A 57,671-nucleotide genomic window follows, 5' to 3' on the forward strand; every position below is an offset into this window, starting at 1 on the left:
GTGCAAACAACACAGCAGTGGCGTGAATTTGAACAGCTTCATCAGTTATCTCGGTTACCTATTGTCGCCATGACGGCCAATGTGATGCCAGAGCATCGCGAGCGCTGCCTGCAAAGTGGCATGGATGACATGATACATAAACCGTTTACTCGCGATGAACTCTACCAAGTCTTATGCCGTTGTATCTTGCAAAAGGAGAGCGTTAACGCGCCTATCTCAGATACCGAGAGGGAAACAGATGCCGGTGTATTAAAGCAACCCGAGGAAAAGGGGAAAATTCTTGATACACGCCTCTGCGAAGAATTAAAAGACACTTTTGATTCGAATACTCTCGATAACTTGCTGACAACATTCTTGAAGCGTCTTGATATCCGCGGAGAGCGCCTTGCTGCCGCTTTAAAGGCTGGCGAGCGAGATGTTTTTTGTCAAGAAGCCCATTCGCTTAAGGGAGCGGCGGCCTCTTTGGGATGTACTGCTATAGCGGCCCTGGCAAACCGTCTTGAAGCCCTCGCGCTAGTCGATCTTGGCAGTGAACTTGAGCTGTCTTTACAGCAACTACCGGCTTTGGAAAAATCTACTCAGCTCGCGCTAGAACAGGCTGGCATGCTTAGTTCATTAAAGTCCAATTCAGACATCCGATGACTGAACCAAGCGTTAAAAGCCTCTGCTGTTAATGGGCGAGAGATAAAGTATCCCTGACCTAATGGGCATTTTGCTTCCCTGAGCAAGCGCTGCTGCGCTTGAGTCTCGATACCTTCGGCTATTACCGTCAGTCCTAAGCGCTTTCCCAAATCGATAATGGATAGTGTAATGGCGTGGGCAGCTTGGTCCTGGTCTATCAGCGATACAAAGCTACGGTCAATTTTAAGCTTGCTAAAGGGGAGGCGATGAAGCTGAATCATTGAGGAGTAGCCGGTGCCAAAGTCATCTAGCGCGAGCTGGCAGCCTCGCTCAAGCAGTGCTTCAAGTACGTGCCGGGCATATGCCAAGCACTCAATGCCCGCTGATTCGGTCAGTTCTAGTGTAATACGATCCAAGGCGGAGTGGTGCTTACGCGTTAGTTGATCAAAGGTTTGTAAAACGCTCTCGGCTTTGACCAGTTCTGCAGGGACGTTGATGGCAATATCCAGTTTCCAGCCCATTGCCTGCCATTCTGCCTGTTGCTTCAGGGCAAGCTCAAGAATGCACCATGTCATGGGCACCATCAGCCCACTTTGTTCAGCCAAGGGAATAAAACTGTCGGGATAAAGTACGCCGCGCTCGGAGTCCTGCCAGCGGACCAATGCTTCAACGCCTATGATGCTTCCGCTCTCAAGATCTAGTTGGGGCTGGTAAACTAAAAAGAGCTTTTTATCGCCAATCGCCGCTTCCAGCTCCTCCACTGATGGCGCTTTGAGAGAAGTTTCAAGTGGCTTCAGAAAAGAGGCAAGTCCTATAAGAAGGTCAGATTTCGGCAAAAAGCCCAACATACGTAAGCCTTTGCCTTTGCCTACCTCGATAGCATGTGTAGCCGTCTCCTTCGAGCAGCTACTAATAAGAAGAATGGCAGCGTTCAGGCGCAGATCGTGAAGATAGTCGAGAATGTCTAAACCGGTAAACTCGCCAAGGCCAAAATCAAGGAGAATCAGGTCCACGTTGAGAAGGGATGGGCGGCGCGCCAGCTCTCCCAGGCTTCCAACAGTTACAGCCCGGTAGCCCTGTTTTTCCAATAACAGTTTGCCTAATAATTGAATTTCGGGATCATCATCAATCACCAATGCATTACAGGCCATATCGATTCCTTGAAAAGCTTATTTATGCCAATGAAAATTTTGTGGCTCGACTATCGTCTCGTCATTATTCAAGAGGTCGCTATCACCGAGGGCTTGCTGATAAACCCTCGGTAGCAGACTAACTCAGAAAGATTCCCACTCAGGATGTTGTAAAGAAGAGAACTGATGCCGTGGTAACGATGTTGACCTAGCACTTTTATTCTCCTGTTTCCTCTCAGCCAGCGCCAAGGGCTGTGTTGCGATATCGCTTAACTTGAAGGCACCTACTAATACGCTTAAGCGAGAGGCCTGTTCGCTTAGCTCTGCTGCTGCGCTGGACTCTTCTACCAGGGATGCATTGTGCTGAGTCATGCTATCCAGCTCGTTGACGGCATCATTGACTTGCCCAATTCCCACACTTTGCTCTTTGGCGCCAGCGCTAATTTCAGCAATTACATCGGAAACGCGTTCAATGCTGTGGACCATTTCTTCCATCAGTTGCCCAGTGCTTTTTACTTGATTGACGCCCGCCCCAGTTCGGCTCATCGAAGTATTGATGAGGGTGGCAATACTTTTTGAGGCGTCGCTTGAACGGCTGGCTAAGGTGCGTACTTCTTGGGCAACGACAGCGAAACCTCTGCCGTGCTCTCCCGCACGAGCCGCCTCAACTGAAGCATTCAATGCTAAGATATTCGTTTGAAAGGCGATGCTCTCAATAAGACTGACGATATTACTTATTTCAGAAGAGGATTCGCTAATGGTATCCATCGTCTGTTCAACACTGCGCATCGCACTGCGTCCCTGATTGGCTAATTCGCGACTCGATAGTGCCAGTTGATCTGCCTGCTGTGCAGAGTCAGAGGCATTGGTAACCACTGCCGCGATTTGCTCCATGGAAGCTGATGTCTGCTGTAAATTGGCAGCAGCTTGCTCCGTACGCGTTGCAAGCTCCTGACTACCTTTGGCAATTTCTGTGGATGCGTGCTGAAGGCTGACAGTGCTTTGGCTAACAGCTTGAAGCGTCCCGTCAATATGCTTGATAAAAGTATCAAACTCATGAGCTAACTCACCAATCTCGTCCCGGCGTTGGCTATTGATGCGGGCCGTCAAATCACCGTCTCCTTGGGTAATTTCTTTAATGCGCCGACTTATTTGACGAAGTGCCTTGGACATCATCAAAGGACCCAGCAGAGCAATCAACGTTGCCGCGATAAAGACGATTAAAGAAAAAACAATCGTAGTCGTCTGCTGCAATCGAATTCTTTCCAAGACAGCCTTTTCTGCCGCAATAATTGCAGTTTCAATATTGGCTCCTGAAATATCATATAAATCTCGCAACGCATTAAAATGCTCTAGTGAAGAACTTGAGGAAAGAGTCAGTGCATTGACTGTTTCACCTCTCTCATGCATTGCAAAAACGCGCTCAGCCTCCTGTTTCCAGTCGCTATACAATACTTCAAAATCAGCTAACTGATCAGTAATGCTCGGATCAGCACGCATCAGCTCAGCAGATGTAACCATGCGCTCATAAGCCTGCTGCGCATTCTCCTCAAATTCATCGATAAGAGCTGATGCCTGCTCTGTACCAGGCGATGAGAGGAGAAACTCTATTTCAGCGACCCTCGCCTGGTAAAGATCTCTATCTCCATTGAGGATGGTTGTTGAAGCAGGGATGTAGTGAGATATAAATGAATCGAGTCGGCTTTTTACCATATTGACGAGTAATATATCAGCCAGCACAACTGCTAGTAGCGCAAGTGCGACGCTTATAAAAGCAAAGGCATATTTTACTTTTATCAGGTGGAATTTTTTCATGTGCACTACCCTTGTCATGTTGGAGGATGAGTGCACATTACTCTTAAAGTATTAGATTAAGCGACCTACTTATTGGCTTGGTCACGTTTGTTTACGTTTATCCTCATTAGAGAGCCAAAGAGTCATTGGTTAGCTAGAACAGCAGCACTCAGCTCGCCTATTGATAACCCTTCGCTTGTAAATAGAAAAGATGTGCATATCGGCCCTTGAGTGCGAGAAGCTCTTCATGAGTGCCGCGTTCCAGCACGCGGCCATGGTTAATGACTAAAATCAGCTCGGCACTGCGCACCGTCGAAAAGCGGTGCGAGATGAGGATGGTCATTTTATCGTGGCTATGCTCGCGAAAGCGGGTAAATATATCGGCTTCAGCGGCAGCGTCCATCGCCGCGGTGGGCTCATCCAGCACTAGAATATCAGCCTCCTCGCGCATGTAGGCACGCGAGAGCGCTATTTTTTGCCACTGCCCGCCGGAGAGTTCCTGGCCATCTTTAAACCAGCGGCCTAGTTGGGTGTTATAGCCTTGGGGCATGCGTTTGATAAAGCCGTCGGCCATACCGTTGTGGGCCGCTTTCTGCCAGCGCGTTTGATCATTAAATGCCTGAATGTCGCCCACACCCAGGTTTTCGCCTACCTGCAGCTGGTAGCGCACGAAATCCTGAAAAATCACCCCGATACGCTTGCGCAACGCGCCGGTTTCCCAGTCGCGCAGGTCGCTGCCATCCAGCAGAATACGCCCGTGGGTGGGTTGATAAAGCCGCGTCAAAAGCTTGATCAGGGTTGTCTTGCCCGAGCCGTTTTCGCCCACCAGTGCCAGGCTCTGGCCGGGCGCCAGGTGCAGGGAGATATTCTGCAGTACCTGCTTGCCGCCTGGATAGGCAAAGCTGACGTCCTCGAAGCGCAGCCCGTCGCCTGCGCTCTCACCCTGTGTCAGGCTGCCGCCTTCAGGTTGAGTAGACTGCTCCAGGTACTCGTAGAGGTTGGATAAGTAAAGGTTGTCTTCATACATGCCGCTGATCGCGGTGAGGCTTGCCGAAAGCGCCGACTGGCCCTGCTTGAATACCATCAGATACATGGTCATCTGGCCCAGGGTCAGCGCACCGGCGATGGTTTCAATCACCACCCAGGCGTAAGCGGCGTAAAAAGTCAGCGTGCCGAGCAGGCCCAGCACGAACCCCCAGCCCTCCCGGTGCAGCGTCAGAAGGCGGTCTTCGGCAAACAGGCGGGTAAAGATATCCCGGTAACGCTGTAGAAATAGCCCTTCAAGACCGAACAGCTTGACCTCCTTGATACTGTCTTCACGCGCCAGCACGGTTTCCAGGTAGCCCTGCATACGCGTTTCCGGTGAACGGCGGCGGAACAGGCGAAAGGCGTCGCCGGAAAACTTGGCCTCCGAGATAAATACCGGCAGTGCGCCCACCGCCAGTATCAGCAGCGCCCAGGGCGAAAACTGAATCAGCAGAACGCTGAAGCTGCCGAGCGAAATGGCGTTCTGCATCAGACCAAAGGTTTTATTGACCAGGGCAAGGGGGCGTGTCGAGGCTTCACGGCGGGCGCGGGTGAGCTGGTCATATAGCTCGGAGTCTTCGAACTGGCCAAGCGAGAGTGTCCCGGCCTTTTCCAGAATCATCACGTTGACCTTTTGCCCCAACAGCGCGCGTAGCAGCGCCTGCTGGGCGGAAAGCCCGCGCTGGGCGAGGGCAATGAGGCCGATAATCAGCGCCTCGACCCCCACCAGCTTCAACACCGGGGTGATGGACGTCAGTAGATCAGGGTCATCTGCCGCTTGATGCGCCGCCATGGCGCTGACCACTCCGTCGACAATCAGCTGGCCCACCCAGGCGGCAACGGCGGGCAGTACGCCTGCCACCAGTGTGCATAAGGCCAGGCCAAACATCATCCAGCGTGAGGTTTCCCACACCAGGCCAAGGGCACGCTGGCTGTAGCGAAAAACGCTGAAAAAACCGCTAAGCGGTGAGGAGCTTGAGTGGGGCGAAGACTGTTGCATGGCGTGGCTGAGCGGCATCCAGAAAAAAGGAGTGCCATGATGCGATGGAAAGGCGTGGATAGCTAGTCTGACTGCCGGGGGAAATGGCCGACAGTCAGAAGGGATCAGCAGAGTGGGTCAGGCAATGACAAAGGCGCCGTACACAAGGGCCGCCATGACCACGAAGGCTGGGTAGATCTTGAAGCGCACCAGCGCTATCGCGGCGACCACGCCAATGATCACCGTGTGCAGCCAGCCTGCACCGTTGACGCCTTCGAGCAGAAAGCCAAGCGTCAGCCAGGCCATCATCATGGCTATCACCGGGCGCACCCACTGGCTCATACGCTTGACCTGGGGGGACTCGCGGTGGCGATACAAAAGCCCCAGCGCGGCAATCATCAGCAAAAGCGAAGGCACCACCGTGGCTGCAACCGCTACAAAGGCGCCGCCAATACCCGCCACTTCATAGCCTACGTAGCCGGCCATCTTGGTGGCAATGGGGCTCGGCAACGCGTTGCCGAGCGCCAGGGTTTCGGCAAACGTCTGCGAGGTCATCCAGCCGTAACGGCCGACGACCTCGGCTTCGATCAAGGGAATGATGGCCGGGCCGCCGCCGTAACCCACGATATTGGGAATGAAAAACGCCAGGAAAAGCTCCCAATAGATCATGCCGAGCGCTCCGCTTTCTTGAATTTGGAGAAGGGGATAAACGCGGCCAGCAGAATCGCGCCGATGATGAAGCCCGGGTGGACGCCCAGCCAGTAAATCAGCACCCCGGAAACGATCGCCATTACGCCACTGACCAGCCAGCCAAGCGCCTTTTGCGATTTATCAAAGAAGTCCCAGGCCAGTTGGCCCATCATGATCATGACCACCGGCACCACGGCTTGCCCCATGCCGCGAATCCACGCAACATCGCGGTAGCGGCTGAAAATGCCCAGCATGACGATCATCGCCGCAATCATGGGTAGAATAACCGCCGTAACGGCAACGGCGCAGCCTAAGGGGCCGCCGACACGATAGCCGATGTAACCGGGCATCTTGGTGGCAATCGGGCCGGGCAGGGTATTGCCAATAGCCAATATATCGGCAAACTCTTCGTCGGTAAGCCACTTGTAACGGGCGACCACTTCGGCATGCACTAGCGGTATCATCGAAGGACCACCACCAAAGCCGAAAATACCGACCCGAAAGAAGGCCCAGAACAGTGCTGTCTGTTTCATTGGCAAAATACGCTATAGGAAATTAGTTGGAAAAACATATTTTTTCACTTTTTATCGTTTATATTTAAAAAAATCGATTATTTATCTGGCGTAGAATATAGGCGAGAGTACTCAGAGGCGTCAACACTGAATAAGTAGTGCGTACGTAACGGTGGATGAAAGGACCCTACCATGAATCAATATATTCAGCCTTCAGCAAGTACGGCATCAAGTCGTATTTACGATACCTTACGCAAGGATCTAGTGAACGGACGCTTCGCGGCGGGTGAAAAACTTGCCATCAATGCGCTCAAAGACCAGTACCAGGTAGGCCTGAGCCCTTTGCGGGAGGCGTTAAACAAGCTGGCGGCCTATGGATTGCTCCTTCAGGAAAACCAGCGTGGCTTTCGAGTACCGACGCTTTCCCATCGCGAGCTGGATGATATAGCGCAAACGCGCTTGTCACTTGAAGGCATGGCCTTTGAACAGGCTATCGCCCATGGCGATGCCGCTTGGGAAGCGGAGCTGCTGGCGGCGGAACACCGCCTGAAATGTGCCGATATGACGCTGGATAAGGACGATGAATGGGAGCGGTTGCACACCCAGTTTCATCGTACGCTAGTAGCGCCATGTGGCTCCGTATGGCTACTCCGCTTTATTGAGCAGCTGCATGATCAATTTGATCGTTACCGCCGGCTGGGTCCTAAAATGCCGGTGATTCGCCAGGAACTGGACCAGCAGCACCATGAGTTGGTGGAGCTTGCCTTGAAGCGCGATGTGAAAGCGGCGCGCAAGCTTCTGGATGAGCATATTCGCAAATCCTATGATGTGGCGCTTCAGCGGTTTACCCAGCATGGTGAAGGAGCGCCCAATAAGCGCTGAGCAGCGCTTGAGTTTAATGATAACGATAGGTGTACACTGGCGCCCATCAAACATGCGATCGAGCGGGTGTAAAAGAGAGTAATGCAATATTCAGATAACGACGTAATCGAGCAAACGATGAGCTGGGTGCGCAATTTTATTGTGGCGCAAAACGTATGTCCTTTTGCTCAGCGTGAAGTGGAACGCGCCTCTATCCGTGTGGAAATCGTGCGCTCCAAAAAACTTGAAGTTGCGTTAGAAGAACTCATGGTGGAAGTGCAGTGGCTGGATGAGCATCCAGATACGGAAACCACGCTGCTGGTTTTCCCCACACTATTCAAGCATTTTGATCACTACCTGGATTATGTGGAACTGGCCGAAAGCATCTTGGCCGAGCAGGGCTACGAAGGTGTTTACCAGCTAGCTACCTTCCATCCCGATTACTGTTTTGAAGACGCCGAGCCTGACGATGCCTCGAACTATACCAACCGCTCGCCCTACGCGATGGTGCATTTACTGCGCGAAGCGAGTGTCGAAAAGGCCATCGAGTTTTATGGCGACACGTCGGTAATTCCTGAACGCAACGTCGCACATTTAACGGCTATGGGAAGTAGTGAAGCGGAGCGCTACCTTCAGGAAGCGTTAGCGCAACGCGCCTCTTCTGCTAAAAGCCCCTAATACGTACGGCAGCGATCTGCTCGTCGCTTATTTAACACTCGCGCTCAAGCATTCTAGGCTGGACTGAAGGCGCGGGAGTGCTAAAGAACTCAGAAGGCTGGTATGTGTGATCGCGAGGAGTCGCCGTCGACGTGCTGATCTCTTCCAGCAATATGGGGCTGAATATGGCGCTTATGTGAGTGCTGTCTGGTGCTTGCTCTTTAGCAGCTAATGTCGGCTGCCTGTCGTTTACCGCGCTATAACCATACTCTTCAAAGCTAAGAGCCGGGCTGTCATTGAGGACATTATTCTGGGCTTGGGCAGCACGTTGAAGAGGTCTTACTACAAATACATGGATTGCGCCTTTAAACGCAATATAAAGGGCTCCCGCTAAGGCAATGAGCAGGGCCACTGTCATTAATACTATCCTGCTGTCTTTCTGTTCGCTGCTGGTTAACTGGTTTGCCCATTCAAGTATATGTCGGTCGATGTTAACTGCGGTCTTGCTGACGGCGGAAAGGTGTACGTCGGTTGCATTTCGAAAAGTCTGGAAATGATCTAAATAGCGTTGCAGTGGGTTGTCTATCAAGCGTTTATAAGTGTCAAGCATCGCGTCAATCAAAGGGCGCTGTGCAGAGTGGGAAGGTAAATCGAGTTCTTGAACCGCCTGGCTTGCATGCTCAAGGTTGTCCCGCGTCTGGCTCAATGTCGTCGCCGCTTGGTCAATATCGCTACTTAGGCGTGCCAACCGCTGGCGTACTTCCATTAAATGAATATTTGCTTGGCGGGTAGCGTCAGTTAGGTGGGCGGTGATTTCTTTGGAGAACGTTAGCTGAGGTCCTGGCGAGTGCCCGTTTTTTAAGTGCAGTAGGCCCAGCAGCACAATCATGCCCAACAGGGCGATAAATATCCATGCAAATAGCGGTTTGAAAAAAGCAGGTTTCATAGTGGGCTTTGCGTGCAGGTTTAACTGCCATCGTCTGAATTTGCCGACGGCAAGGGCGAGCCATGATACGCGATTGGCAACGCATCGGGCAGCGAATGCTGCCCGATAACTGAAAATAACGGTGTATTAAAAAGCTTCCCACTCAGGTTCGGCAGAGGCACGCTTGCTAGGCAGTGAGGTTCTGCTGGCTGGTAAAGGGCGGGCTGATTTTAATGGTGCTGATTGCGTCTGGCTTGAATGGGGTAATTTAAACGCGCTCACAAGCTCTGCCAAGCGGCTAGCTTCATCCTCAAGTGATGCCGATGCAGTGCTGGTCTCTTCTACTAAGGACACGTTTTCCTGAGTCGCGGAGTCCATTTGCGCAATTGCGGTGCTAATTTGGGTAATACCCGAGTCCTGTTCTTTGGCCGCCAGTGACAGCTCCTGCATCATATCGGTCACTTGACGGATAGCCGTATTGACCTCGCCCATACTTTCCCCATTGTGCATCGCCTGATTGGCACCTTCGGCAATACGCTGGGCAATATCCTCAATCATCGTGCGTATTTCTTTCGATGAGTTGGACGTCTTAGTCGCCAATGAGCGAACTTCGCTGGCAACGACGGCAAAGCCGCGGCCATGTTCGCCCGCGCGTGCTGCCTCAACCGAGGCGTTCAGCGCCAGGATATTAGTCTGAAAAGCGATAGAGTCGATTACTTGCACAATGTCATGCACTTTATGCGAGTCTTTTTCGAGCGCTTGCATCCATTGCCCGGCACGCTGGGCTTCGCTTTGACCATGCTCGGCTTTATGCGCGGCATTAACAGTCATCTTTTCGGCCTGCGTGGCCGTGTCAGCATTTTGGCGCACAATAGAGGAAATCTCATCCATACTCGCTGCCGTTTGCTGAAGCGCCGCTGCCTGCTGCTCGGTGCGCGAAGCAAGGTCCTGGCTACCGCTGGCAATTTCCCGGGAACTGTTGGCGACGGCCCGGCTGCTTTGGTTGAGGGTTTCCACCATCTGTTGCAAGCGCTCCTGCATCGTGCTCATCGCGCTATACAGGCGGCCTATTTCATTACGCCCGCGTGATTCGATGGCGTTAGTTAAATTGCCTTGGGATACGCTTTCACATAGCGCAACGGCGCGCTGCAGAGGGCGAACGATAATCCGGTTAATGCCGAGCTGTACGGCGATATAGATCATTAATGCCAAAACGATTAAGCCAATACTAATCAACATATTGTGCTGACTGCGGGTATGCGCATTTGAAACGGTAGTTGATGCTAGGCTTTGTGCATTGAGGTTGAAGCTACGCACACCATTGGTAAACGCATCAAACTGTTCGTTAAGGCGTTCGGCGTGATCGATCAGCGGTGCCACATTCCCGGCGTTAAGGTCGCGTCTGAGCGAATCAGTAATCAAAAGCTGGTACGCCGATTCGATCGCGGCAATTAAGGGCATTCGTGGCGAGTTGCTGGGTACCTCAATGGCATGAAATGCATCAAAACGCGAATCCGCACGTTCCAACGCCGCCTGAGCAAATCCCAGCGCTTGCTGAGCTAACGCAGTGTTGCCACGTGCGTTATAGTCTGTATAACGCGCTAAGCGTACCCGAAGCTCCATTAGATTAACTTCTGAACGGTTAATAGACGCTACCTGTTGGGCCGCCACTTCATCCAACTCGTTTAAGCTTGTTATTGCTCTTTTCTCTGCCTGTATGCCAAGCGCTGCCACAACAATCAACATGACAACGAGTAAACCTAATGCCCCGGCCAGGGCATATTTTACGGATAAATCTTTCATTACGTTCATTTCTCACTTAAGGGGGAGCAATAGAGCAGCAAGATAGGCAGCCACATCACAATGAACTAGAGAGCTTCATTGTGGTGGTCGTAATATCGGCCTTAAGTGAGAAAAATTAAGGGTGTAAGCGATTAAATTACAAGGATTTATACATAATATGCGTGTCTACTAACCCTTGCGTCGCATGGCGGTAGGCATTAGGAACCGTGCCCACAATGCTAAATCCTAACCGTTGCCAGAGCGCCACCGCGACATCGTTAGTGGAAACGACGGCGTTAAACTGCATGGCTTGAAAGTTGAACTCACGCGCTAATTGCTGTGAATGCTCGCACATCGCCCGGGCAACGCCTTTACCGCGAGCGGCAGCGGTCACCATATAGCCGCAGTTACAGATATGATCGCCGGGGCCGGCTGCATTGGCTTTTAAGTAGTAGCTACCGATTAATTCGCCTGCTGCATCCTTAACCGCATAGGTGACTTTGGGCGCTTGGCACCAGAGCCGATAGGCCGCATCGTAGCTGATATCAGGGTCAATCGCGTAGGTTTGCTGGTCTGCGATAATGGCCTGAAAGGTTGGCCAAAAGATAACGAAGTCATCTTGTGTCATAGGCGTGAACGTGAGGGAAGACGCATTATTTGAAGACATTGTATTTGAAGACATCGTATTTGATGACATAGCCAGTACCTGATGGAAATAAGTAGGACAGCGTTAACCGCTATGATAATAAGCGCCATAACGCAGCGGTGGCCATTCCCGCAGTAATCGCAACGAGCGGCTTATGCAGTATCAGCATGGCGCTTAACGTGGCGAGCAGACCAAGCCGAGCGCCCCAATCCCCCTGAGCTGCCAGCGGTACAACAACAGCGACCAGAACGGACCCCGCCATAGCGTTGATAAATCGCTCTACCTTAGGGCCAATAGGGATACGTGACATGATGATCGAGCCACCGATACGGGTGGTAAACGTCACCAGTGCCATGATAACGATAGCAAGTAGCGCAGTAGCTGGAGTTAGCGGCACGCCTATTGTCCTTTTTGTTGATTCGCCTGAGGCAACAGCATGCCCGCCAAACCACCCGCCAGCGCACCCACAATAACGTGAGCGTTGGGCGGCAAATAATAAAGCGCGAGCAGCGCGGCCACGCCAGCCACGCCCCAGGGAAGTAGCATCGTAAGCGACGGTTTGTTTTTACCGCCTACCAGCATGGAAAGTAAGAAACAGCCCATGATGACGTCTAATCCAAACCGTTCGGGCTGGCTGATCCCGCTACCAAACGCGACCCCCAACAGCGTGCCCAGCACCCAGGAGAGCCATAAGGCAATACCGCCGCCAAAAAGAGCGCCGACATTGGTTTCTCCTCGCTGATGGTCAGCTGCCGCCATGGCCCAGTTGGAGTCACTCATCATCCCAAGGCAGGCATAACGCTGGCCTGAGGGAAGGTGGCGCAGCCAGGGGTAAAGCGAAGCGCCCATCAATAAGTGACGGGCGTTAATGGCAAACGTGGTGGCAATAAGCGCTGTGAGCGGAATGGTGGGTCCCCACAGCTCCAGTGCCGCAAACTGAGCGGTGCCCGCGAACACCAGGCTGCTCATCAGCAGCGTTTCCCAGCTGCTTAAACCATGTTGGATAGCGGCAACGCCAAACGCTAAGCCAAACGCAACCACGAACAGGGAAAGCGGGGCCATTCGCTTGAAGCCCCATAACGTACCTTTTGCGTCTAGCTTTGCGCTCACCGCGCGGCCTCTGCAACAATCTCATAGCTGCGCAGACGGTCAGCATGATTATAAAAGTCGCTATTGATCATCAGCTCATCCGCGCCGGTACGTTCTTGGAAAGCCGTCAATTCTGCTTTGACCGTTTCAGGACCACCGATAATCGCTGCGCCTAAAAATTGGCTTACCTGCGCCTGCTCCATAGGTGACCAGTCCAGCTGCTCTACTGGGGGCAGCGACTGGGTCGGTTTGCCACGAATAAGGTTTAGAAACTTCTGCTGAGCCGTGGTCGCAAGGTAGTGCGCCAGCGCATCGTTTTCAGCAGCGATAACCGGTAAACCTACCATGGCATGGGGTTTGTCCAGATGTTCAGACGGGCGGAAATTATCGCGATACAGGCGCAGGGCTTCAAACAGATAGCCAGGGGCGAACTGAGCGGCAAAGGCGAAGGGAAGGCCAAGCTTGGCCGCTAGCTGGGCGCTATAGCCGCTGGAACCCAACAGCCAAATAGGCACGTTGGTTCCCTGGCCAGGCACCGCTTTCACCTGCTGGCCGGGCTCGGCGTCTGCCAGGTAGCGGAGTAGCTCGCTTAACTGCTCGGGGAAGTCGTCCACGCCTGCATGCATGCTGCGCCGCATAGCGCGCATGGTCGCACCGTCAGAGCCGGGCGCGCGGCCTAAGCCCAGATCAATTCGGTCAGGATAAAGAGTTTCCAACGTGCCAAACTGCTCGGCGATGACCAGCGGCGGATGATTGGGCAGCATAATCCCGCCACTACCCACCCGAATAGTGGAGGTCTGGCCCGCTACATGGCCAATTAATACTGAAGTTGCCGCGCTGGCGATTCCGGCAATATTGTGATGTTCGGCAAGCCAGTAGCGGGTATAGCCCAACTGTTCGGTTCGCTGAGCGAGAGAAACACTGTCCCGAAACGTTTCAGCAGCGCTTCCGCCTTGGCGTATCGGAGCAAGGTCGAGAACGGAAAGCGCTGTCGAAGAAAGCTGGCTCATAATTCACCTACTATTGAAAACGTGGGGCGTGGGTGAACGGTCAGGACGTGTACATAGTAGAAAGTACATGAACAGAACATTAGCACGCTTGGTTGTAGGTGTTATGCGGGCTAAGAAGACGAAATACAAGGAGCAGCCCGCTTTGAGCTGGCTAACATGTTTACTCAGCTATTCAATCGGCGGGGTAGGGCGAATCAGTATTTCATTAACATCGACATGAGCCGGTTGAGAAAGTGCATAGATAACCGCGTTTGCGATATCGCGGTCTTCCAGGGCATTATCAGGCGATTCATCAAAAAACGGCGTATCGACCATGCCGGGCTCAATCAGGGTAACCCGCATCCCGCTACCCCGTAACTCTTCACGAAGGTTATAGCCAATCCCCGTTACTGCCCACTTGGTGGCGCTGTACATGGAGCCTGGAATGGTGGTTCGGCCGGCGGCAGAACCCGTCATCAGTACATGGCCTTTACTACGTTTAAGCGCAGGAAGGCTTGCCTGAAGAGTAAGGCCCACGCCATATATATTGGTCAGAATCATCTCGTGCCAGGCAGCATGATTGGCGCCGCTAAACCCGCCCGGCGAGCCGCCTTGCCCGGCGTTGGCAAACACCGCATCCAGGCGGCCAAAGGTCTCCAGCGCCTGATCGATCATCGCCTGCTGCTGATCCATATCAGTGACATCAAGCTCGCAGGTAAGTACGTTCTCAGGCCCAAGCTCCTGGGCAAGTGCGGCGAGTTTGTCGGCTGAACGGGCGGCGAGTACAAGCTGGTAGCCTTCGCGCGCGGCGGCTCTTGCCGTGGCTGCGCCAATACCGCTTGAGGCACCGGTAATCAATAATACGCCGTGTTGCATGGTTGGCACTCCTTGCTAAGCCATAAACAGGAGTTTTCAGAATGGCTAATACGACGCTATCTTGCAAACCGTCGCCAACTTTAGGCAGCTAAGCTTAAGAGGGCTACTAAGCCTTTTTGAGTATAGAAGAGAGATCAAGAATAGCCTGCGCCATATCCGCCATGCTTTTGCTTTGATCCATGGAGGTTTTGCGCAGGAAGCGGTAGGCCTCTTCTTCGGTCATGGACTGGTGCGCCATGATCAAGCCTTTGGCGCGCTCGACCAGCTTGCGCTCGCGCAATGCCTTGCGGGTATTTTCCAGCTCATCGCTCAACCCTTGTAAACGGCTTGATTGTGCCTGAGTAAGCTCAATCAATGACCGTCCAAGCGGTGAGGTCAACGCGCTAGCGGTTAAGTCTCCCAATGGCTGTGTAGGACTAAGCGCGAGGAGCTGCTCACAAGGGGCGGGCGTATGAGGACCGGGCTTGGCTTTGGCGTGTTCAAGCGCGGCTTTCGCCTGGGCTATTTTGCGATAGCAAAGCGCCGCTAGCTGGGTATTTAAAGCGTCTTCGACGATTTTAAGCGCATCAATGCGAAGCGTGGTGAGCTCGTACCACGTTTCACCCAGAACGTTGGTGGTAACGTGCTGTGAGGTAGATTGGCAGGCAGCCTCACGCAATTGGTGAATGCCGGTTAACGTACTGGTTGAAACCGCCTGCTGCCAGGCGAGTTCAGCTTCCGGCGTGGCAAACTCAACGAAGGTATCAAAGCAGCGCTGCTGATCCTCGACCAACTGGCCGAGTAACTGGCGATGCGTTTTATCAAAGTGACCTTGAGTAAAGCCAAATGCACCGCAGGCCCGCTCCTGGCCCGCAAGTTCCTTGCCTTGCATCAGGTGGAAGATCGCCACAAGCGTACGGGTAATCTCCGGGTCGTCGGAGGTATCGGCGGCTTCAAAAACAATTGCCAGTAAACCGCTGATTAAATGGTTAAAAGCCTGGGTCGCGGCATCGGGGGAGATCGCCATGAGATCAATGGCGCTGCGCATAGCAGCTATGTCGTCAAGAGCGTTCCATACGGCTGCGATGCGCCGTAATAAGCGCGCTGCACCCTGAGGGCGCACTTCCTGGGTCAGTACCTCCAGCCGTTGCCGCATGAGTATCTCAGCTTCCTGGCTATGTTTGAGGTAGTCGCGGCGCTGGGTTTTAAAGCGTGAGCCTTGAGAAACGAGGTAGATCGTTGAGGCGCCACGCTCACGCTGGAGTACGTGAATAAAGCGGCTAATATCGGCGACAATTTCCGAGGTCGTCGCTAAATGGGTCAGGTTATCGATATCACAACGAATGGCGGTTAAGAGTAGCTGCTGGGCAGATGACATAGTGATTTTCCTTTTACTCGCCGCCTTGATCTATCTCCCCGGGGCAGCCGCCACCGGGGATGAAAGGTCTTGATTGAGCATAATGCGGGGTTTTAACGTAATGAAAGAGCCCCTGCGCCGGTATCGTCGCCCACGGCATCACGGTAGGCGCTGGCTTCCTGCGCTTCCGTTGCATCGCTAAAGCGCACAGCCAGTACGCATGAGGCGAGTACCAGTACGGTCAGCCCCAGATAAAACAGTCCTTGCTGGTAGCTTAAGTTTTCGCTACGAAACAAAAACGCCGCCGATACGGCGCCGACATTACCGCCGGCACCCACAATACCCGCCACGGCGCCCAGGGCTTTTTTGTTGATAAACGGCACCACGCCAAACGTTGCCCCTTCAGCCATTTGAACGAACAGGCTAAAGACCAGCATGATGCCAATAGCAAGACTCAAAATATGCATTTGAGAAAATGCGATCAGCGCAATGCCTTCGCAGATCAAGGCAATAAACAGCCAGCGCACGCGGCCCTTCAAGCCCCCTTGCTTGGCGAACAAATCTGAGAAAACACCGCCCAGCGTGCGGGCAAATATATTCATCAGGCCAAACAGACCGGCGATTAGCCCAGCGGTTGCCAAGCTTAAGTTGAACTGGTCAAAAAAGTAGATAGCCGCAATATTGTTGATCGTAAGTTCAACGCCAAAGCACAGCCCATAAACGACAAACAGCGCCCACACGCGGATATCTTTTGCCGCGGTGAGAAAGCTTTGCAGCGCGCCATATTCCTTGGTGGCTTCCGGCAGCTCACCCCGCGCGCGCAGGTCGCTAAAGTTACCGTCCGGTGCATCCTGGGTGAGAAACCAGTAGCCAATGCCGGTGATAAACAGCACCACACCCGGCACTACCATGGCAAGGCGCCAGCCGAGCGCCTCATTAACGCCGAGCATTAACATCCCGGAGAATATAAGCGGCATCAGGATTTGCGTGGTGCCGCCACCTAAATTGCCCCAGCCCGCACTGGTCGCATTGGCCGTGCCCACCACATTAGGCGCAAACATCATGGTGGTGTGGTACTGGGTGATGACAAATGAGGCGCCAATTGCGCCAATTGCCAGGCGCGCCAGGAAAAAGCTTTCAAAACTGTCGGCAAAGCCGATACTCATAACGGGAATGGAGCCTAACACCAGTAGGCCAGTGTAGGTTTTACGCGGCCCTAGCCGGTCACACAGTAGCCCTATTAATAGCCGCACGATAACGGTAATCGCGACGGAGGCGATAATTGTATTACCGATTTGAGTCTGGGTCAGAGAAAGGTCTTCACGCACGATCGCCATCAGCGGCGCGATGCCGAACCAGCCAAAAAAACAGATATGAAAAGCAAACCACGACAGATGAAAGGCACGCATCTGAGGGGTTGAGAAATTGAGTAGGCGAATACGATTGGCTTTATTGCGTATGTCCATGGGATGGCCTCACGGGATCTTGAACCAGTTGAGCATCACGCAACGCCGAGTCGCTCTATCGCGTCGCGTATTTACGAGAACATGCCTTCGCCATTGAAGGTCAGGCTCGACGCACTCGTACCCCGCTGGGCCTGGTCTACGCCTACCACCACAAAGCCTTGTTAAGCAATTAGTTTGCCATATAGGGTTTTAATTAAACCTATCAGTTAGTTGATGTGTTGAATAAAAGGGTGGGCAGGGAGGGATAAGAGATTGGGCGGGGAAGGAAAATAGGCGGTGCGCCATTGGCGAGCATGCCAGGAGCGGCATGCGTCACCATAGTGCCGTTTATTCGTGCAGGTAAACCGAATCGATATCCAGTGTTGAGTGATTGCCTATCGCTTCAAAATGCTCATCGAGCCAGCGCTGTGCAGCTGCCCGCCCTTGCTCAAAAAGATAGGAAAGAAACGCCCATTCAGAGTTCAGCTTGCTGGAGACGGAAAGCTCTTCCAGCGCCTGCTCACCGCTAATACGATGGAAAAGCGCCTGCTGATAGCAATTTGTAATGCCCTGTTCTTCAAGTGCGTGCTGTAACAGCGCAATCATGCGTATTTCTTTAATCAATGCCGCGTTAAAGGTAATTTCGTTTAAGCGGTTCAGAATCGACGAGGCAGAGGTAGGCACCGTATCCCGGCTGATAGGATTGATTTGTACCAGCAGGATATCCCGCGAGCTGCATTCTTCCATGAGCGGGAAAAGCGCCGGGTTGCCCATATAGCCCCCGTCCCAGTAAGCCTCACCGTCAATTTCTACGGCTTGGAACATTAGGGGTAAACAGGCAGAAGCCATTACCGCATCCAGGCTCATTTCCTCACGGCGAAAAACGCGCTGTTTGCCGGTGCGTACATTGGTGGCCGCTACAAACAGCTTGAGCTGATCGCACTGACGCACGCGCTCAAAATCGATGTGTTCAGCGACGATCTCACGCAGTGGGTTAACGTTAAGCGGATTGAATTGATAAGGCGATACCAGGCGCGTCATGATATCCATCGCGATATAGCCCGGCGAGTGATCAAGGCTCCAGTTGCCGGTCCAGATATCCATGGGAGATCTGCGTACCGGACTTGCCATGCCGGCGCGACTGACGGCCTGCCAAAAATCTGTAAGTGCTTGCCTGGCCAACAGCTTGTCACCCCGGGTGAGGGCATCCGCCATGACTACACCATTCATCGCGCCAGCACTGGTGCCGCTAATGCCTTCTATTTCGATCCGATCATCTTCAAGCAGCCGGTCGATCACGCCCCATGAATAAGCACCGTGAGCGCCACCGCCCTGTAGAGCTAGGTCTAGCTTCTTTACTTGAGTCATAAGGCCTCATGCGTTAGTAAGCTTATGCCATGCTGCATTGCCACTTGGTTAGCATGGCATAACAACGCCTGCTTGGCCTAAGAACCTGTCAACGTTGCGCCAAGTGGGTGGAATTTAACGTGTTGCAGCGCAGGAAGTTGGAGGTGGCGAGCCACTCCTTATCCGGGTAATAGGCAAACACATACTGATCTTCGCGCAAGCTATCGATGAGTGGATAAGTAATATCCTGACGCACCGCCGGGCAGCCATGGCTGCGGCCCAGGCGACCGGTTTGAGCAATAAAGTCATCACTGACGTAATCCGCCCCATGAATCACAATCGCGCGCTCATAGGCCAGATCATTCACATCGGGCTCAAGCCCATTGAGCCTCAGCGAATAGCCGTTGCGCCCATAGTAGCTATTCATGGTGCGAAACAGGCCTAGGCTGGACTGATGGCTCTCGGGGGTATTGGAGAACGCTTCGGCGTAAGCATCACCCGACCCTTGGCCGTGGGAGACCAGCTCTTCGAACAGCAGTTTATGCTGGCGCAGATCAAACACCCACATCCGCGGCTCGGTTGATGGAAGAGAGTAGTCAATAACCGCGAACCGCTCGGCATTGGGATTCGCACAGTTAAGCGCCTGGGCGGCAAGACGCAGAGCTTCCGGTGTGGCGGAAGGGGCGAGCTGCAGAAGTTGGTGCTGAAGCGATGACACGCCGGGAGGAGGTGTAGACGCTACGCTTGCAAAGAAACTGTTGGCTTGAAGAGGTAGGCTAATTAACGCGAAAGGTAAGCAACATAATAAAGAAAGAGAGCGTAAACGGGTTACCATATGGAGCAGTCCTGCAGACGATATCGATGACGAAAATAAGTAAACGGCTATGATAAAAGTAAGCATGCCGCGAATGGGAACTTATAGTAACGCAAGGAGAGGGTGATGAACGAGATGCAGTCACTAAGACAATGGGCGATAGGGGCCGCTCTAGGTCTGGCGCTGTCCCAAATCCCCTTCGGAATAATGCCAGCGCACGCGGCTAATGAGCTGCTTCAACAAGCACTTACTCAGCAGGGCCAGATCGGCAGCCAAGGGCAGTTGCCGGTTGAAGAATTTTATCAATTGCGCAACGAAACGTTGGCTTGGCAGAGTGAATCAGCAGTAGAAGCATTGGTTGCTGCACTTAATACTCTTGAAAGCGATGGTTTGAATCCTGCGGACTACCGTGCTGACAGATTGATGAGCGCTTTTCAAAATAGCCAGAATGCTGGGGAGTCTGCTCAGGCAGCTTTCGACATTCAGGCAACCCAGGCGCTGCTGCTGGCGCTTGATCATCTGGAACGTGGCAAGGTTAACCCCCGAGACGTTGAACCCAGCTGGGACGTTGCGCGCCCTGAGCGGCACTACTCGCTCTTGAGAGTCACTCACGCGGTTGATGATCAGGATTTAGAGCGTGCGTTTAGCTTGGCGCGGCCAGCCTCCAGCGAGTATCAGCAGCTGCGTGAGGCGTTAAGCCAGTATCGGCACATCGCTACCTTGGGCAGTGCGCCCTACCTTGGTGCGCGGGAGGAGTCGCTGCGTCCGGGAGATGTCGACGATGACGTGACCACACTGCGCCAGCGCCTGACACTTTGGGGGGAAACCGGCCTGCTCACAGCGGATAGCAGTGCCTACCCGATGATCGGTGTGCAGGTGGCTGGGGGCGATAAGCGCACTTTTGATGCCGAGCTTGAAGCGGCGGTAAAACGTTTTCAGCGCCGCCACCAGCTTAAAGAGGACGGCGTCGTGGGTGAGCAAACGCGCCTGGCGCTTAATGCGACCGCTACCTCTCGGGTGGATCAGTTGCGGGTCAATCTGGAGCGTGCCCGCTGGATAGGCCCCATGCAGTCTAGTGAGCCGCGTGTCTGGGTAGATATTGCAGGCTACCAGCTGCACTATATCCGGCCAAACGGCCAGCAGTGGAATGCTCGGGTGGTCGTCGGGTCTTCGCGTCGTGAAACGCCCATTATCCATTCATCTATCAGCCATCTGACGATCAATCCCAGCTGGACGATTCCGCCCACCATCATGCGAGAAGATGTCCTGCCCCGGGTACGTCAGAACGCCGACTATTTGGCCCAGCATAATATGCAGGTGATTAATATGTCCGGCGCACAGCTAGACCCCGCCGAAGTGGATTGGCAGCGCCCTGGTGGCATTATGCTGCGTCAGGTCGCAGGTAACAGCAATCCTTTAGGGCGGGTGGTAGTGCGCTTTCCCAATAATGACATGATCTATCTGCACGACACGCCGGCACAGGGGCTCTTTCGACGTAATCAGCGCGCGTTAAGCTCAGGCTGCGTACGCGTGGAAGGAGTACGTGAATTCGCCCAGATGTTGCTACAGGATAGTGGCAGCCGCTATCAGCTCAGTACGCTTTTAAATAGCGGCGGTAGCGACCGTAACGTGAATCTGCCTCAACGCATTCCTGTGGCGCTGCATTACTTAACCGCCTGGCCTAATGCTCAGGGGGAAGTAGAGTTCCGCTCGGATATCTACCGCCGCGATGCCTCGCTATTGGCTGCACTGCAACGCGCTGTGTAAATTGATCCGCACGCGCCAGCGTATATAGGAGATGCTCAGGTTTGCGCTTCTCCATGTGGTAGAAGTATTACGTAAGGTAGAAACATTAACGCCGCCCAAAATTGGGCGGCGTTAATGGGTATGGCTTAAGTAGACATCTGGTTACTCAGCATCTTGCTCTGGCTGATAATTTGCAACGCTGATGGTACCCGTTTGGCCGCTTTCAAGCGCCGCAAGCATCGGCTCGGCCTGACGCTGGAAGGCAACCAGCGTATCGCCGTTTAATCCCATGTCTTCAGGCAAATCTATCGACATGGCGTTTACCGGTGAGTTGTTGACGATGACTTCATAATGCAGGTGAGGGCCGGTGCTGCGGCCGGTATTGCCAGAAAGCGCGATACGTTCGCCCATGGTTACCCGATCGCCTTGACTCACCAGCGGCTGGGAAAGGTGTAGGTAGCGCGTGCGGTAGCCGTTATCATGGCGTACAACGATGTAGCGCCCTGCTGCCGGATGATTGGCCACCCGCTCGACGCGGCCGTTAGCCGGGGCAATAACGGAGGTGCCAATCGGCATGGCAAAATCGGTACCATTATGTGGGCTTATGCGGCCAGTGACCGGATGCTTACGCTGAGGGTTAAAGTTCGAGCTCAAGCGGTAGCTGCCCTCAAACGGGTAGCGCGCAAACGAGGGGTCGAGGCTATTGCCATCAGGTGTATAGAAGTGGTCGTCGGTAGCATTGCGAACTACGGTCAGGTCCATGCGCTCGCCGTTGTATTTCACCGCCAGAACGCGTGAGTCGAGCGCTTCGCCTTCAATCATGTCGGATTCGACCAGAACCTGAAATTGATCGCCACGGCGGCTGTCACGACGGAAATCCAGCTTTTTCTCCAGCAGTTTGGTCAGCTCGGTGACTGAGCCGCTACTTAGGCCGGTGGCTTGAGCGGAGCGGGCAAAACTACCGCTAACGCTACCTGCATATAAGCGCTGAACCGGTTCTCCCTGACGCTCAATGGCAGTTACGGCAAACTGGTTATCCTCACTTTCGACCAACACCCCGTCGCGGGTGTTTTTCATCATACGAAGTGATAACAGGCGACCGCTCTCGTCGAGCATATAGTCGAAACTATGGCCTGCGCGCCAATTAGTCAGCATTCTCGGTTCGGGCAAATCATCAAGCAGGGTTAATACTTCGCTATAACCTAAACCCAGCTCATTTTGTGCCAGCACTGCGAAGGTTTCACCGGATTCAACAATATGTGTTTTCCATTCCGGTACAAACGGCTCTTCCGCAGCAAGTTCAAGCTCCAGAAACGAGACATCGCCAAACAGATCGATTCCGTAATCTTCATAAGAAGTGGCATCGGCGATTTCGACAGAAGAGCTAGGGTCGATATCGAGCATGCCGCTCGTCAGCGTACCGACAACGATGGCCATGTGCAGTGCGCCGTTATCGATGGGGCTGTTGTGTAATGTTGGAGTGCTAGGCGAACGATGATCTGCTAGAGAGGCTTCTGCGCTTGAGATAACGTCCAGATCAACAATTTCTTTAACCGTTAAATCGCTTAGTGGAATGTGTTCGCGGGTGGCATCAATCGCGCGGGTGGCTCGATTGATGGCATCAGCGACAGGCGTTCGCTCTTGATTAAGAGAAGGAATGCCCGGCGCTGAATCGCTGGGAAGCGGTACTAAAACGCTTTCCAGCGGAGTGTGGGGCTGATTTAAATCTTGATATGTAGTGATTAACTTTTGTGCGCCCAGCACTGTGACCATAGTCGCCACAGGTAACAGTAACAATTTATGCGTGCGGGGCAGCGAATGGAGGATTCGCAACATGGGTAAATAGACCGCCAAGTTCGTGATCAAAAAGTAACATGAAAGTAGACGGAACCATACCCCATGAGGAAGGGGGTTCATAGACTGTATATCCATACATAAAGGATACTTCTGCTAAAAAGCAGAAAAAGCTAACTAACATTACTATTTTTGAACACTGTTTGCTAATAAAGGTAAACGATTCGACCCAAAAACCATTTTCTGAGGGTTTACTCTCTTGCCCATGCCAAGCTTAAACTGGCGCTAATTAATGACCTAATCATAGACAAGCACAGCGCGATGTAAAGGTTGTATGACGATTAGTTGGTTTTAAAAAATTTAGAATAAATTTAATGTATATTTTTATACTATAAATCAATGGTTTATTTTTTATTTAAAATAAATTAAGCAATTTCTTGACCTTCGGAAAACTTAATCTGAAGCTTATCAACGGTCTGGTAGAAATCGAATGCACAAGTGGAAATCATTTTTTTTGTAACAAAAAGTTAACTAGGGGCTTTTCGGGGCAATTTGTTCCCCCCACGTTACTCAGCGTGGACATTATTAATAGGGGCACTGAGAAGGCTAATCAAGCCCCCCTTGATACTGCTTCACGCATCAAGGCGCGAAACGGCTTTGATTAATGTGCATAAGGCTTTTTAAGCATTATTTTTGCTGGATTAATTCTAAATTAGCAGTACTTATTAATGATTATTGGCATTATAGACATGGTTTTTCGAATATTAAGCGGATGGTTTCGCGATTTAGCATCGAGGGAGTCGAAATGTCCCGGGTGACACTTGCACAATGGCAAATGCTGGCAGCCGTCGTTGACCATGGGGGGTTTGCGCGTGCGGCAGAAGTAGTACATAAAAGCCCCTCCACTCTGAATCATGCGGTTCATAAGCTTGAGGAGCAATTAGGTGTTCAGGTGCTTGAACCCATTGGGCGGCAGGTTCGCTTAACCGAAGCGGGGGAGTTATAGCTTCGCCGTGCGCGTCAGCTCATTGAAAGTGCGGCTTCACTTGAAGATGTTGCCTCACGGCTGGCGGAGGGCTTGGAGGCTGAAATCGTGTTGGCGATTGACCAGGTGTTTCCCGCCGCAGCACAGGCCAAGGCCATGGAACGCTTTTCCGAAATGTACCCCCAGGTACGCGTTCAGTTGCATGAAAGCGTACTCAATGGTGGCACGGAAATGCTTTACGATGGGCGCGCCGATTTAGTGATATCGGGGATGGAGGCACAAGGCTTTTTAGGCGAACCGTTGGTTAGCGTGCGTTTTATTGCGGTGGCCCATCCTGATCATGCGCTACATCAGTTGGGCCGAGCACTTGATTTACGTGACCTGGCGCAGTATCGCCAGCTTGTCGTGCGCGATTCAGCGTTGCGTCAGTCGACCGACGCTGGATGGTTAAAAGCCGAGCAGCGCTGGACAGTGGGACACTTAAACACGTCGCTCGATATGTTGAAGCGTGGCCTGGGGTTTGCCTGGATGCCGGAAACGCGTATTGCTGATGAAATTTTTCATGGCAAGTTAAAGCCGCTGCCATTAACCGCAGGCAGTATCCGTGAAGTGCCTATTCAGATAATTTTTCGTGACCGGGACCGTGCGGGGCCCGCGGCGCATGCGATGGCCGCCGCGTTAAAGCAAGCTGTCGAGGAGCTATGTCCTGAACGGTTCGATTCTCTCGAATGAAACGCGTTAAAACATCCGCTTGAGCATCTGCTCGACAGGATTATGCTTAATGCATACTGGCCTATAGCTGGCTTTTAATCACCCTGTCAGGAGATGCTTTATGGGTCTGCTTGTTAATGGCGAATGGCATGATCAGTGGTACGACACCAAAAAGAGCGGTGGCGAATTTGTGCGTGAATCGGCTCAGCTGCGTGACTGGGTTGGCAATCAGCCAGAAACTGGCGGTGCTTGCTTTCCCGCTGAAAAAGATCGCTACCATTTATACGTTTCTTTGGCCTGCCCCTGGGCTCACCGCACATTGATATTACGTAAGCTGAAAGAGCTTGAATCCCTAATAGGCGTATCGCATGTAAGCCCTCTGATGCTTGATAAAGGCTGGACCTACAAGCAGGATGAAGGCTCAAGTGGCGATGTGGTTAACGGCGTTGATTACCACTATCAGCTCTATACCATGACTAATCCTACCTATACTGGACGCGTCACGGTGCCGGCACTGTGGGATAAGCAGCGCAATGCCATTATCAATAATGAGTCTGCGGACTTGTTACGTATTTTTAATCGCGCCTTTAATGAGCTCACTGATAATCATTTGGATTTTTACCCAGACGATCTGCGCGAAGAAATTGATTCGGTAAACGCGGATGTCTACGACCATATCAACAATGGCGTATATAAAACGGGTTTTGCCACTGAGCAGGAGGTTTACGAAAAGCACGTAAAAGCGTTGTTCGAAGCGTTGGAGCGCATGGAAAAGCGTCTGGATACACAGCGCTATTTGGTGGGTGAATGGCTAACGGAAGCCGATATTCGTCTGTTTACCACGCTTATCCGTTTTGACGCAGTGTACTACAGCCATTTCAAATGCAATTTCAAGCGCATAGAAGACTTCCCCAATTTGGCTAACTACGTGCGTGAGATCTATCAGTGGCCGGGCGTTGCCGAAACGGTGGATATGAATCATATAAAGCGTCACTACTATTATAGCCACGACACGATTAATCCAACCCGCATCGTACCCGCCGGGCCGCAGCTTGATTTTGAACGTCCTCATGATCGTAACCGGCTGCCGGGGCAGGGCGTACGGTCCAGTCAGTAGACAAAAAAGAGCAGCGAGTATGGTGATAATGCTGCATGAAAAAGGGGTGCCCAGTGGGCAGCCCTTTTAATCATAAGCTTCGCTTCATTAACAGTCATCGCGACTGCTCGTTACGAAAGACGGTACTACTCGTTAGTGGATACGGCTTCACGGGTTGATTGCCAAGCGCTTTGCGCGCCATCCCGGGTGGTTTCCCAGGCGTCACGTGCATTAGCCTTAGTTTGTTCCCACCAGTCACGATCATAGGCTGGGAAGCCTTCCACTTCTTCAGCAGTGGCATTAAGCATAATGCGATGTTCAGTGTCACCATCACTTTCAGTATGCGTTTCAAGTGAGAAGTAGTCGGTGCCTACCACGATTTCGCGGCCACCCAGACCTAATACCGCTCCACTTTCAATAACTAGCGCATTAATACGCATTTCTTCATCGAACAGGATGTTTTCAACTTCCCCAATCTCATCATCCGAACCATTGGCGAAATAAACTTCGGCATCAAGGATGTCTTCTGCAGAGTACATACCCTGAGGCTCTTGGGACGCCTGCACACCGAATGCCAAGCTGCCTAAAAGTGCAGTTCCGATAGCGGTCGTTAGCATTGATTTACGCATAGCATCTCTCCATGTAGCTAATAGCATCAGCAGGTGCCAAGTAAGGGAAGGATCCGTTTGCTCAGCACCTAAAAATCGATTTACCCAAAAATAGCTATGTAGTAACTATGTAGTAACTACGTAATAACTACAGACCGTTGGCCCAATCATCAGCACGTTTCTCAGCCTCTTCACGCTCAAGACCATACTTTTGCTGAAGCTTACCAACTAGTTGATCTTTTTTACCGCCGATTTGATCAAGGTCGTCGTCGGTAAATTCACCCCAGCTGGAACGGGCCTTGCCTTTCATTTCCGTCCATTTGCCTTCGATTTGATCCCAGTTCATATATCGCTCCTTGAATAATTGCTGAACATGTTTAGGCACTTATTAAGTTAGACGATATTTAAACAAGTGCAAGTGAAGTTGTTTGATTTGGGTGAAGTAAAAAAACTAGCCATTCGTCTATTGCGGTGTTAGGATGCGCGCTCCTCGCATGTGTTGACCCCTCCATCACGACGATAAGCGTTTGACTACGTGATTTTATATTTGGATACGTAGCAAGGCTTGCGGGAACATCTCGATAATGCAGATGTTCATTGCTGTGAAGATGGCGCGCCTCCAGCATTTCACCAAACGGGTGAAATCGGCGCAGAAGGTCGCCACAGCGGTTGGCCCGTAATGACGGTATTGCCAACCGGATGCTAGGTGCGACCGGCGTCTCCGACTCCACTGATGACATTAATCCGTTTAACGGAACCTGTTTTTCGATGCTGCCTTGTTTAGCGCGTCGATGTCAGAGTCAGAGACGCTTATGATGTTTTTTGCCGGTACGACCGGCCTACCAAGGTGTGATTAATGACCTCGACTTCTGTCGCCTCGCCGAGCTTCGGCGATCTGGCTCTATTGCCTGCCGTTCTGTCTGCTGTTGAAGCACAGGGCTATGTAACCCCTTCGCCAATCCAGGCGCAAACTATTCCTGCGCTGCTGGAAGGCCGCGATATGTTGGGCCAGGCACAAACGGGTACCGGTAAAACCGCTGCGTTTGCACTGCCATTATTGTCGCGTTTAGAACTGACACGTCGTGAACCACAAGTGTTAGTTATGGCACCAACCCGCGAGCTTGCTCAGCAGGTTGCAGCCTCCTTTAGTAAGTACGGTCAAAACCTGCAGGGTCTTGAAGTTGCGACCCTGTGCGGTGGTCAAGAGTATCGTGAGCAGTTAGGCGCGCTGAAGCGCGGTGCCCAGGTCATCGTTGGCACCCCTGGCCGTATTATCGATCACCTGGACCGTGGCAGCTTGAAGCTGGATGGTTTGTCAGCCCTCGTGTTAGACGAAGCTGACGAAATGCTGCGCATGGGCTTTATCGACGACGTTAAACGTGTGGTCGCCGATACCCCGAAAGATGCTCAGCGTGTGTTCTTCTCGGCAACCCTGCCGACTGAAATTGAACGCATTGTTAATCGTTATCTGGTTGATCCGGTAAAAGTGGCGATTGAGTCGCGCACGACGACTGGCGAAAACATTGAGCAGCGCATTGTACGTGTTGATGGTGGTGCCAAGCTTGAAGCGCTGTCGCGCATTCTTGAAGTCGAAGCGGTTGATGCGGCGATCGTATTCGTTCGCACCCGTGCGGCGTGTACTACGCTGGTTGAGCAGTTAACCGCACGTGGCGTTAACGCTGCAGGCCTTTCTGGTGATCTTGACCAGAGCCTGCGTGAGCGCACCATTACGCGCTTGAAGCGTGGCAAGGTTGACGTGCTGATTGCAACCGACGTTGCCGCTCGTGGTCTTGACGTGCCGCGCATTACGCACGTTATCAACTATGACCTGCCGCAAGACGCAGAAGCCTACACGCACCGTATTGGCCGTACCGGCCGTGCTGGCCGTAGCGGTATCGCGATTACGTTTGCCGGTTTCCGTGAAGGTCGTAAAGTAGGCTGGATGGAACAGGCAACCGGTCAGAAAATGACCGAAATGCCGCTCCCTGACGAAGCCGCTATTCGCGCTCACCGTGATGAAGTCTTCCACCATCGTGTGGTTGCCGCGTTGACCAAAGGTGCCGAAGAGCAGCTGGCACTGGTTGAGCGTCTAGTGGCCGAGGGTCATGACCCGATCGTGCTGGCCTGTGCATTTGGCGCAATGGCGCGTGCTGATGAAGCACCGATCGGTCGCCTGCAGGCGCCGCGTAAAGAGCGTGCACCGCGTGAAGGCGGCAGCAGTGCCAAGCCAGGTGCTCGTCGTGAGCGTGGCGCAGAACGTGGTGGTGAGCGTTCTCGCACACCCAGCGAAGGCATGACCCGCTACCGTGTATCCGTTGGCCATAAAGATGGTGTCAAGCCAGGCCAGCTGGTAGGCGCGCTGGCCAATGAAGGCGGTATTGAAGGTGCACGTATCGGTCGTATCGATATTCGTAACGCTTTCTCTGTCGTTGAGTTACCTAGCGGTCTGCCCGCTACTATCCTGACCAAGATGGCCCGTGCGCGTGTCGCCGGTCGCCCGCTTGAAATCAGTGAAGACAGCGCGCCGGATCGCGCTCCGCGCCGTCGTCGTGATGATGGTGACGCGCCGGTCCGTCGTCGCGAAGCGTAATCGCTTAAGCGGTTACTAGCGGTCAACGCCGCGTCTAAAATGCCCTCGCCCGGAAACGGTGCGGGGGCATTTTTTTGCTACCCTTAAAGAGGTTGAAGGTAGAAATGCATCAAGGATACACGCGACAGGGAGTCGATAATGAACGCGCCGCTTCACGAGTGGAATTTGTTACCCAAGGACGCCATCGCGCTGCAAAAGCAGCTTGCTAAACAGTTGGAGCTTGCAGATCGTATTGACCCGGTCGCACATATTGCTGGAATGGATATTGGCTTTGAAGACGATGGAGCGACCACGCGGGCGGCCGTGGTGTTATTGAAATGGGATCCGGCACCAGCACCTGACCTAACCGTCGTTGAGCAGATCGTTCATCGCGAGCCAACGCGGATGCCCTATGTGCCGGGGTTGCTTTCCTTTCGGGAAATTCCGGCAGCGCTTGGGGCGTTTGAAAAACTCAGCATCATGCCTGAATTGATTATGGTGGACGGGCAGGGTATCGCCCATCCGCGTCGATTGGGTATTGCTGCGCATTTAGGCCTGTGGCTGGATTTACCCACCATCGGAATCGCTAAATCACGCCTGTATGGAAAATACGCTGAGGTCGGGGAGGCGCGAGGAGACTGGGTGCCGCTGCGGGCAGGTAACGACACGATCGGCGCCGTGCTGCGCTCGCGGGCCAAGGTAAAGCCCGTGTTTGTGTCACCTGGGCATCGTATCAGCCTTGAAACATCACTTGACTGGGTAATGCGTTGCCTGGGGCGCACCAAGCTGCCAGAGCCTACTCGCCTGGCAGATAGGCTCGCCTCGCGACGTGGTCAGCGTACAAAGCAGCTTCAGGATTCCTTGTTTTAAAGTATCTAAATTAAGCTGTCTAAATTTAAACTATCTGAATGTAAACCAGCTAAAACGGTAAGACGTTATGGCGCTAGAAGCGCTACAAAACGTTTTAACAGGCTCGTCGCGTCCGGCGTTTCGGCCACCTGAGCGGCAATTGCCTCAGGGTCTTTTTCTTGATCAATTAAAATCCCACGCTGGGCATCTATATAAGCGCGCATCACAGGCATCGTGAATTCTGGGTGGAACTGCACGCTCCACTGGCGTGGGCCGTAGCGCAACGCCTGATGCGCGTCATGTGAATTGCAGGCTAACACTTCAGTGCCTTCGGGCAGCGATAACACGGACTGAGCATGGGTCAGATGGGCCTTGAAGCGCTCGGGTAGCTGACCAAACAGCGGGTCGTTAAGACCGGCATTCGTCAGAGCCACGCTATGGGTGCCCAACTCGCGCCCATTGGGGTGATAGTCGCTAGTACCTCCTAAGGCCGCCGCCATCAGCTGATGGCCATAACATACTCCTAGCATGGGTATATCTGCTTCAAGGGCATCCTGCAGCCAGGGTTTTAGCCGTTCACTCCAAGGCTCTTTATCGCTAACCATGCTGTGTGAACCGGTAATCATGATGCCTGCCAGCTGTTTCAGCGGCACGGGCGTGGGGTCTCGTTTGGCATCCCACACGTGAAGTGTCAAAGATTCGGGCAGCGACTCGCGCAGTTGTTTTTCAAAAAGCGTTTCAAAATCACCGTGCTGTTCGACGACATTAGGAAACGCATCACCGGTTTTAACGATTACGACACAAGCCATGTTGATTCTCGGTTAGCCAGATAAATAGACGAAACAAACCCTTCCGCGCATTATAAGGTCACATCATAAAGTGCCCATTAGCCTACCACGAGCATGACACGTAACGGGTATTAATGGGGTCAAACATGGGATGATGCGAGTGCCAACATGAGCAGGGAATCCCTTCTCAAATCAGTCTGATAGAGGAAGTGCAATGCAACAGATTATGCGTGCCGGTGAACCGATGGATGTGGCTGGGGTTATTCCTGCTGCCGAGCAAACCGCACCAACCATGGTGCTCACCAACAGCGACCTTCAAGACGTAACGCTGGATACCTATGCGGGTAAGCGCAAGGTCCTCAATATTATTCCCAGCGTCGATACGCCGACGTGTGCCATGTCCACACGGCGCTTTAATGAGCTGGCCTCTAATCTTACCGACACTGTTGTGCTGGTCGTGTCGGCAGACTTGCCGTTTGCCGCCAAGCGGTTTTGCGGCGCGGAAGGGCTGGATAATGTCAAAACGCTGTCTACTTTCCGTCACCCGGAATTTTTAGAAGCCTGGGGCGTTGCTCTGCGCAATAGTCCCATGGAGGGCTTGTGCGCGCGAGCCGTCGTGGTGTTGGATATGGATAACCGCGTGCTGCATAGCGAGCTGGTCAGTGAAATTAAAAACGAGCCTGACTATGAGGCGGCATTAGCAGTACTTAAGGCGTAGCGCTTTTCTGACACTTTCTGGCAGCCTCCAGCAGCGCGCGAATCAGACGCTGCTGGGGGCGATTAAAAATCAGCCACTCCGGGTGCCACTGAACACCAATCAAAAAGTCATGCTCACGCGATTCGATGCCTTGCACAAGCCCGTCGCGGTCACGAGCGACAATCGCAATCCCTTGGCCTGCCTCGTTAACTGCCTGATGGTGGAGGCTATTTACACGGCACCAAGTAACGCCCAGTAGTTGGTAGAGCTGGCTTGCGCCTACAATGTCGACCGTTTTACGGGGCAGTACCGTGCGCCTGCGCTTTAAGCCTTCGTGGGTTGTGTAGATGTCAGGATCCAGCGTGCCGCCTAAATGTACGTTGATTAACTGCGCGCCCCGGCAGATCCCCAGGACAGGCGTGTTCAACGGAATAAAGCGCTCAAGCAGGGCAAGCTCTAATTCATCACGGGCAGGGTCCAGGCGTACATCAAGCTGTAACTCGCCACCATAAAGTGATGCCTGGATATCGTCGCCACCCCCAATAATCAAACCATCCAGATACGCCGGTAGTGGGCGTGAAGGGGAAAGGCGTAAGGGTCTTCCGCCATGGCGCCATACGGCAAACCAGTCAAAACACCAGGCAAGCTGGCTTTTATAATCTGAGGTGGTAATTCCAATAAGCGGCCGGGACATTCAGATTGATTCTCTTGAGTCGTCAATAAGTAGCGTGCTGCCCAAAAACTGCTCTAGCGGCGGCGAACCAGTTTCATCAGTTTATCTTTTAAGCGCGTTAGAAACGGTCGGCTGTGCTCGGCGATATATTCATCACAGCGCGCACGAAGTGCCACGCTATCGGCGGCAAGCTTTTCTACTTCAGCCCAGCGGTTCCATTCAGCCACGGCGCCCCAGCCCGGTTGAGAAAGCTGAGCATTGGGCAGCCGGTAGTGAAAGGTAGGCCGGGGTTTTATAAGCTTGGTATGCAGCAACTCATGGGGGTGGTCGGGGCGCAGGTGAGCAAATAATGGAAGTAGATCAAGCTCGCGATTACGCGTGGCGTTATGCACCAGATAGTCGTCGATAAAGGTATCAAGATCTGGGGCATAGCGGCTATCGAGTAGTTTTAAAGCGTACTCTTTGGGAAGCGGGTTCGCGTGAGGCAGCATTTCCCGCGTGATATCCACTTTAATTTCATCACGCAGCCAGTGGGCCAGTAACAAATAGGCGCGCATCATCGCCAGCAGGTAGCTAGCGCTTGTACACTCCACCTCAATATTAAGGTGCAAGCCGAAGCCATACAGCAGGCTGGCATCGGTGCCTTTGGCACCCTGGTCTCGCAATGCCTGAAAAATAGCATCCAGGTCTTCAAGCTCATTCCAGGGAACCGGCGGGCAGACGAGCTCGGTGGGTACAAAGCCTGCTACCATATCACCGATCAGCTCGCGGGTTTTTTGATGAAACTCGACACGGCGTTGCTGCTGGTGACGCTGCCATTCGCTATCGGAGTCGCGATGCTCATCCAGTAATGCCTGGTCGGGATGGGCATACTGAGTATCCAGTTCAATCCCAAATACGCCCCAGCGAGTATTTTCAACCAGTAGCCGATGAGGGCTGACCACGTTAAGCTCACCCCCAAACAGATCGCGAACGACGAGGGCCGTGTCGCGCGGCGGCAGGCCGGCAAATTCAATCTCAACGCCTATGTGGCGTATTTTGCCGTCACTATTTAGCCGGTTCGGTGGAGCTTGTAGCGTCATCTCGGCATCCTGTGAGGTGAACGTTTAAACTACCAGCCTATCATAGTCATTCATGAACACGGTCACTCATGAGTATTGTCTCTCATGATTACAAGCACGCAGTAAGGCTGAGCGTATGCCGTGAAGTGAGTATTAGCAAACACGGTGTCATCTACTAATCCATTTTGGGAGCAAGACGTGCGACAGCACTGGATAATCAACACTGTCATCAGCGTCGTTTTGACGGTACTGGTTAGCGTAATGGCGACCCAGGCTCAGGCGCAGAGCGTCTCACTACCCAGCTTAGCGGGAGAACCCAGTGATGAAGTGAATGTTAGCAGCGAGGAGTTTCAAAGCTCCCTCAATGACGTCATTTCCATGCTTGAAAACGAAGAGCGGCGTACCGAGCTCTTGGGTTCTCTGCGTGAGCTACAGGTAACGGCCGATGCCGCTGAAGAAGACACCGGGACGCGTCAGGGGCTTTTAGGAGCGCTTGCCGACACGCTGACCGATATCGGTGAGCAGGCCCAGGCTGGCGACTCGCCTATCGACGAGTGGTCGCGGCAGCTAGTGCAGGGGGCGGCCGATCTACGCGCCCTTAACGATGGCGCAGGCCAAGGGGCGGCGCTGCGTGCGGTGATCGATAGCACTATTTTGGCCATTATTTGGATCACACTGTTGGTCGTGATGATTGCTTTCGGGCGGCTGGTGGCGAACCGCCGAAACTGGCCGCTGGATTTGCCCCGTGACCCCAAGGCATGGCTACTTGCGGCGCACTTTTTACGCCGTATGCTGCCTTGGGCGCTAGCCTTTGCGATTACGCTTGGCATCGGTCAGCTACTGCCTTACAGCCCCGGCAGGACGCTGGTGCTGGTGGTTGCCTATATTTGTCTGTGCGGGCGTGCACTCTCGGTGGTATTTGAAACAGTCATCGCCTTCTTTAGCCGTGGCCATCGCTTTACCGCGGTTCAGGTGCTACAGCAGCGCGCCTTGCGCGGGCTGTTTGTGATAGGTGCTTTGATTGCGCTGGGTGATGCGGTTAACTCCACCCGTTTGGTGGAGCTATTGGGCGGTGAACTTGCAGGCTTGGTGTCGGTGCTCGCCAACATGCTGGCCGCGCTGCTGTCGGCGCGCTTTATTATTAAGTTTAAGCGTCCTGTGCGTCATCTCATTTGTAACCGCCCCTATAAACAGCGTCGCGATGCCAACGGGGCGGTAGAAATGATTCGCGCCCTGGGTGGGCTTTGGCATATACCGGCGTTGCTGTTAGTCGGTGGCTCGTTGCTGGCTATCTTTATTACCGTGGGCGATGTGGGCACCGCGCTTGCTCGTTCGATTATTTCCGCCAGCCTGCTGGTATTAACGCTGGTAATAACGGGGCTACTAAGACGTCAGGCGGCTCGTATGTACAAGCGGCGCCATCGCCACCGCTATAGCCAATACCGTAAACGTCTGGAGCGGTTTGGTTTTGTGTTGGCGCATATCTGCTCATGGATGGTGTTTGCCGAGCTTTCCATGCAGGTCTGGGGAGGTTCGCTGTTTGGTATTGGCCAGCAGGCTGTTGCCAGCTCGCGTATTGGTCAGGCACTGGTTAGTTTGGGCGCGACCGTCCTGCTTGCCTGGCTGGTGTGGATATTTGCCGATACGGCGATTCAGCGTGCGCTGACCTCTTCCGTTCGCGCACGTGGACGGCGGGTGAATCAGGCGCGTGCGCAGACCATCACGCCGATGATTCGCAACGTGATTTTTGTGACCATATTGATCATCGCATTCATTGCCGGGCTTGCCAATTTAGGGGTTAACGTTACGCCGCTGTTGGCGGGTGCCGGTGTGATCGGTCTGGCAATTGGTTTCGGCGCCCAGACCCTGGTTCAGGATTTGATTACCGGTATTTTTATTCTGATTGAAGATTCGCTGGCGGTAGATGATTTCGTACGTATCAACAACCACATGGGCACGGTAGAAGGCCTTACGCTGCGCACCGTGCGGCTACGCGACTTAGACGGCGTCGTGCATATCATTACCTTCAGCCGTATTGAGTCGATCCATAACATGTCGCGCCAGTTCGGTATCGCTCTGATGCGGATCCGTATTCCGTATGATATGAAAATTGATGATGCGATTACGCTGATGCAGGAAACCGCGCAGGAATTGCGCAAAGATCCGATGATGCGCCATTACATCTGGTCGCCGCTGGAAATGCAGGGCGTGCAGGGATTTGAAGAAGGCTGCCCGGTATTGCGGATGCGTTTTCGCACCGCGCCAGAGATGCAGTGGGATGTTTCACGGGCGTTTAATCTGCTGCTAAAACAGCGGATGGAAGAGCAGTCAATCGATCTGGGCGTGCCGCGTCTCAGTGTCAGTATGGAAGCACGCTCAGAAGACCGCATGGAGCCTACTGAAGGCACTGATCTCTCGTTTGGCGATGCGCAAACGTCAGATGCTGAGGATCAATCCAAGAAAAAGCCCGAGCCGCCTAAACCGGCTCCACGGCCTACCCAGGCAGAAGTAAAGCGCGATGAGCGTGAGCGTAACGTGCCTGCCTCACGTACCTAGCGTTTGGCTCAGGGCGATCCCCACGGCAATGCCGACGCCTGTGCCAATGATGAAAGTGGCGATGAGTAATCCCGCGCCACGCAGGCCACGCCAGCGGTTGTGGAGCCCTACGGCGTGGCTGACACGGTCGACCAGCTCATCATGACGGGAGGCTGTTTGATCCGGTAAACGCGAAAAATCATTGGCGACATCGCCTTGCCAGTGTGCGCCGTGGGTTAGCCCCAGCCGGGCGCGCAGCTGGCCGATATCGTTAAGCGTCGCGTGGGCCTGATCGTAATCTTTGCGCCTTTTCTCCACCGCAAAAACGGCCTCTGCATCCTGGCGTAGGGCGCTGTTGGGGCAGCGGGCCACGGCTTGCTGTAGCTCTTCATCACTTGCCTGCGGCGAGACGCTAAGGCGTTGGTACAAATCACGCATAGAGAGATCGGTTCTTGTAGATAGTTTTTATGGATAGTGTTTAAAGATAGTGTTTACAGATAGTTGTTACAGATAGTTTTTAAGGAAAGTATTTATAGACCATTTTTATAGGTCATTTTTATAGATAATTTTGCATTAAGTAATCATAGGCGCTTTTGATCCGTTGAAAACGCGCCGAAGCGAGCGCAATTTGTTGCTCACTCCCAGTATAGAAACGGTCAGGGTGATTGAGCTGTGCCATACGCCGGTAGGCGCGGCGTATTTCAGTTTGGCTAACCCCGGGAGTTAATCCCAAGACAGCAAGCGCACGAGTGGTGCGATCAGGTGGGGGCGCTGTCCGCTGCTGACCATACTGCGAGCTGCGCTGTTGCCTTGCCCGCTCATACTGTCTTTGACGCTGAGCAGACTCTTGGTGTTGACGGGCTTTTTCGCGTTCGGCTTTTTCCTGGGCTTGCGCATGCGCCCGCTGAGCCTCTTCCTGCTGGCGCTTTTTTTCTTTTTCCTGCTGCGCGGCATGAGCCTCGGCTTCGCGGGCCTGCTGGGCATAGTACTCGGCGTCGTGTACTCGCCAGTAGGCATCGCGACTGGGGTCCTCTGGCCTGGCCAACGGCTGCCCTGTCAGCTCCTGAAACAGCGTACTTAGCGTGGTGGGGGCAACGTTGAGTAAGTCCGCCAGAAAACGCAAGATGTAATGATTGGCCAGCGAAAGTTCGCCACTGTCTGTTGCGAGCGTAATAGCCTGATGCATCACACTCACGCTATGCTCTTGAGAGCACTCTTTGCGAATGACTTCAGCGGCCAGTTGAATTGCTAGCAAATCCTGCTGCTGAGCGATATGCATAACAGGTCCCAGCTCATGCCCATGGCGAAACTGTGCGGATATCTGGGCTAAACGGCGCCGCCGCTGGCCCTCCGACACGTGTTGACGGTGTGCCAATACCCAAGCTAATACCAGTAGCTTTGCCGTATCCACTTGGCTGCGGCTTTTTAAAAGCAGCAGCTCAAAGGGAGAAAAACGGGCAATGGACATTCCCTGGCTCCAAAGGCGAAGAGGTGAATCATAACCGCAAAGAGCGGATCATCATGATGATGGGTGTCATGGTATATCATCGCGATAGGCAATGACGTAGGAGATTGTTCAGGTGATCAGCGTTGAGCGTAAAAACAGCTACCAGCTGCGCCTCACCCGGCGGCTCAAGGAAGAGACATCGCATAGGCTTGACGTCTATCTTTTTGTACCCGGCGAGTTGGGCCTAAACACGCATGTTATCTCTGAAGAGGCATTTTATCACGCTTCGATTAGCGTCTCTCGGACTTACTATAGTGACGCCCACCACTTGCCGCTTGTGCAGAGTCGGCTTGCCAGCCGTAATCAGTTGGGCAGCGAGCCTTATCGATTAAGCTTGAGCCTGTATGCCTACCAGTATGTGGTGGCGATGGAGCGCACCACTCAGAAAATGCTGGTAAGTGAACGCAAGCTGCGTGAAGAAAGGCAAAAAGAGTCCAAGGATGTTCAAGAGCTTAGCGACGAGCTGTGCGCGCAGCTATACGAAACACAGGATTTGAGTGAAGGGATCCTAAAAAGGATGCGGCGTAACCAACCCACCGATGAGAGCCTTTATAAGTATTTTGCCAATATCGACAATTACCTATCGTGGTTTACCGAGCAGCAGCTGCTCGCGTTGGTTGCTCATATGCCGCGCGGTGGGGAGTTCAGTGAGATAAAGCGGCGCTATATCAGCGTATGCGAAGGCGAAAGCGAGTACCGGCGTGAACAGCAGTACAACGCCGAGCGCGTTATGGCGGACCCCACCCGCATGTCAAACAAGATGCGCCTGCTGCGGCGGTTGATCGAATACCCGATTACGCTGAAACAGACATCCCTTGAGCTGGGCAGCGGTGAGCAAAAGGCGGTCAAAGCCATTGCTACCGCCGTCGTGATGGCCTGCGTAACGCTTGGGGTCTTGCGGGTGCGTGAAGTGGTGGGCGATATCACCGCACTGTTCGTACTGGCCATGGCGTTACTCTATGCCATGCGCGAGGTGTTTAAAGACGACTTGCGCAATACGCTCTGGCGCTTGTTACGGCGCGGTCGGCCAAAGTGGCGTCGCCAATACGAAGATCCTACGCGTAATTCGGTCGTCGGTCGTCAGCTTGAGTGGTTTGACTACAAGCGCTATGCCGCGTTGGATGCAGATGTTCAGCAGATGCGCAGGCGCACGGTCGCTCAGCGTGAGGAAATTGTGCTGCACTATCGCTCCAGCTCGCGGATGTCGCCCACCCGGTTTTTAAGTGGCTACGAGCACACCCGAGAAACGCTGCATATTGATCTTTTGATGTTGACGCGTTTGATGAGCAAAGAGAAGCACCATATCTATCGCTTAAAAGATGGGCAATCAGTGCGCGAAAGCGTCGAACGGCGTCACTTATTTAATCTGATTGTGCGCGAGACGGGAAGCGAAGACACGCCGTATTTAGCGCGCTGGAAAGTCGTCGTCGGCCGCTCGGGCATTGTTGACGTTGAAAAGGTAGCGGAGAGCAGTACTGCTATAGACCCAGCGCATTGAGTCGAGCGGGATACCCTAAAACCGCCTGCAAGCGGCGGTTTTAGGGTGGCCTATAGGGCCGATCAAGCGTATGACTAGCTTAGTGAATTGATCGCCTGTTCCAGGTTATCCACACTGCGTTGCGTGTGGTGAAGCTTATCCAAGCCGAAAAGGCCGATGCGGAAGGTCTGGAAGTTATCGCCTTCATCCACCATAAGCGGTACGCCGCCCGCTACCTGAATACCCGCCTGGGCAAACTTGCCCACAAGCCCGGCATCACTGGTGTAACTTACTACGACCCCCGGGGCTTCATAACCTTCGGCGGCAACGCTGATAAACCCGTGGCGTGCAAGCATGTCCCGAACGCCCTGACCAATGGCCTGCTGTTCTTGCTTCACTTTGGCAAAGCCGTATTCACGAGTCTCCTGCATGATATCGCGTAGCTGGCGCAAGGCATCCGTTGGCATGGTGGCGTGGTAGGCGTGGCCACCGTTTTCGTAGGCCTGCATGATGGCGTGCCATTTGGCCAAGTCACACGCGAAACTATTGCTTTGCGTTTCGCTCAAGCGCTGTGTGGCGCGCTCGGAAAGCATGACCATGGCGCAGCATGGTGAGCCGCTCCAACCTTTTTGCGGAGCGCTGACCACCACGTCGATGCCCAAATCCTGCATATCCACCCACAGCGTGCCTGCGGCAATGGCGTCCAGTACAAAAAGACCGCCCGCTTCGCGCGTCGCTTGCGCCACGGTGCGAATGTAGTCATCGGGCAGCAGTAAACCCGCAGACGTTTCGACCTGCGGGGCAAACACCACGGCGGGTTTTTCCTGGCGGATACGCTCGGCGGCTTCTTCAGCGGGTACGGGCATAAACGGCGACTGCGGATCATCGTCAGTCACGCGGCGCGCTTTGAGCACCGTGTGCTGGTCGGTTAAACGGCCCATTTCGATAATCTGCGTCCAGCGATAGCTAAACCAGCCGTTACGAATCACCAGAGTGTTCTGGTCCAGGGCGAACTGACGTGCGACCGCTTCCATGCCAAACGTCCCACTGCCCGGAACAATGGCCGTCGAGTGCGCGTTATAGACTTCTTTCAGCGTGGCCGAAATATCGCGCATCACGCCTTGGAACTGTTGCGACATATGGTTGAGCGAACGGTCGGTATAAACCACTGAGTATTCGAGTAGTCCAGTGGGGTCGACGTTGGGTAGTAGAGCCGCCATTACGTTCTCCTTGATGAGTAGGCATACAGTTCACGCGAAATGAAGTGGCTTACAGGGTACGAGGAATTGTTAGGCGAGGCCAGCGCCGCAGATATGGTTCTCAAGGCAATAAAAAAACCGCTGTCATGAAGACGGCGGTTTAGGTGATAGCCAGCCTGGTGCAACCGAAGGCTGTTTAGCGCTGAGGCAGTTGCTCGGGGCCAAAGGCGTCTGGAAGCAGAGTTTCCATGGTGTAGGTCTTGAGCACCTCGCCCTGGCGGGAGATGACCATGATTTGCGTATCGGGAGTGGCGAACTCACGAATACGCTGACGGCAGTCGCCACAGGGCGTGCACAGGTGCTCGCCCGGGCCCATCACATACACCTTGGCAAGCTCGCGCTGGCCAGCGGTGACCATCGCGCTAATGGCCGATGCTTCCGCACACAGCCCTTTGTAATGGGCGACTTCGACGTTAGCGCCTACGAACTGCTGGCCGTCCGGGCACTCCATGATGGATGCCACCGGGTGGTCGGAGTACGGAACGTAGGCATTATTCAATGCATCAAGCAGCGTGTTGACCAGAGCAGAGTCTGCTTGGCTCATAGATGATTCCTCGGTTTAACCCACTTAAGCATTGTTGACCCACTTAGGCGTTGGCGGCGTCATCACGCAGGACCGTATCCAGCGCGATGATCATCATATCGTTGAAGGTGGTTTGACGATCGGCGCTGGAGAGCGCTTCACCTTTCAAAATATGATCCGATACGGTGCAGATGGTCAGCGCGCGGGCACCGAACTCGGCGGCAACGCCGTAAAGGCCGGCAGCTTCCATCTCGACACCTACAATGCCGTAGCGCTTCATCAGCTCGGCCATGTCGGTCTGCGGGTTGTAGAACAGGTCAGCGGAGAAGATGTTACCTACTTTCACCGGCACGTTTTGCGCCTTGGCGGCGGCCACGGCGTGGCTTGTCAGCTCAAAATCCGCAATCGCGGCAAAGTCGTGGTCGTTAAAGCGCATGCGATTCACCTTGGAATCGGTGCACGCGCCCATGCCGATCACCACATCGCGAACGTTAACGTCGTCGCGTACCGCGCCGCAGGAGCCTACGCGAATAATCGACTTCACGCCGTAATCGGTAATCAGCTCTTTGGCATAGATGGACACTGACGGAATGCCCATGCCGTGGCCCATCACGGAAATTTTGCGACCTTTATAGGTGCCGGTATAGCCCAGCATGCCGCGCACGTCATTCACCTGACGCACGTCGTCAAGGTAGGTCTCGGCAATGTACTTGGCGCGCAGCGGGTCGCCGGGCATCAATACCGTATCCGCGAAATCACCCTGTTCAGCATTAATGTGCGGAGTAGCCATGTGGTTTCCTTATGTCTTTTTAAATGGCGCCATCAGGCAGCATAAGATAGAAAGCTTTTACCATCGTCCATCGCCGGGAGGGCGAAGTAATCCGCCAGCGTCTGGCCAATATCGGCAAACGTATCGCGTGCGCCCATCGGCCCTGGCGCGAACCCGGCACCGCTGACCATCACCGGGATGTATTCACGCGTGTGTTCGGTGCCTTCCCAGCTTGGGTCGCAGCCGTGATCAGCGGTAAGAATCAGCAGATCGTCGTTATTCAACGCGGCGAGAAGCTCCGGCAGGCGGGCGTCAAAATGCTCGAGGGCGGCCGCGTAGCCCGGCACGTCACGACGATGGCCGTAGACCGAGTCGAAATCGACAAAGTTGGTCATGATCATGGTCGGGCGGTCGCTGGTTTCAGCGGCGGTACGCGCCACTTCGCCCAGCGTCGCGTCCATCAGCGCGTCGTGGCCGCTGGCTTTAACCTTGTGAGTAATGCCGCAGTGGGCGTATATATCGGCAATCTTGCCAATCGATACCATTTCACCACCGGCATCGGCGAGCTTTTGCAATACGGTGGGCGAGGGCGGCTCAACGCTGTAATCGCGACGGTTGCCGGTACGCGCAAAGCTTGCGCTGTCTTCACCCATGAACGGACGGGCAATCACCCGGCCGATGTTGTAAGGCTCTAAAAGCTCGCGCACGGTTTCGCACAGCGCATAAAGGCGATCCAGGCCAAAGTGTTCTTCATGAGCGGCAATCTGGAAGACCGAATCCGCCGAGGTATACACAATCGGTTTGCCGGTCTGCACATGCTCGTCACCCAGGCGGGCGATAATCTCGGTGCCCGAGGCGTGACAGTTGCCGATCACGCCGGGCAGATCGGCTGCCTGAACAATCTTGTCCAGTAGCTCTTGTGGAAAGCTTTCGGTCTTGTCGCTGAAGTAGCCCCAGTCAAAACGTACCGGCACGCCAGCGATTTCCCAGTGGCCGGATGGGGTGTCCTTGCCGCTGGAAATTTCCTGGGCGTGGGCGTAGGCGCCTTCTAGCACCTCGGGCAGGGCAACGCCTTCGGCAACCGCGCCGGTGCTATCCCGGTGGGCGTGAAACAGACCCAATTTGGCCATGTTGGGCAGCTTCAAGGGGCCTGAGCGTTCAGCCGTATCGGCTTCGCCACGCGCACAGGCGGTGGCGATATGGCCCAGGGTGTCCGAGCCTTCATCGCCAAAGGCGGCGGCATCGGCGGCGCTGCCAATGCCGAAGGAGTCTAGTACCAGCACAATTGCACGTTTCATGGCGTTTTCCTCGTCAGACGGTGCTAATTAAAGCGCTTCACCGCGATAGGTTTCTTGAAGCAGTGAATCAATCGTCGCTTCACCCGCGCCAATAGTGATGGCAGCACGCAGCTGGGCAGCGGCGCGGTCAGCTTCTTCATCGCTACGCGCGTGAACGAAGGCCAGCGGCTGCTGGTTATCCACCTGGGTGCCCAGCTCGGCAATCGCACTGAAACCCACGCTATGATCGATACTGGCATCGTTACGCAGGCGACCACCGCCCAGTTCCACCACGCTCATGCCCACTGCGCGGGTATCGATGCGCAGCACATTGCCCGACTGTTCGGCATACACGGGCTTGACCACGTTGGCCTTGGCAAGGTAGCTGTCAGAGCGCTCCATAAAATCACCCGGGCCGCCCAGTTCACGCACCATGCGCGCGAATACTTCGGCTGCGGCACCCGAGGTCAGGGCTTTTTCAAGCTGGCTCAGGGCGTCTTCACGGCTCTTGGCCAGTTTGCCCGCCATGAGCATTTCTACCGCCAGCTCACGGGTAACCTGCATCACGCGGCTGTTGGGGCGCTCGCCACGCAGCAGCTCCAGCGTCTCGATGATTTCAACTGCGTTGCCCGCGCACGGTGCCAGCGGCTGGCTCATGTCGGTGAGAAGTGCGGTTGTCGGTGTACCGGCATGGGTGGCCACCGAGGCGATGCTTTTGGCAAGCTCGTGGGATTTTTCGGTGGTGGGCATAAATGCGCCACTGCCGACTTTGACATCCATGACCAGCGCATCAAGGCCGGAGGCAAGCTTTTTACCCAGAATGGACGCGGTAATCAGCGGAATGGATTCAACCGTCGCGGTGACGTCGCGCACGCCGTAAATACGCTTATCCGCCGGTGCCAGGTTGCCGGTCTGGCCGATGATCGCCACGCCGGTGGATTTCACTACATCACCAAAGCGCTCAGGAGCAGGGTAGGGGTCGTAGCCGGGGATCGACTCAAGCTTATCCAGCGTACCGCCGGTATGGCCAAGGCCACGGCCTGAAATCATGGGTACAAAGGCGCCACATGCGGCGACCCACGGGCCGAGTACCAGCGACACCAGATCACCCACGCCGCCGGTGGAGTGCTTGTCGACCACCGGTCCAGGCAGGTTGAGCGAATCCCACTGCATGACGTGACCGGAATCACGCGTAGCAGTGGTCAGCGCGACCACTTCTTCACGGCTCATGCCGTTAAGAAATACCGCCATGGTGAAGGCGCCAATCTGAGCGTCGCTGATGCGGTCATCGGCAATGCCTTGGATAAAGGTTTTGATATCCGCTGCTGCCAGTGGGTTGCCATCACGCTTTAAACGAATCAGTTCCTGCGGGAGCATATTAATAGCCTCCTTGTAGTGCCGCGCTTTCCACGCCGCCCAGTGTGTTCAGTAAATTGGCTAAAAGGCTCGAGGCGCCAAAGCGAAAGTGCGCAGGCGTTACCCAGGCGCTGCCCATGATCTTACTTGCAAGCGCTAAGTACTCAGCGGCTTCTTGTGTGGTGCGCACGCCGCCTGCGGCTTTAAAGCCCACGTCTTTGCCGCTTGCCTTAATCGCGTTCAGCATAATCTCTGCGGCTTCAAGCGTAGCGTTGGTAGCCACTTTGCCGGTAGAGGTTTTAATAAAGTCGGCGCCGCCTTCAATGGCAAGCTCGCTGGCGCGTTTGATAAGCGCTGGCTCCTTGAGCTCGCCTGTCTCAATAATGACTTTCAGCAGGGCCTGACCCGCACAAGCCGCTTTGCACATTTCAACCAGCTCAAGGCCTGTCTCTTCGTCGCCCGCGATGAGTGCGCGGTAAGGGAAAACCACATCAACTTCATGAGCGCCCGAGGCAACCGCATCGCGGGTTTCACGGGCGGCAGCCATGATGTCCTCGCCGCCATTCGGGAAGTTGGTAACCGTCGCGATTTTCACCAGCTCGTTTAATTTGTGCGCAGTAAGCGCACGCTGGGCGGTAACGATGAATTGCGGATAGACGCATACGGCTGCCGGGTTGCCGTAAGGCGTTTTAAGCTGCTGACAAAGAGCTTCAATGGTCGCGTCGGTGTCGCTGTCGTTTAAGCTGGTTAAATCCATCAGGGCTAACGCGTGGCGGGCAGCCTGTTGGTCAGCATGGTTAGGGCCAGTCGAAGTGGAAGCGGTCATGACGTTCTCTCAAATCAGGAAAAGATAAACGGGCACTGCAAGTATAAATCGCAGTGCCCGGTACGCTGGAGCTTAAGCGCTCAACTTCGCGCTTAAGCTCTTAGGGGTTAGCTGGTTAGATTACTTAACGAGATAAAGAAACCAGCAATGGTGGCAGACATTAAATTGGATAAAGTACCGGCCAGCACGGCTTTTACTCCAAAGCGGGCAATCTCAGCACGACGCGTCGGTGCAATACTGCCCAGGCCGCCCAACAAAATAGCGATAGATGACAAGTTGGCAAAGCCGCATAGAGCAAACGACAGGATGGCCATGGTGTGAGGCGTCATCAACTGACCTGTCGCGGCCACTACTTGTTCCCCATCGATGTAGGGCGCAAGGTTAATAAAGGCAACGAACTCGTTGACGACCAGCTTCTGGCCGATAAACGAACCAGCAAGCGTTGCTTCAGACCACGGTACGCCAAGTAGGAACGCCAGCGGCGCAAACAGCCAGCCCAGAATCATCTCAAGGCTCAGCGACTCAAACCCAAACCAGCCGCCAACGCCGCCTAAAATACCGTTGACCAATGCGATCAAGGCAATAAAGGCCAGCAGCATGGCGCCAACGTTGGCAGCCAGCATCAGGCCGGAGGTGGCGCCCGATGCGGCAGCGTCCAGTACGTTAGCGGGTTTGTTGTCAAGCTCTTGAAGCTCTTCTTCAACCTTGGTGATGCTGTCGCTGTCGGTCGCATCCTGGGTTTCCGGCATGATCAGCTTGGCAAACAGCAAGCCGCCAGGGGCTGCCATAAAGGAAGCGGCTACCAGGTATTCCATGGGAATGCCCAGCGCGGCATAGCCTGCCAGTACGGAGCCTGCTACGGATGCCAGACCACCACACATCACCGCAAATAGCTGTGAGGGCGTCATGCGGGCAATAAAGGGACGAACCACCAGCGGGGCTTCGGTCTGGCCTACAAAGATGTTGGCCGTAGCAGAAAGCGACTCGGTGCGCGAAGTACCCAGTGCTTTTTGCAGCGCGCCACCCAGAATGCGGATGACCCACTGCATGATGCCCAGGTAATACAGCACGGCGATCAGTGAGGAGAAGAAGATGATGACCGGCAGCACTTTGATGGCAAACACAAAGCCGACGTTATCGACGTCAGCCAGGCCACCAAATAGAAAGCCGATCCCATCATTGGCATAAACCAGTATCTGGCTTACCCCCGCAGAAATGGTTTCTAAGACGGCCTGACCAAACGGCACATACAGTACAAAGGCACCGATACCTGCCTGAATGGCAAAGGCGCCCAGCACCGTACGTAGACGTATTGACTTGCGATCATAAGAGAAGATCAGGGCGATGATCACCAGCGTGACCATGCCAACCAAGCTCATAAGGAGTGTCATATGAGGATCCTTTGAGTCCGCGAGGGGGCTCGTTTAAAGTAAGTTGAGCTTGACGGAGTAAATCATCGCGTTTTGATAATCGTTCGGCGTACCCAGCTTGTTATCCGAGTAGCGGTACTGAATGCCTGTGGTGATCAGGTCAGTCGGGTGCCACCAAAGGCTCAGTGCACCGTTGGTGCCCACACTTCCGGCCTTGTCGCCCACGTAATTCTGTTCCAGGTAATCATCGTCGCGGCCAAACGTTTGCTCGTGCCAGTTCGTGACACTGAAGTTCTGATCAAGCGCGGCGAAGTCATAGCCCGCCACCCAGCCAGCCATATAGCCATTCATACCCGTGTAGCCATCACTTTGCACCCGTGCTGCGCCGATGAATGGTTTGAACCATAGACCGTTTGCGAAGGTAGTGCGATAGCCAAGACCTAGAATTTGATCCTGCTCGCGTCCGTTATAGCCGTAGTCGCGGAAGTCGTATACGTGGGCATACAGCGAAAGCGGGCTGTCACCGAGATAAATATGCGAAGTAATCTTACCTGCCGTGCGGAAGTTATCTTTACCACCGCTCGATTCATCGAACTGGTCGTTGGTCGGGTTCTCGAAATCGAAGAAGCCGTAGAACTCACCCCAGCTAAAGCCCGCGCCGCCTTCAATTTCTACATAGGTGAAATCACTTTTAGCTGCGTTGGAGGCGGTACGGCGCTCGGTGCCGTTGGACCAATCAAGGTAGTTAACCGAGACGTTGGCAAATGACCACAGTCTATCGAGTGGCTGAGCTTGGGAGTCGTTTGCCAACACCGGGGTGATACCCGCCATTAGTACGCCAGCGCTAAGAGTGGCGAGATAAGAAGTGCGCATAAGAGTCGGAGCGGTCATGTAAGCCTCAAAAAGTTGCCACGGTTTTAATCGGGTTTGGAATTATGTGGTCTGGCGTGGATGTTAGAATTATAACATTGCATGTTATTTTTTTAACGCCGAATTGCAATAAAGCCTAACCAACGCTATTTAAATGTCATGGCCGTGATGCAACATCTAAAGTGCCCAAACACACTGAGGCGTAGCACAGGAGAGGCGTGACAGGGTAGTGGGCATGGTTTTGAGGCTAAAGGGGAGTAGCCAGAGGATGGCCGCTCGCGCAGCATAAACATAACTGGCAACAAGAAATGACAAAGGAGATGCCTTGTATGAACGGTCGCAGTGCACAGCGATTGACCGTGCTTCAAGAAGCGTTGGCCAGTGGTGGCACATTGCATTTACGCGATGCCGCTATTTTATGCGGTGTTTCGGAAATGACCATACGCCGCGACCTTACAACGCAGCCTAGTGCTATGGTGCTACTTGGTGGCCGGTTGGTGATGACCAGCTACCCTGGCGCAACCCAGGTATATGATTTAACCGAGCAGCAGGCCAATTACTACCCGGTAAAGCACGCATTATGCCAACAGGCCGCTGGTTTCATCGAAGAGGGCGATACGCTATTTATTGACTGCGGCTCGACCTTGATGCCGCTTTTAGGCCAGCTCAAGAGTTTTAACCAATTAACCGTGGTTACCTATGCGCTTAACGTAGCCACGGTGGTGTCAGCTCTGCCTAATGTACGTTTAGTATTATTAGGCGGGCTGTTTTATGCCGCGTCACAATCGTTTGGTAGTGATGAGATGCGTGCGACGATTGAGCGTATCGGGATCAATAAAGCATTTATTTCAGCGGCGGGCGTTGATTGTGGTCGAGGCGTTAGTTGCTTCCACTTTCATGAGGTTGCTCCCAAACAGGCGGCGATTGCCTCTGCATTGCAGTGTTTCTTAGTGGTGGACGCAAGTAAATTTGGGATTATTCGTCCCGCTTACTTCGCCTCATTGAACGATTTCGACATTATCGTTACTAACGATAAGTGCACGTCTGAGTTACTTACCGACTTCCGAGGGCGCACAATTTTTAGCCACTCTCCAGCATTACCTACCTGTGAACATGCGCACTAATCTGTCGCGGTTGGGTGCGTCAAATCGTCGCTTTGCTTCGTTGTTTAGATCCAAGGAAAATACCCTTCATTAGTGCTGATCCTGATTTAGTATGAGGGTTAGCTCAATCCGCTACCTGCTTCCTACCCTGGTAGCGCATATTTTTCCCGGAGCAAGGGCAGACCCTGCTGGCAGAGTGTTTTGGGAAAGGTATGGGGTGTTAGTTAGCTGGCATATGGCATATCGTTTGGCTTGCTGTGTGGCGGCTAGTTTTGTAACGCAACTCTGACGAGATCGCACCATGCAACAACCTTTCTACTGGCGCAGGGCCGGCACCTTGGTGCTCCTAGCGCTATGCTTGCTGCTTGCAGGCTGTAGCTCGGCCTTAATGGACCCGAAAGGCGTGATTGGTGAAACCCAGCGTTCACTAATTCTGAGTTCTTTTGGCCTGATGCTGATCGTGGTCATCCCCGTTATTGTCATGACGATAGTGTTTGGTTGGTACTATCGCCGTAGCAATACAATGGCCGAATACCTGCCCGACTGGGCACACTCCAACTGGATCGAAGCTATCGTTTGGCTGGTTCCGGTGGTTATCGTCGCTATTTTGGGCGTAATTACCTGGAAAAGTTCGCACGACCTTGATCCTCACCGCGCACTTGAAAGCGACGTGGCCGAGCTTGAAATTCAAGCTGTGGCGCTCGACTGGAAATGGCTGTTCATCTATCCCGAGCAAGGCATTGCAACGGTCAATGAAGTTGCCTTCCCGGTAGATACGCCTGTTCGTTTTCGCGTGAGCTCCGGTTCAGTGATGAACTCTTTCTTCATTCCTCAGTTGGGTAGCCAGATCTACGCAATGGCAGGAATGGATAACGACGTTTATCTGCAGGCCAACGAAATCGGTACCTACGGTGGTCGTTCGACCAACTATAGCGGTGCTGGCTTCTCTGGCATGATCTTCGATGCTCATGTGACATCAGATGAAGATTTTGATACCTGGGTTGCTGAAGTCGCGCAGTCGCCACAAACCCTGAGCTATCCGGAAGGATACTCTGGGCTTGCTGAGCGTTCTTCGTTCCATCCTGTTGAGTACTTCTCAAACGTTACGCCTGAGTTCTATGAGCGCTTGGTGTCCAGCTTCCATACTGGCAGCGACCCCGACACTGACACTCAAGATGCGCCCCGCGCACCAGCAATCGATAGCAATGAAGCCTATCAAACGACCGACAACCAAGCGAATGGCGAGGCTGAGGATGGCCAGGCCATGAGCAATGAGGCGGGAGAGTAACCGTGTTCGGTAAATTAACCCTAGAAGCAATTCCTTATCACGAGCCCATTCTGGTGATAGCGGGTCTCGTGGGGATTCTAGGCGGCGCGGCGTTGTTGGGCGCGTTGACCTATTTCCGTAAGTGGGGCTGGCTATGGAACGAGTGGTTCACCTCAGTCGACCATAAAAAGCTTGGTATCATGTATTTCATCGTGGCGCTGATCATGCTGCTGCGTGGCTTTGCTGATGCCCTGATGATGCGTGTACAGCAGGCGGTAGCAGCGGGTGGCTCGGCAGGCATTCTGCCGCCTGATCACTACGACCAGATCTTTACCGCCCACGGCGTTATCATGATCTTCTTCGTGGCGATGCCCATGGTTATCGGCCTGATGAACTTGGTTGTTCCGTTACAGATCGGTGCGCGCGATGTTGCGTTCCCGTTCCTTAACAACCTGAGTTTCTGGCTGTTCGCTGTGTCGGCTCTGCTGATCAACGTTTCTCTGTTCGTGGGTGAGTTTGCGACCACAGGGTGGTTGGCTTACGCGCCGTTATCGGGGATAGAGTACAGTCCCGGGGTCGGGGTCGATTACTGGATATGGGCGTTGCAGATATCCGGGATAGGTACCACGTTAACCGGTATCAACTTCTTCGTTACTATTCTGAAAATGCGTACCAAGGGCATGACCCTGTTCCGCATGCCGATCTTTACCTGGACGTCGCTGTGCGCCAACGTACTGATCATTGCCTCTTTCCCGATTTTGACCGCTACTATTGCGATGCTGACGCTGGATCGTTACCTGGGGATGAACTTCTTCACGAACGATATGGGCGGCAACGTAATGATGTACGTCAACCTTATCTGGGCGTGGGGTCACCCTGAGGTTTATATTCTGATTCTGCCAGCGTTCGGCGTGTTCTCAGAAGTTATTGCCACCTTTGCTCGCAAGCGTCTGTTCGGTTACCACACCATGGTGTGGGCAACAATTGCCATTACCGTGCTGTCGTTCATCGTTTGGTTGCACCACTTCTTCACCATGGGTGCAGGCGCCAACGTCAATGCCTTCTTCGGCATCATGACGATGATCATCGCGATCCCGACCGGTGTGAAAGTGTTTAACTGGCTGTTCACTATCTTCCGTGGTCGTCTGGAACTGACGTCACCGGTACTTTGGACCCTGGGCTTCATCATCACCTTTACGATTGGTGGTATGACCGGCGTAATGCTGGCACTGCCGGCAGCGAACTTTGTACTGCACAACAGTCTGTTCGTTATTGCTCACTTCCATAACGTTATCGTTGGTGGCGTGGTCTTCGGCATGATGGCGGGTCTGACCTACTGGTTCCCGAAAGCCTTCGGCTTCACGCTGGACGAGAAGTGGGGCAAGCGTTCCTTCTGGTGCTGGATAATCGGTTTCTACGTCGCGTTCATGCCGCTGTATGTTCTGAGCTTCTACGGTGCAGCGCGCCGCATGAACTCATACCCGAACGCTGAATGGCAGCCCTGGTTTATCGTTGCCTTGATCGGTGCATTGCTGATCGCTGCGGGTATCGCTTGTACGCTTATTCAGTTCTACGTAAGCGTGCGTAACCGCGATAAGTATGCTGATGTGACCGGCGACCCATGGGATGGTCGTACGTTGGAGTGGGCTGCTTCTTCCCCGCCCGCGTTCTACAACTTTGCCCGCCTGCCCGTCGTTGGTGATATCGACAGCTTCTGGTCGCAAAAGCAGCGTGGCAACGAGCAGTTGGATGATGCGCCTTATACCGATATCCATATGCCGAGAAACACGGTGGCCGGCCCTATCATCAGTGTGTTTGCGATGATTTTTGGTTTCGCCATGGTATGGCATATCTGGTGGCTGGCTGGGTTCGGTGCGATCGGCATGCTGGTGAGCTTCCTGATGCGGGTATCTAACGACGATATCGATTACTACGTACCTGCTGCAGAGGTCGAGCGAATCGAACGTGCTCATCAACAACGTGTGGAGGCCCAGGCGTAATGGCTACTGAATCCCTACATCACGATGCCCATGCTGAAGAGCATGAGCACCACGATGCCGGTCCTACCAAGGTATTTGGTTTCTGGGTCTACCTAATGAGCGACTTAGTGATCTTCGGAACACTATTCGCCACCTACGCCGTGCTCATGAAGGGCACGGCAGGCGGGCCGACCGGCGCGGATATTTTTGAACTACCTTTGATTCTGTTCGGCACCTTTGCTCTGCTGATCAGTAGTTTCACCTTCGGCATGGGCGTTCTGGCGATGAACGCCAATCGTGTCGGTCAGGTGAAAATGTGGCTGGGCATTACGTTCGTGCTGGGCCTGATGTTCCTAGGCATGGAAATCTATGAATTCCATCACCTGATCCATGAAGGTTTCGGCCCAGATCGTAGCGCCTTCCTGTCAGCGTTCTTTACACTGGTAGGCACACACGGTCTGCACGTGACCTTCGGTATGATCTGGATTCTGGTCATGCTGGTTCAGCTGTCGACCAAGGGTCTGAATGATAAAACGCGTCCGCGTATCCTGTGCTTGAGCCTGTTCTGGCACTTCCTGGATATCGTCTGGATCTGTGTATTCTCCTTCGTCTACTTGATGGGAGTGCTGGTATGAGTTCTTCTAGCCAACCGTCCGGTCACGGCACCGTAAAGTCCTATGTAACGGGTCTTGTGCTGTCGTTGGTCCTGACTGTCATTCCATTTGGCGCCGTTATGCTGGGTTCGTTCAGCTTGCCTGTGAACGTGGGAATCATCGTTGTAACTGCCGTCTTGCAGGTTCTGGTTCAGCTTGTGATGTTCATGCATTTGGACTTCAAGACTGAAGAGGGCTGGAACATGCTTTCCTTCGTCTTCACGGTGCTGATTCTCGGCCTAGTGGTAGGAGGTTCGCTGTGGATCATGCAGCATCTACATCTCAACATGATGATCGGCTAACCAGCATGCCCAATCGGTGGCACGATCTGCTTGAGCTAACCAAGCCAGGAATCATCGGCGGCAATCTGATTGCCGCCCTTGGCGGCTACTTTCTAGCCGCGCACGGTGAATTCGATCTGGTGACGTTTGCTTCGGTCATGTTGGGGATCGCATTAGTGATCGCCTCAGGATGTGCGTGTAACAACGTGATTGATCGGGATATTGATGCACTGATGGCGCGCACGCGCCATCGTCCTCTGGTTAGGGGAAGCGTCTCTATCACTCAAGCATTGGGTTTGTCGGCGCTGCTGGGTATCAGTGGTGTGGTCTGCCTGGCATTAGGCACCAATGGATTGACGGTGGCCTTGGCCGTGATTGGATGGGGCGTGTATGTAGGGGTGTATAGCCTCTATATGAAGCGTAACTCTGAATACGGCACCGTGGTAGGCAGCCTTTCAGGCGCTATGCCGCCAGTGGTGGGATACTGCGCGGTGACGGGTACTTTTGACAGTGGGGCGATTGTTCTGCTGCTGATCTTCTGCCTCTGGCAGATGCCGCACTCCTACGCTATTGCGATTTTCCGCTATGCCGATTACCAGCGCGCTTCGATTCCCGTTCTGCCTGTTGTTCACGGTATCAAGCGCGCAAAGCATCATATCCTTGGCTACATCTTGGCGTTTATTCCCGCCTCGTTAGCCTTGGTACTGGCGAGCCAGGCAGGTACTGGCTACCTGTGTGTCGCACTGACCATGGGGGGCTACTGGCTCTACTTGGCCATCTGCGGCTACCGTCTGGATGATGACGTACGCTGGGCCAAACGCGTATTTGGCGTATCGATTTTGACCATCACCGCGATGAGCCTGGTGATTGTGCTGGAATCCATGGTACCCATGTGGACGTGATTGATCCATGTCGCTAAGTGGTTGCTAAGTGGTTGAAGGAAAAAAGCCCCGGTCAGCTCAGCTGGCCGGGGCTTTTTCTTGCCTTGAACCTAGCTTCCCAGTGATCGCACCCACGTTAGCGTATAAGGTGCGATGACGAGGTTACGCTTCCCGCTGACTTGCCTGAATGGCGGTCAGCGCGATGGTGTAGACAATGTCATCTACCAGAGCGCCGCGTGAAAGATCATTCACCGGCTTGTTCAACCCCTGAAGCATGGGCCCCACGCTGACGACGCGAGCGCTACGCTGCACCGCTTTGTAGGTTGTATTGCCGGTATTCAGATCGGGGAATACAAACACGGTGGCACGGCCTGCTACGGGCGAGTCGGGCGCTTTTTGCTTACCCACGCTTTCAATGGCGGCAGCATCGTACTGAAGTGGGCCATCGATCAATAAGTGCGGGGCACGCTCTTTGGCAATGCGAGTGGCTTCACGCACTTTATCCACATCCGCACCTGTGCCCGAGTCGCCGGTTGAGTAGCTGATCATGGCTACGCGCGGCTCGATACCAAACGCTTCTGCTGAGCGAGCACTTTGCAGGGCGATTTCGGCAAGCGTTTCAGCATCCGGGTCCGGGTTCACCGCACAATCGCCATATACCACTACCTGTTCGGGCAGCAGCATAAAGAAGATCGACGATACCTGGTTATATTCAGGCGCGGTCTTAATCAGCTGAAACGCCGGGCGCACCGTATTGGCCGTGGTATGAATGGCGCCGGATACCAATCCATTCACCTCATCGAGCTGTAGCATCATGGTACCCAGCACCACGTTATCCTGAAGCTGGGCTTCAGCGGTAAGCTCGTTGAGCTTGCCACGTCGGCGCTCTACCATCGGCCCGATATAGTTTGCCCGCGTGCTTTCCGGATCGATGATCATGAGAGTGTCCGGCAGCGTTAGACCACGGTTGCGAGCGACATTTTCAATTTTTTCGCGGCTGCCTAGCAGTACGCAGTTGGCAATGCCGCGCCGCTGGCAAATAATCGCGGCTTCCACCGTGCGTGGCTCATCTCCTTCCGGCAGTACAATGCGCTTTTGAGCTTGCTGGGCCTGCTTAACCAACTGATGGCGGAATGCTGAAGGCGACAGACGCTGTATATAGCTGTTGCTTAAGGTGGTTTTAAGCCACTCCAGATCCATATGCGCGGCTACATAGCGTGCGACCTGTTCAGCCCGCCCGAAGTCATCAATGGGAATTTCGCTGCTTAGCTGGCTCAGATGTTGGGCGGTGGTCAGACTATCGGTTTCCACGGCCAACACCGGAAGTCCGGTTTTTAGAGCCGGCGTGCACATCTCAATCATGTTGTCATTGGGCAAAAAGCCGTTGGTCAGCAGTACGCCCGCCAGCTGGGTGCCGTTCATGGTGGCAAGTGCCGAAGCCAATACAACGTCATCACGGTCGCCTGAAGCCACCACTAAACTTCCCGGGGTAAAGATATGCAGCGCATTGGCTGCGCTACGGGCGCACAGACTGGTCGACATTACCCGCCGACTGGCGGCTTCGCCTTCATTCAATAGTGTGGCATTAAGCGCACGGGCCACATCCAGTGTACGCGGCGCAGTCAACGTTTTGCTTTGCGGCACGATGCCAATTAAATGGAAGCTTTCGGTGGCAAGCGACGGCGAGTAGCGACGCAGCTCGGCAAGTACGGGTTCTTCAAGCTGAGGCTTGATGGTGCCGGGGGCTGCTGAAAGATCATCTTCCTGCCCATAGGGCAGATTTTTCATACGCATTAAAATGCAGCCCAGCGTGCGGCTGGAGCTAACTCCCCCGAAGCTGCGCGCATGCATATCAAGCTCGTCAGCAAGCGCTTGGGGGTCGTGTAAATCGCCCGTACCGACCAGAATAATGCGCGCATTGAGTGCATGTGCCAGCTGGGCGTTAGTCTGGGTGGCATAGGTGGTATGTTGGGTCGGCACCACGCCTTCTACCACAACCAAGTCCAGGGCGTTGTTATCGCGCTCGGCCTGCTGTACTACCTGATCATAAAGCTCCACCACGTTTTCCATCAGCTCATCAATCTGGTCATCGCGCAGCAAGCGTTCCAGTCTGGATTGAGAGATAGGCGAGGGTGGGCGCTGGTTTAAGGTACGCGATACCAGTGCGGTTGAACGATCAAGGCCGGGCCCATTCAGCTCGTTTTGCATAAATGGTTTTAAAAAGCCGGCTTTTAGGCCGATGGTGTCGAGTGCCTGAATTAATCCTAAACAGGCCGAGGTTAAGCCGGCGCCTACGCTGGTGGGCACTAACAGGATGGCTTGAGGTTGGGCAGGGGTAGTCATGCTTGAGCCTCCACACACTGGCGTGTTTCCATCGCGATACGGCCTTCCTCATCGGTAGGAATGACCCATACTTCAGGTCCTGCATGATTCTCGCTGTCCAGTTTGCCTTCTTTTCCGCGTATCATCGCTGCGTTGCTCTCCTCATTTAGGGCAAAGCCAAAGTGGGGCAAGAGGCCGATTACCTGGCGGCGCACAGTGGGGGAGTTCTCACCGATACCACCGGTAAAAATGACCCCGTCCAGCCTAGGTAGCGCACAGGAAAGCGCGGCCAGTGATTTGGCAATGCGATAGCAGAAAACGTTCAGTGCCAGCAGGGCGCCTTCATGGCCGTTTTCTGCGGCTTCCTCAACTTCGCGCATATCATTGGTCAGTCCAGAGAGGCCCAGCAGCCCGCTTTGCTTGTTCAACACGTCATCAATTTGCTCCAGCGACCAGCCCAGTTGGCGGTGCAAATGCGCGTGCAGCCCCGGGTCGACATCGCCACTGCGGGTGCCCATCACCAAGCCCTCCAGCGGTGTGAGCCCCATGCTGGTGTCTTTACTCTGATTGTTCCATATCGCGCAGGTCGAGCAGCCGTTGCCCAGATGAGCGGTTAGCCAGCCGCCAGCGCCGCGTTCACTAAGCGTGGCCGCACGCTGGCTGACAAACGCGTGGCTGGTACCATGAAAACCGTAGCGGCGAATACCGTGCTGGGCGTACAGACTTTCCGGCAGGGCGTAGCGGTAAGCCGTGGGCGGCAGACTTTGATGAAACGCGGTGTCGAATACCGCCACCTGAGGCAGCTCGGGAAACACCTTTTGGGTAGCGGCGATCCCGGCCAGATTGGCAGGATTATGCAAAGGGGCCAGAGCCGCAGTGCTTTGAATGGCGCTGACTACGCTCTCATCAATCAACGCGGCCTGAGTGAACTGTTCGCCACCATGAACAATGCGGTGGCCGATGGCCGCAGGGATACGTCCTTCCAGGCGCTCTAAAATAGCGTTTAACACTTGCGTATGGTGGGCATTGGGCAGTGGCTGGTCAAAGCGCTCACCGGCACTATTCTTACCTTTTAAGCAGGCATCGGCACTGCCCAGACGCTCGGCCAGCCCGGCCAGACGCGGCGCATTCGGGTCTGAGTCGATCAGCGCGTATTTAATCGAGGAAGAACCACAGTTAATGACCAGCACCGGTGCATTCATAAAAATATCCACCAAGAAGAAAGCTGAAGTTTGGACCTAAGTTTAATACGCGGCAAGCGGCATCACTAACAGAGGGTATTTGTTTAGCCTTCTATGTAAAATACAGGCATGTTTGGCTATTTAGCCCCACTTATTCTGAGCTTTGGTACCTATGTCCGCATCGTCGCTACCCACCCCGTTGCCTCGCCATCTGGCCATCCTGTTAATGATTACGGTTGGCACCATGTTTGCTGCTAACCATGTGTCGGCACGGTTAGCTTTTGATAACGGGACGGGTTTGCTGCTGGCCGTGTTAACCCGTTCGGGGTTGGCCTGTGTGATTCTGTTTACTCTGGTACTGGTGCAGAAAAAACGCCTCTGGTTGCCATCCGGAACATGGCGCTGGCAGTTGGCCGTGGGCGTGCTTATTACCATTCAAAGCCTAAGCCTCTATTCTGCCGTGGCACGGTTGCCGGTGGTGATTGCTTTACTGCTGGTGAATACCTTTCCTATTCAGTTAGCGCTGTTGAGCTGGGCATTGGGGGGGGCGCGGCCTACGCTGCGTAGCTGTATCATCATGGGAACGATATTAATCGGGCTTGTCGTGGTGCTGGATATTCCTACCTGGCTTTCCAATGCCGATGCAATGGGGCCTGAATGGGTGGCCGGGATTGGCTTTGGCTTGGTCGCCGCCTTCGTGTTCGCCTGTGCGTTATGGATTACCGAGCATCGCTTAAGTCAGGTGGGCAGCACCCTGCGAAGCCTGTTAACCATGCAAACGGTATTTTTCGCCATGATCATTGGCGGAATTTTAGGCGCGGTGCCGGGCGGGATGAGCCTACCTGAAAATAGCCAGGGCTGGCTGGGTCTGGTGTTTCTGGCGCTGCTCTATGCAGGCGGGTTTTCAACGCTGTTTATTTTCGTGCCGCGCCTGGATATGGCACGCAATGCCCCGGTGATGAATATCGAACCCGTTGCATCGTTAGTGATCGGCTATTTTGTCCTCGGGCAGATGCTTAGCCCAAGCCAGCTGGTGGGTGGAGCGGTGGTGGTGAGTGGTATTGTCGCGCTTAGTCTTTCCAAACAGCGCTAAACGTTGCGTTCTCTTTGCACATCGGCCACAATACGCAGGTGTAAGG

The 57,671-nt window shown here is 53.9% G+C and carries 50 protein-coding genes and 2 pseudogenes; 18 read left to right on the top strand and 34 right to left on the bottom strand.

Features of this window, described 5'->3' with window-relative positions; all coding sequences use genetic code 11:
* A partial coding sequence (locus ACT3XD_RS11145) for an Hpt domain-containing protein (protein WP_444280588.1) occupies positions 1 to 642 on the top strand: 642 nt, incomplete at its 5' end.
* Here the strand turns inward: ACT3XD_RS11145 and ACT3XD_RS11150 are convergent.
* The 5 genes from ACT3XD_RS11150 to ACT3XD_RS11170 form a co-directional block, all read right to left on the bottom strand.
* Positions 579 to 1,772, bottom strand: a complete 1,194-nt coding sequence (locus ACT3XD_RS11150) for an EAL domain-containing response regulator (RefSeq protein ID WP_192537999.1) — start codon at positions 1,770 to 1,772, stop codon at positions 579 to 581. The two genes, ACT3XD_RS11145 and ACT3XD_RS11150, sit on opposite strands and share 64 nt — an antisense overlap.
* 123 nt (positions 1,773 to 1,895) lie before the next feature.
* Positions 1,896 to 3,566 (bottom strand): methyl-accepting chemotaxis protein, encoded by a 1,671-nt coding sequence (locus tag ACT3XD_RS11155; RefSeq protein WP_192538000.1) that lies wholly within the window; start codon positions 3,564 to 3,566, stop codon positions 1,896 to 1,898.
* A 157-nt stretch (positions 3,567 to 3,723) separates the two neighbouring features.
* On the bottom strand, positions 3,724 to 5,571 hold the full coding sequence (locus ACT3XD_RS11160; RefSeq protein WP_192538001.1) for an ABC transporter ATP-binding protein: 1,848 nt from the start codon (positions 5,569 to 5,571) through the stop codon (positions 3,724 to 3,726).
* 117 nt (positions 5,572 to 5,688) lie between these two features.
* Positions 5,689 to 6,219 carry a chromate transporter gene (locus ACT3XD_RS11165; RefSeq protein ID WP_192538002.1) on the bottom strand — a complete coding sequence of 177 codons (531 nt, stop codon included), beginning with the start codon at positions 6,217 to 6,219 and terminating at the stop codon, positions 5,689 to 5,691.
* The gene (locus tag ACT3XD_RS11170; protein WP_192538003.1) at positions 6,216 to 6,773 is read right to left on the bottom strand and encodes a chromate transporter; all 558 of its coding nucleotides are present in this window, start codon (positions 6,771 to 6,773) and stop codon (positions 6,216 to 6,218) included. Before ACT3XD_RS11170 ends, ACT3XD_RS11165 begins: the two co-directional genes overlap by 4 nt.
* 171 nt (positions 6,774 to 6,944) lie before the next feature.
* On the opposite strand from ACT3XD_RS11170, the gene ACT3XD_RS11175 reads away from it, so the two are divergent.
* Both ACT3XD_RS11175 and ACT3XD_RS11180 read left to right on the top strand, forming a co-directional pair.
* On the top strand, positions 6,945 to 7,634 hold the full coding sequence (locus ACT3XD_RS11175; RefSeq protein ID WP_192538004.1) for a GntR family transcriptional regulator: 690 nt from the start codon (positions 6,945 to 6,947) through the stop codon (positions 7,632 to 7,634).
* An 81-nt stretch (positions 7,635 to 7,715) separates the two neighbouring features.
* The gene (locus ACT3XD_RS11180) at positions 7,716 to 8,291 is read left to right on the top strand and encodes a DUF1415 domain-containing protein (RefSeq protein WP_192538005.1); all 576 of its coding nucleotides are present in this window, start codon (positions 7,716 to 7,718) and stop codon (positions 8,289 to 8,291) included.
* A 31-nt stretch (positions 8,292 to 8,322) separates the two neighbouring features.
* On the opposite strand, the gene ACT3XD_RS11185 is transcribed toward ACT3XD_RS11180, so the two are convergent.
* The 11 genes from ACT3XD_RS11185 to ACT3XD_RS11235 form a co-directional block, all read right to left on the bottom strand.
* Entirely contained in the window at positions 8,323 to 9,165 is an 843-nt protein-coding gene (locus ACT3XD_RS11185; RefSeq protein ID WP_192538006.1) for a hypothetical protein, read from the bottom strand.
* 177 nt (positions 9,166 to 9,342) lie between these two features.
* Complete coding sequence (locus ACT3XD_RS11190; protein WP_192538007.1) at positions 9,343 to 10,998, bottom strand: methyl-accepting chemotaxis protein; 1,656 nt, start codon at positions 10,996 to 10,998, stop codon at positions 9,343 to 9,345.
* Between the two features lie 136 nt (positions 10,999 to 11,134).
* Entirely contained in the window at positions 11,135 to 11,644 is a 510-nt protein-coding gene (locus ACT3XD_RS11195; RefSeq protein ID WP_192538008.1) for a GNAT family N-acetyltransferase, read from the bottom strand.
* Between the two features lie 70 nt (positions 11,645 to 11,714).
* The gene (locus ACT3XD_RS11200) at positions 11,715 to 12,020 is read right to left on the bottom strand and encodes an AzlD family protein (RefSeq protein WP_318782754.1); all 306 of its coding nucleotides are present in this window, start codon (positions 12,018 to 12,020) and stop codon (positions 11,715 to 11,717) included.
* 2 nt (positions 12,021 to 12,022) lie between these two features.
* Positions 12,023 to 12,685: an AzlC family ABC transporter permease gene (locus ACT3XD_RS11205; protein ID WP_225736141.1), complete on the bottom strand. Its 663-nt coding sequence runs from the start codon at positions 12,683 to 12,685 to the stop codon at positions 12,023 to 12,025.
* A gap of 44 nt (positions 12,686 to 12,729) precedes the next feature.
* Positions 12,730 to 13,722 (bottom strand): LLM class flavin-dependent oxidoreductase, encoded by a 993-nt coding sequence (locus ACT3XD_RS11210; RefSeq protein WP_192538010.1) that lies wholly within the window; start codon positions 13,720 to 13,722, stop codon positions 12,730 to 12,732.
* A gap of 168 nt (positions 13,723 to 13,890) precedes the next feature.
* Complete coding sequence (locus ACT3XD_RS11215) at positions 13,891 to 14,577, bottom strand: SDR family oxidoreductase (RefSeq protein ID WP_192538011.1); 687 nt, start codon at positions 14,575 to 14,577, stop codon at positions 13,891 to 13,893.
* A gap of 106 nt (positions 14,578 to 14,683) precedes the next feature.
* The gene (locus tag ACT3XD_RS11220) at positions 14,684 to 15,934 is read right to left on the bottom strand and encodes a nitrate regulatory protein (RefSeq protein ID WP_192538012.1); all 1,251 of its coding nucleotides are present in this window, start codon (positions 15,932 to 15,934) and stop codon (positions 14,684 to 14,686) included.
* Positions 15,935 to 16,026: 92 nt separating this feature from the next.
* A complete protein-coding gene (locus ACT3XD_RS11225) occupies positions 16,027 to 17,379 on the bottom strand; it encodes a NarK family nitrate/nitrite MFS transporter (RefSeq protein WP_192538013.1) in 1,353 nt (450 codons plus the stop codon).
* 327 nt (positions 17,380 to 17,706) lie between these two features.
* Positions 17,707 to 18,726, bottom strand: coding sequence for a patatin-like phospholipase family protein (locus ACT3XD_RS11230; RefSeq protein ID WP_192538014.1), 1,020 nt, complete (start codon positions 18,724 to 18,726; stop codon positions 17,707 to 17,709).
* 88 nt (positions 18,727 to 18,814) lie between these two features.
* Positions 18,815 to 19,540, bottom strand: coding sequence for a murein L,D-transpeptidase catalytic domain family protein (locus ACT3XD_RS11235; RefSeq protein WP_192538015.1), 726 nt, complete (start codon positions 19,538 to 19,540; stop codon positions 18,815 to 18,817).
* Between the two features lie 105 nt (positions 19,541 to 19,645).
* On the opposite strand from ACT3XD_RS11235, the gene ACT3XD_RS11240 reads away from it, so the two are divergent.
* Positions 19,646 to 21,286, top strand: coding sequence for a L,D-transpeptidase family protein (locus ACT3XD_RS11240; RefSeq protein WP_192538016.1), 1,641 nt, complete (start codon positions 19,646 to 19,648; stop codon positions 21,284 to 21,286).
* 141 nt (positions 21,287 to 21,427) lie between these two features.
* Here the strand turns inward: ACT3XD_RS11240 and ACT3XD_RS11245 are convergent, their stop codons facing one another.
* Positions 21,428 to 23,101, bottom strand: a complete 1,674-nt coding sequence (locus ACT3XD_RS11245) for a peptidoglycan DD-metalloendopeptidase family protein (RefSeq protein WP_192538056.1) — start codon at positions 23,099 to 23,101, stop codon at positions 21,428 to 21,430.
* 763 nt (positions 23,102 to 23,864) lie between these two features.
* Between ACT3XD_RS11245 and ACT3XD_RS11250 the strand changes: the two are divergent.
* Positions 23,865 to 24,786: pseudogene (locus ACT3XD_RS11250) on the top strand (LysR family transcriptional regulator).
* 90 nt (positions 24,787 to 24,876) lie between these two features.
* Positions 24,877 to 25,872, top strand: coding sequence for a glutathione S-transferase family protein (locus ACT3XD_RS11255; protein ID WP_192538017.1), 996 nt, complete (start codon positions 24,877 to 24,879; stop codon positions 25,870 to 25,872).
* A gap of 125 nt (positions 25,873 to 25,997) precedes the next feature.
* On the opposite strand, the gene ACT3XD_RS11260 is transcribed toward ACT3XD_RS11255, so the two are convergent.
* Together ACT3XD_RS11260 and ACT3XD_RS11265 are read right to left on the bottom strand one after the other, a co-directional pair.
* Positions 25,998 to 26,480, bottom strand: coding sequence for a PRC-barrel domain-containing protein (locus tag ACT3XD_RS11260; RefSeq protein WP_192538018.1), 483 nt, complete (start codon positions 26,478 to 26,480; stop codon positions 25,998 to 26,000).
* A gap of 127 nt (positions 26,481 to 26,607) precedes the next feature.
* Entirely contained in the window at positions 26,608 to 26,805 is a 198-nt protein-coding gene (locus ACT3XD_RS11265) for a CsbD family protein (RefSeq protein WP_192538019.1), read from the bottom strand.
* Positions 26,806 to 27,315: 510 nt separating this feature from the next.
* Between ACT3XD_RS11265 and ACT3XD_RS11270 the strand changes: the two genes are divergently transcribed.
* Positions 27,316 to 29,049 (top strand): DEAD/DEAH box helicase, encoded by a 1,734-nt coding sequence (locus tag ACT3XD_RS11270; protein WP_192538020.1) that lies wholly within the window; start codon positions 27,316 to 27,318, stop codon positions 29,047 to 29,049.
* A gap of 138 nt (positions 29,050 to 29,187) precedes the next feature.
* Positions 29,188 to 29,898, top strand: coding sequence for a deoxyribonuclease V (nfi, locus tag ACT3XD_RS11275; RefSeq protein WP_192538021.1), 711 nt, complete (start codon positions 29,188 to 29,190; stop codon positions 29,896 to 29,898).
* Between the two features lie 65 nt (positions 29,899 to 29,963).
* On the opposite strand, the gene ACT3XD_RS11280 is transcribed toward nfi, so the two are convergent.
* Complete coding sequence (locus tag ACT3XD_RS11280) at positions 29,964 to 30,686, bottom strand: glutamine amidotransferase (RefSeq protein ID WP_192538022.1); 723 nt, start codon at positions 30,684 to 30,686, stop codon at positions 29,964 to 29,966.
* A 193-nt stretch (positions 30,687 to 30,879) separates the two neighbouring features.
* On the opposite strand from ACT3XD_RS11280, the gene tpx reads away from it, so the two are divergent.
* A complete protein-coding gene (gene tpx / locus ACT3XD_RS11285; RefSeq protein ID WP_192538023.1) occupies positions 30,880 to 31,383 on the top strand; it encodes a thiol peroxidase in 504 nt (167 codons plus the stop codon).
* On the opposite strand, the gene ACT3XD_RS11290 is transcribed toward tpx, so the two are convergent.
* Together ACT3XD_RS11290 and ACT3XD_RS11295 are read right to left on the bottom strand one after the other, a co-directional pair.
* Positions 31,373 to 32,056, bottom strand: coding sequence for a gamma-glutamyl-gamma-aminobutyrate hydrolase family protein (locus ACT3XD_RS11290; protein WP_192538024.1), 684 nt, complete (start codon positions 32,054 to 32,056; stop codon positions 31,373 to 31,375). The two genes, tpx and ACT3XD_RS11290, sit on opposite strands and share 11 nt — an antisense overlap.
* Positions 32,057 to 32,109: 53 nt before the next feature.
* Positions 32,110 to 33,117 (bottom strand): amidoligase family protein, encoded by a 1,008-nt coding sequence (locus tag ACT3XD_RS11295; protein ID WP_192538025.1) that lies wholly within the window; start codon positions 33,115 to 33,117, stop codon positions 32,110 to 32,112.
* 177 nt (positions 33,118 to 33,294) lie between these two features.
* Here ACT3XD_RS11295 and ACT3XD_RS11300 point away from each other — a divergent pair.
* Positions 33,295 to 35,721 (top strand): annotated as a pseudogene (locus ACT3XD_RS11300) (mechanosensitive ion channel family protein).
* Here ACT3XD_RS11300 and ACT3XD_RS11305 read toward each other — a convergent pair.
* Together ACT3XD_RS11305 and ACT3XD_RS11310 are read right to left on the bottom strand one after the other, a co-directional pair.
* Positions 35,641 to 36,069, bottom strand: a complete 429-nt coding sequence (locus tag ACT3XD_RS11305; protein WP_192538026.1) for a hypothetical protein — start codon at positions 36,067 to 36,069, stop codon at positions 35,641 to 35,643. The pseudogene ACT3XD_RS11300 and the gene ACT3XD_RS11305 overlap by 81 nt on opposite strands.
* A gap of 118 nt (positions 36,070 to 36,187) precedes the next feature.
* Positions 36,188 to 37,099 (bottom strand): DnaJ domain-containing protein, encoded by a 912-nt coding sequence (locus ACT3XD_RS11310; protein ID WP_192538027.1) that lies wholly within the window; start codon positions 37,097 to 37,099, stop codon positions 36,188 to 36,190.
* A gap of 112 nt (positions 37,100 to 37,211) precedes the next feature.
* On the opposite strand from ACT3XD_RS11310, the gene ACT3XD_RS11315 reads away from it, so the two are divergent.
* Positions 37,212 to 38,636: a hypothetical protein gene (locus ACT3XD_RS11315; protein ID WP_192538028.1), complete on the top strand. Its 1,425-nt coding sequence runs from the start codon at positions 37,212 to 37,214 to the stop codon at positions 38,634 to 38,636.
* A gap of 74 nt (positions 38,637 to 38,710) precedes the next feature.
* Here ACT3XD_RS11315 and ACT3XD_RS11320 read toward each other — a convergent pair whose 3' ends face one another.
* The 8 genes from ACT3XD_RS11320 to ACT3XD_RS11355 all read right to left on the bottom strand — a co-directional run bounded on the left by ACT3XD_RS11320 (position 38,711) and on the right by ACT3XD_RS11355 (position 46,826).
* On the bottom strand, positions 38,711 to 39,835 hold the full coding sequence (locus tag ACT3XD_RS11320) for an aminotransferase class V-fold PLP-dependent enzyme (RefSeq protein WP_192538029.1): 1,125 nt from the start codon (positions 39,833 to 39,835) through the stop codon (positions 38,711 to 38,713).
* A gap of 175 nt (positions 39,836 to 40,010) precedes the next feature.
* The gene (gene cdd, locus ACT3XD_RS11325) at positions 40,011 to 40,418 is read right to left on the bottom strand and encodes a cytidine deaminase (RefSeq protein WP_018919042.1); all 408 of its coding nucleotides are present in this window, start codon (positions 40,416 to 40,418) and stop codon (positions 40,011 to 40,013) included.
* A gap of 43 nt (positions 40,419 to 40,461) precedes the next feature.
* The gene (deoD, locus tag ACT3XD_RS11330) at positions 40,462 to 41,187 is read right to left on the bottom strand and encodes a purine-nucleoside phosphorylase (RefSeq protein WP_018919041.1); all 726 of its coding nucleotides are present in this window, start codon (positions 41,185 to 41,187) and stop codon (positions 40,462 to 40,464) included.
* Between the two features lie 32 nt (positions 41,188 to 41,219).
* Complete coding sequence (locus ACT3XD_RS11335; protein WP_192538030.1) at positions 41,220 to 42,464, bottom strand: phosphopentomutase; 1,245 nt, start codon at positions 42,462 to 42,464, stop codon at positions 41,220 to 41,222.
* Positions 42,465 to 42,491: 27 nt separating this feature from the next.
* The gene (deoA, locus tag ACT3XD_RS11340) at positions 42,492 to 43,820 is read right to left on the bottom strand and encodes a thymidine phosphorylase (protein WP_192538031.1); all 1,329 of its coding nucleotides are present in this window, start codon (positions 43,818 to 43,820) and stop codon (positions 42,492 to 42,494) included.
* A 1-nt stretch (position 43,821) separates the two neighbouring features.
* Entirely contained in the window at positions 43,822 to 44,625 is an 804-nt protein-coding gene (deoC, locus tag ACT3XD_RS11345; RefSeq protein WP_192538032.1) for a deoxyribose-phosphate aldolase, read from the bottom strand.
* 107 nt (positions 44,626 to 44,732) lie between these two features.
* Positions 44,733 to 46,016, bottom strand: coding sequence for a NupC/NupG family nucleoside CNT transporter (locus ACT3XD_RS11350; protein ID WP_192538033.1), 1,284 nt, complete (start codon positions 46,014 to 46,016; stop codon positions 44,733 to 44,735).
* Between the two features lie 33 nt (positions 46,017 to 46,049).
* Positions 46,050 to 46,826 (bottom strand): outer membrane protein OmpK, encoded by a 777-nt coding sequence (locus ACT3XD_RS11355; RefSeq protein WP_407648090.1) that lies wholly within the window; start codon positions 46,824 to 46,826, stop codon positions 46,050 to 46,052.
* 368 nt (positions 46,827 to 47,194) lie between these two features.
* Here ACT3XD_RS11355 and ACT3XD_RS11360 point away from each other — a divergent pair, with 368 nt between their 5' ends.
* The 6 genes from ACT3XD_RS11360 to cyoE all read left to right on the top strand — a co-directional run bounded on the left by ACT3XD_RS11360 (position 47,195) and on the right by cyoE (position 53,050).
* Complete coding sequence (locus ACT3XD_RS11360) at positions 47,195 to 47,989, top strand: DeoR/GlpR family DNA-binding transcription regulator (RefSeq protein WP_192538035.1); 795 nt, start codon at positions 47,195 to 47,197, stop codon at positions 47,987 to 47,989.
* Positions 47,990 to 48,269: 280 nt separating this feature from the next.
* A complete protein-coding gene (gene cyoA, locus ACT3XD_RS11365) occupies positions 48,270 to 49,256 on the top strand; it encodes a ubiquinol oxidase subunit II (protein WP_192538036.1) in 987 nt (328 codons plus the stop codon).
* 2 nt (positions 49,257 to 49,258) lie between these two features.
* Positions 49,259 to 51,235: a cytochrome o ubiquinol oxidase subunit I gene (gene cyoB / locus ACT3XD_RS11370; RefSeq protein WP_192538037.1), complete on the top strand. Its 1,977-nt coding sequence runs from the start codon at positions 49,259 to 49,261 to the stop codon at positions 51,233 to 51,235.
* The gene (gene cyoC / locus ACT3XD_RS11375) at positions 51,235 to 51,849 is read left to right on the top strand and encodes a cytochrome o ubiquinol oxidase subunit III (RefSeq protein ID WP_018919032.1); all 615 of its coding nucleotides are present in this window, start codon (positions 51,235 to 51,237) and stop codon (positions 51,847 to 51,849) included. The genes cyoB and cyoC overlap by 1 nt, the downstream gene beginning before the upstream one ends.
* On the top strand, positions 51,846 to 52,169 hold the full coding sequence (gene cyoD / locus ACT3XD_RS11380) for a cytochrome o ubiquinol oxidase subunit IV (RefSeq protein WP_192538038.1): 324 nt from the start codon (positions 51,846 to 51,848) through the stop codon (positions 52,167 to 52,169). The genes cyoC and cyoD overlap by 4 nt, the downstream gene beginning before the upstream one ends.
* Positions 52,127 to 53,050, top strand: a complete 924-nt coding sequence (gene cyoE, locus ACT3XD_RS11385) for a heme o synthase (RefSeq protein WP_026285844.1) — start codon at positions 52,127 to 52,129, stop codon at positions 53,048 to 53,050. Before cyoD ends, cyoE begins: the two co-directional genes overlap by 43 nt.
* A gap of 141 nt (positions 53,051 to 53,191) precedes the next feature.
* Here cyoE and pta read toward each other — a convergent pair whose 3' ends face one another.
* A complete protein-coding gene (pta, locus tag ACT3XD_RS11390) occupies positions 53,192 to 55,372 on the bottom strand; it encodes a phosphate acetyltransferase (protein WP_192538039.1) in 2,181 nt (726 codons plus the stop codon).
* The gene (locus ACT3XD_RS11395; RefSeq protein ID WP_192538040.1) at positions 55,369 to 56,553 is read right to left on the bottom strand and encodes an acetate/propionate family kinase; all 1,185 of its coding nucleotides are present in this window, start codon (positions 56,551 to 56,553) and stop codon (positions 55,369 to 55,371) included. The genes pta and ACT3XD_RS11395 overlap by 4 nt, the downstream gene beginning before the upstream one ends.
* Positions 56,554 to 56,704: 151 nt before the next feature.
* Between ACT3XD_RS11395 and ACT3XD_RS11400 the strand changes: the two genes are divergently transcribed.
* On the top strand, positions 56,705 to 57,625 hold the full coding sequence (locus ACT3XD_RS11400; protein WP_192538041.1) for an EamA family transporter: 921 nt from the start codon (positions 56,705 to 56,707) through the stop codon (positions 57,623 to 57,625).
* Positions 57,626 to 57,671: the final 46 nt, after the last annotated feature.

It is taken from the genome of Halomonas sp. AOP7-B1-5 (assembly GCF_052353045.1).
GTDB classification, from domain to species: domain Bacteria; phylum Pseudomonadota; class Gammaproteobacteria; order Pseudomonadales; family Halomonadaceae; genus Vreelandella; species Vreelandella colorata.

Bases quoted from the DNA above. Each gene is read 5' to 3' on its own strand.
- deoC (WP_192538032.1), bottom strand. From the start codon at position 44,625: ATGACCGCTTCCACTTCGACTGGCCCTAACCATGCTGACCAACAGGCT.
- cyoD (WP_192538038.1), top strand. From the start codon at position 51,846: ATGAGTTCTTCTAGCCAACCGTCCGGTCACGGCACCGTAAAGTCCTAT.
- ACT3XD_RS11235 (WP_192538015.1), bottom strand. From the start codon at position 19,540: ATGGTAACCCGTTTACGCTCTCTTTCTTTATTATGTTGCTTACCTTTC.
- ACT3XD_RS11195 (WP_192538008.1), bottom strand. From the start codon at position 11,644: ATGTCTTCAAATAATGCGTCTTCCCTCACGTTCACGCCTATGACACAA.
- cyoA (WP_192538036.1), top strand. From the start codon at position 48,270: ATGCAACAACCTTTCTACTGGCGCAGGGCCGGCACCTTGGTGCTCCTA.
- ACT3XD_RS11155 (WP_192538000.1), bottom strand. From the start codon at position 3,566: ATGAAAAAATTCCACCTGATAAAAGTAAAATATGCCTTTGCTTTTATA.
- ACT3XD_RS11150 (WP_192537999.1), bottom strand. From the start codon at position 1,772: ATGGCCTGTAATGCATTGGTGATTGATGATGATCCCGAAATTCAATTA.
- ACT3XD_RS11170 (WP_192538003.1), bottom strand. From the start codon at position 6,773: ATGAAACAGACAGCACTGTTCTGGGCCTTCTTTCGGGTCGGTATTTTC.
- ACT3XD_RS11205 (WP_225736141.1), bottom strand. From the start codon at position 12,685: ATGGCCCCGCTTTCCCTGTTCGTGGTTGCGTTTGGCTTAGCGTTTGGC.
- ACT3XD_RS11240 (WP_192538016.1), top strand. From the start codon at position 19,646: ATGAACGAGATGCAGTCACTAAGACAATGGGCGATAGGGGCCGCTCTA.
- deoA (WP_192538031.1), bottom strand. From the start codon at position 43,820: ATGCTCCCGCAGGAACTGATTCGTTTAAAGCGTGATGGCAACCCACTG.
- ACT3XD_RS11230 (WP_192538014.1), bottom strand. From the start codon at position 18,726: ATGACTCAAGTAAAGAAGCTAGACCTAGCTCTACAGGGCGGTGGCGCT.
- ACT3XD_RS11220 (WP_192538012.1), bottom strand. From the start codon at position 15,934: ATGTCATCTGCCCAGCAGCTACTCTTAACCGCCATTCGTTGTGATATC.
- ACT3XD_RS11270 (WP_192538020.1), top strand. From the start codon at position 27,316: ATGACCTCGACTTCTGTCGCCTCGCCGAGCTTCGGCGATCTGGCTCTA.
- ACT3XD_RS11160 (WP_192538001.1), bottom strand. From the start codon at position 5,571: ATGCAACAGTCTTCGCCCCACTCAAGCTCCTCACCGCTTAGCGGTTTT.
- ACT3XD_RS11215 (WP_192538011.1), bottom strand. From the start codon at position 14,577: ATGCAACACGGCGTATTATTGATTACCGGTGCCTCAAGCGGTATTGGC.
- ACT3XD_RS11225 (WP_192538013.1), bottom strand. From the start codon at position 17,379: ATGGACATACGCAATAAAGCCAATCGTATTCGCCTACTCAATTTCTCA.
- ACT3XD_RS11335 (WP_192538030.1), bottom strand. From the start codon at position 42,464: ATGAAACGTGCAATTGTGCTGGTACTAGACTCCTTCGGCATTGGCAGC.
- ACT3XD_RS11280 (WP_192538022.1), bottom strand. From the start codon at position 30,686: ATGGCTTGTGTCGTAATCGTTAAAACCGGTGATGCGTTTCCTAATGTC.
- ACT3XD_RS11395 (WP_192538040.1), bottom strand. From the start codon at position 56,553: ATGAATGCACCGGTGCTGGTCATTAACTGTGGTTCTTCCTCGATTAAA.
- pta (WP_192538039.1), bottom strand. From the start codon at position 55,372: ATGACTACCCCTGCCCAACCTCAAGCCATCCTGTTAGTGCCCACCAGC.
- ACT3XD_RS11265 (WP_192538019.1), bottom strand. From the start codon at position 26,805: ATGAACTGGGATCAAATCGAAGGCAAATGGACGGAAATGAAAGGCAAG.
- ACT3XD_RS11400 (WP_192538041.1), top strand. From the start codon at position 56,705: ATGTCCGCATCGTCGCTACCCACCCCGTTGCCTCGCCATCTGGCCATC.
- ACT3XD_RS11355 (WP_407648090.1), bottom strand. From the start codon at position 46,826: ATGGCGGGTATCACCCCGGTGTTGGCAAACGACTCCCAAGCTCAGCCA.
- ACT3XD_RS11180 (WP_192538005.1), top strand. From the start codon at position 7,716: ATGCAATATTCAGATAACGACGTAATCGAGCAAACGATGAGCTGGGTG.
- ACT3XD_RS11295 (WP_192538025.1), bottom strand. From the start codon at position 33,117: ATGACGCTACAAGCTCCACCGAACCGGCTAAATAGTGACGGCAAAATA.
- ACT3XD_RS11310 (WP_192538027.1), bottom strand. From the start codon at position 37,099: ATGTCCATTGCCCGTTTTTCTCCCTTTGAGCTGCTGCTTTTAAAAAGC.
- deoD (WP_018919041.1), bottom strand. From the start codon at position 41,187: ATGGCTACTCCGCACATTAATGCTGAACAGGGTGATTTCGCGGATACG.
- ACT3XD_RS11190 (WP_192538007.1), bottom strand. From the start codon at position 10,998: ATGAAAGATTTATCCGTAAAATATGCCCTGGCCGGGGCATTAGGTTTA.
- tpx (WP_192538023.1), top strand. From the start codon at position 30,880: ATGCAACAGATTATGCGTGCCGGTGAACCGATGGATGTGGCTGGGGTT.
- ACT3XD_RS11260 (WP_192538018.1), bottom strand. From the start codon at position 26,480: ATGCGTAAATCAATGCTAACGACCGCTATCGGAACTGCACTTTTAGGC.
- ACT3XD_RS11320 (WP_192538029.1), bottom strand. From the start codon at position 39,835: ATGGCGGCTCTACTACCCAACGTCGACCCCACTGGACTACTCGAATAC.
- ACT3XD_RS11290 (WP_192538024.1), bottom strand. From the start codon at position 32,056: ATGTCCCGGCCGCTTATTGGAATTACCACCTCAGATTATAAAAGCCAG.
- cdd (WP_018919042.1), bottom strand. From the start codon at position 40,418: ATGAGCCAAGCAGACTCTGCTCTGGTCAACACGCTGCTTGATGCATTG.
- ACT3XD_RS11255 (WP_192538017.1), top strand. From the start codon at position 24,877: ATGGGTCTGCTTGTTAATGGCGAATGGCATGATCAGTGGTACGACACC.
- ACT3XD_RS11165 (WP_192538002.1), bottom strand. From the start codon at position 6,219: ATGATCTATTGGGAGCTTTTCCTGGCGTTTTTCATTCCCAATATCGTG.
- ACT3XD_RS11210 (WP_192538010.1), bottom strand. From the start codon at position 13,722: ATGAGCCAGCTTTCTTCGACAGCGCTTTCCGTTCTCGACCTTGCTCCG.
- ACT3XD_RS11175 (WP_192538004.1), top strand. From the start codon at position 6,945: ATGAATCAATATATTCAGCCTTCAGCAAGTACGGCATCAAGTCGTATT.
- nfi (WP_192538021.1), top strand. From the start codon at position 29,188: ATGAACGCGCCGCTTCACGAGTGGAATTTGTTACCCAAGGACGCCATC.
- ACT3XD_RS11305 (WP_192538026.1), bottom strand. From the start codon at position 36,069: ATGCGTGATTTGTACCAACGCCTTAGCGTCTCGCCGCAGGCAAGTGAT.
- ACT3XD_RS11360 (WP_192538035.1), top strand. From the start codon at position 47,195: ATGAACGGTCGCAGTGCACAGCGATTGACCGTGCTTCAAGAAGCGTTG.
- cyoC (WP_018919032.1), top strand. From the start codon at position 51,235: ATGGCTACTGAATCCCTACATCACGATGCCCATGCTGAAGAGCATGAG.
- ACT3XD_RS11245 (WP_192538056.1), bottom strand. From the start codon at position 23,101: ATGTTGCGAATCCTCCATTCGCTGCCCCGCACGCATAAATTGTTACTG.
- ACT3XD_RS11350 (WP_192538033.1), bottom strand. From the start codon at position 46,016: ATGACACTCCTTATGAGCTTGGTTGGCATGGTCACGCTGGTGATCATC.